The organism is Patescibacteria group bacterium (assembly GCA_041675205.1).
Taxonomy (GTDB): Bacteria; Patescibacteriota; Patescibacteriia; order GWA2-46-9; family GWA2-46-9; genus JBAYUF01.
Map to the genome: position 1 here is coordinate 173,015 of JBAYUF010000001.1, position 55,391 is coordinate 228,405.

The 55,391-nt window shown below is 47.6% G+C and carries 65 protein-coding genes and 1 tRNA gene (2 of these 66 running past the window's edge); 57 read left to right on the forward strand and 9 right to left on the reverse strand.

What is annotated here, in order from left to right:
• From WC052_00795 to WC052_00810, 4 genes are all read left to right on the forward strand, one after another.
• A protein-coding gene (locus WC052_00795; GenBank protein MFA7286187.1) for a calcium/sodium antiporter crosses the window boundary here: on the forward strand, positions 1-239 show its 3' portion. 748 nt of this gene lie to the left of the window's left edge; only the last 239 of its 987 coding nucleotides appear in the window; its start codon lies off the left edge, out of view; its stop codon occupies positions 237-239.
• Between the two features lie 9 nt (positions 240-248).
• Positions 249-803 (forward strand): hypothetical protein, encoded by a 555-nt coding sequence (locus tag WC052_00800; GenBank protein MFA7286188.1) that lies wholly within the window; start codon positions 249-251, stop codon positions 801-803.
• A 15-nt stretch (positions 804-818) separates the two neighbouring features.
• A complete protein-coding gene (locus WC052_00805) occupies positions 819-1,205 on the forward strand; it encodes a DoxX family membrane protein (GenBank protein ID MFA7286189.1) in 387 nt (128 codons plus the stop codon).
• 87 nt (positions 1,206-1,292) lie between these two features.
• Positions 1,293-1,799, forward strand: coding sequence for a hypothetical protein (locus WC052_00810; GenBank protein MFA7286190.1), 507 nt, complete (start codon positions 1,293-1,295; stop codon positions 1,797-1,799).
• Positions 1,800-1,876: 77 nt separating this feature from the next.
• On the opposite strand, the gene WC052_00815 is transcribed toward WC052_00810, so the two are convergent.
• Both WC052_00815 and WC052_00820 read right to left on the reverse strand, forming a co-directional pair.
• Positions 1,877-2,245, reverse strand: a complete 369-nt coding sequence (locus WC052_00815; protein MFA7286191.1) for a hypothetical protein — start codon at positions 2,243-2,245, stop codon at positions 1,877-1,879.
• Positions 2,246-2,276: 31 nt separating this feature from the next.
• The gene (locus WC052_00820) at positions 2,277-2,543 is read right to left on the reverse strand and encodes a hypothetical protein (protein MFA7286192.1); all 267 of its coding nucleotides are present in this window, start codon (positions 2,541-2,543) and stop codon (positions 2,277-2,279) included.
• Positions 2,544-2,949: 406 nt separating this feature from the next.
• Between WC052_00820 and WC052_00825 the strand changes: the two genes are divergently transcribed.
• From WC052_00825 to WC052_00895, 15 genes are all read left to right on the forward strand, one after another.
• The gene (locus tag WC052_00825; protein ID MFA7286193.1) at positions 2,950-3,240 is read left to right on the forward strand and encodes a hypothetical protein; all 291 of its coding nucleotides are present in this window, start codon (positions 2,950-2,952) and stop codon (positions 3,238-3,240) included.
• 23 nt (positions 3,241-3,263) lie between these two features.
• On the forward strand, positions 3,264-5,336 hold the full coding sequence (locus tag WC052_00830; GenBank protein ID MFA7286194.1) for an AAA family ATPase: 2,073 nt from the start codon (positions 3,264-3,266) through the stop codon (positions 5,334-5,336).
• Positions 5,333-6,451 carry a hypothetical protein gene (locus tag WC052_00835; protein MFA7286195.1) on the forward strand — a complete coding sequence of 373 codons (1,119 nt, stop codon included), beginning with the start codon at positions 5,333-5,335 and terminating at the stop codon, positions 6,449-6,451. Before WC052_00830 ends, WC052_00835 begins: the two co-directional genes overlap by 4 nt.
• A 211-nt stretch (positions 6,452-6,662) precedes the next feature.
• On the forward strand, positions 6,663-9,092 hold the full coding sequence (locus WC052_00840) for a S8 family serine peptidase (protein MFA7286196.1): 2,430 nt from the start codon (positions 6,663-6,665) through the stop codon (positions 9,090-9,092).
• A complete protein-coding gene (locus tag WC052_00845) occupies positions 9,089-9,610 on the forward strand; it encodes a hypothetical protein (GenBank protein ID MFA7286197.1) in 522 nt (173 codons plus the stop codon). The genes WC052_00840 and WC052_00845 overlap by 4 nt, the downstream gene beginning before the upstream one ends.
• A gap of 384 nt (positions 9,611-9,994) precedes the next feature.
• Positions 9,995-10,477 (forward strand): tryptophan-rich sensory protein, encoded by a 483-nt coding sequence (locus WC052_00850; protein MFA7286198.1) that lies wholly within the window; start codon positions 9,995-9,997, stop codon positions 10,475-10,477.
• A gap of 24 nt (positions 10,478-10,501) precedes the next feature.
• Positions 10,502-10,951 carry a hypothetical protein gene (locus WC052_00855; GenBank protein MFA7286199.1) on the forward strand — a complete coding sequence of 150 codons (450 nt, stop codon included), beginning with the start codon at positions 10,502-10,504 and terminating at the stop codon, positions 10,949-10,951.
• 34 nt (positions 10,952-10,985) lie between these two features.
• Positions 10,986-11,441 carry a dual specificity protein phosphatase gene (locus WC052_00860; protein MFA7286200.1) on the forward strand — a complete coding sequence of 152 codons (456 nt, stop codon included), beginning with the start codon at positions 10,986-10,988 and terminating at the stop codon, positions 11,439-11,441.
• Entirely contained in the window at positions 11,438-12,733 is a 1,296-nt protein-coding gene (locus tag WC052_00865) for an FtsX-like permease family protein (protein ID MFA7286201.1), read from the forward strand. The genes WC052_00860 and WC052_00865 overlap by 4 nt, the downstream gene beginning before the upstream one ends.
• A gap of 4 nt (positions 12,734-12,737) precedes the next feature.
• Entirely contained in the window at positions 12,738-13,418 is a 681-nt protein-coding gene (locus tag WC052_00870) for an ABC transporter ATP-binding protein (protein ID MFA7286202.1), read from the forward strand.
• A 4-nt stretch (positions 13,419-13,422) separates the two neighbouring features.
• A complete protein-coding gene (locus WC052_00875; GenBank protein ID MFA7286203.1) occupies positions 13,423-14,190 on the forward strand; it encodes a cytochrome c biogenesis protein CcdA in 768 nt (255 codons plus the stop codon).
• Between the two features lie 26 nt (positions 14,191-14,216).
• Positions 14,217-14,768 (forward strand): NAD(P)H-dependent oxidoreductase, encoded by a 552-nt coding sequence (locus WC052_00880; GenBank protein MFA7286204.1) that lies wholly within the window; start codon positions 14,217-14,219, stop codon positions 14,766-14,768.
• 8 nt (positions 14,769-14,776) lie between these two features.
• A complete protein-coding gene (locus WC052_00885; GenBank protein MFA7286205.1) occupies positions 14,777-15,751 on the forward strand; it encodes an SIS domain-containing protein in 975 nt (324 codons plus the stop codon).
• The gene (locus WC052_00890; protein MFA7286206.1) at positions 15,751-16,569 is read left to right on the forward strand and encodes an ROK family protein; all 819 of its coding nucleotides are present in this window, start codon (positions 15,751-15,753) and stop codon (positions 16,567-16,569) included. Before WC052_00885 ends, WC052_00890 begins: the two co-directional genes overlap by 1 nt.
• A gap of 45 nt (positions 16,570-16,614) precedes the next feature.
• Positions 16,615-17,430 (forward strand): patatin-like phospholipase family protein, encoded by an 816-nt coding sequence (locus WC052_00895; protein MFA7286207.1) that lies wholly within the window; start codon positions 16,615-16,617, stop codon positions 17,428-17,430.
• On the opposite strand, the gene WC052_00900 is transcribed toward WC052_00895, so the two are convergent.
• Positions 17,427-18,452 carry an NAD-dependent epimerase/dehydratase family protein gene (locus WC052_00900; protein MFA7286208.1) on the reverse strand — a complete coding sequence of 342 codons (1,026 nt, stop codon included), beginning with the start codon at positions 18,450-18,452 and terminating at the stop codon, positions 17,427-17,429. The two genes, WC052_00895 and WC052_00900, sit on opposite strands and share 4 nt — an antisense overlap.
• Before the next feature lie 89 nt (positions 18,453-18,541).
• Here WC052_00900 and WC052_00905 point away from each other — a divergent pair, with 89 nt between their 5' ends.
• Genes WC052_00905 through WC052_00915 form a run of 3 tightly spaced genes read left to right on the forward strand, consistent with a single transcriptional unit; the run spans position 18,542 to position 22,047 of the window.
• On the forward strand, positions 18,542-18,931 hold the full coding sequence (locus WC052_00905) for a riboflavin kinase (GenBank protein MFA7286209.1): 390 nt from the start codon (positions 18,542-18,544) through the stop codon (positions 18,929-18,931).
• Between the two features lie 9 nt (positions 18,932-18,940).
• The gene (dnaG, locus tag WC052_00910; protein ID MFA7286210.1) at positions 18,941-20,788 is read left to right on the forward strand and encodes a DNA primase; all 1,848 of its coding nucleotides are present in this window, start codon (positions 18,941-18,943) and stop codon (positions 20,786-20,788) included.
• Between the two features lie 2 nt (positions 20,789-20,790).
• Complete coding sequence (locus tag WC052_00915; protein ID MFA7286211.1) at positions 20,791-22,047, forward strand: sigma-70 family RNA polymerase sigma factor; 1,257 nt, start codon at positions 20,791-20,793, stop codon at positions 22,045-22,047.
• A 52-nt stretch (positions 22,048-22,099) separates the two neighbouring features.
• On the opposite strand, the gene WC052_00920 is transcribed toward WC052_00915, so the two are convergent.
• Both WC052_00920 and WC052_00925 read right to left on the reverse strand, forming a co-directional pair.
• A complete protein-coding gene (locus tag WC052_00920; GenBank protein MFA7286212.1) occupies positions 22,100-22,996 on the reverse strand; it encodes a hypothetical protein in 897 nt (298 codons plus the stop codon).
• A gap of 78 nt (positions 22,997-23,074) precedes the next feature.
• Positions 23,075-23,485 (reverse strand): vitamin K epoxide reductase family protein, encoded by a 411-nt coding sequence (locus WC052_00925; GenBank protein MFA7286213.1) that lies wholly within the window; start codon positions 23,483-23,485, stop codon positions 23,075-23,077.
• 85 nt (positions 23,486-23,570) lie between these two features.
• On the opposite strand from WC052_00925, the gene WC052_00930 reads away from it, so the two are divergent.
• The 8 genes from WC052_00930 (at position 23,571) to WC052_00965 (ending at position 29,385) form a co-directional block, all read left to right on the forward strand.
• Positions 23,571-23,837: a metal-sensitive transcriptional regulator gene (locus tag WC052_00930; protein MFA7286214.1), complete on the forward strand. Its 267-nt coding sequence runs from the start codon at positions 23,571-23,573 to the stop codon at positions 23,835-23,837.
• Between the two features lies 1 nt (position 23,838).
• Positions 23,839-26,100 (forward strand): heavy metal translocating P-type ATPase, encoded by a 2,262-nt coding sequence (locus tag WC052_00935; protein ID MFA7286215.1) that lies wholly within the window; start codon positions 23,839-23,841, stop codon positions 26,098-26,100.
• A gap of 3 nt (positions 26,101-26,103) precedes the next feature.
• A complete protein-coding gene (locus WC052_00940) occupies positions 26,104-27,129 on the forward strand; it encodes a sulfite exporter TauE/SafE family protein (GenBank protein ID MFA7286216.1) in 1,026 nt (341 codons plus the stop codon).
• Positions 27,130-27,135: 6 nt separating this feature from the next.
• Positions 27,136-27,537 carry a cupredoxin domain-containing protein gene (locus tag WC052_00945; GenBank protein MFA7286217.1) on the forward strand — a complete coding sequence of 134 codons (402 nt, stop codon included), beginning with the start codon at positions 27,136-27,138 and terminating at the stop codon, positions 27,535-27,537.
• Between the two features lie 87 nt (positions 27,538-27,624).
• Positions 27,625-27,696, forward strand: a tRNA-Asn gene (locus WC052_00950).
• Between the two features lie 403 nt (positions 27,697-28,099).
• Positions 28,100-28,408 carry a hypothetical protein gene (locus tag WC052_00955; GenBank protein ID MFA7286218.1) on the forward strand — a complete coding sequence of 103 codons (309 nt, stop codon included), beginning with the start codon at positions 28,100-28,102 and terminating at the stop codon, positions 28,406-28,408.
• Between the two features lie 62 nt (positions 28,409-28,470).
• Positions 28,471-28,866, forward strand: a complete 396-nt coding sequence (locus WC052_00960) for a hypothetical protein (protein ID MFA7286219.1) — start codon at positions 28,471-28,473, stop codon at positions 28,864-28,866.
• An 84-nt stretch (positions 28,867-28,950) separates the two neighbouring features.
• Complete coding sequence (locus tag WC052_00965) at positions 28,951-29,385, forward strand: YdeI/OmpD-associated family protein (protein MFA7286220.1); 435 nt, start codon at positions 28,951-28,953, stop codon at positions 29,383-29,385.
• Between the two features lie 108 nt (positions 29,386-29,493).
• On the opposite strand, the gene WC052_00970 is transcribed toward WC052_00965, so the two are convergent.
• Entirely contained in the window at positions 29,494-30,606 is a 1,113-nt protein-coding gene (locus WC052_00970; protein MFA7286221.1) for a hypothetical protein, read from the reverse strand.
• Between the two features lie 301 nt (positions 30,607-30,907).
• On the opposite strand from WC052_00970, the gene WC052_00975 reads away from it, so the two are divergent.
• Entirely contained in the window at positions 30,908-31,876 is a 969-nt protein-coding gene (locus tag WC052_00975; GenBank protein MFA7286222.1) for a ribose-phosphate pyrophosphokinase, read from the forward strand.
• A gap of 45 nt (positions 31,877-31,921) precedes the next feature.
• Positions 31,922-32,119 carry a hypothetical protein gene (locus tag WC052_00980; protein MFA7286223.1) on the forward strand — a complete coding sequence of 66 codons (198 nt, stop codon included), beginning with the start codon at positions 31,922-31,924 and terminating at the stop codon, positions 32,117-32,119.
• Positions 32,120-32,317: 198 nt separating this feature from the next.
• Here the strand turns inward: WC052_00980 and WC052_00985 are convergent, their stop codons facing one another.
• The gene (locus tag WC052_00985) at positions 32,318-32,992 is read right to left on the reverse strand and encodes a C39 family peptidase (GenBank protein MFA7286224.1); all 675 of its coding nucleotides are present in this window, start codon (positions 32,990-32,992) and stop codon (positions 32,318-32,320) included.
• Positions 32,993-33,125: 133 nt separating this feature from the next.
• Between WC052_00985 and WC052_00990 the strand changes: the two genes are divergently transcribed.
• The 3 genes from WC052_00990 (at position 33,126) to WC052_01000 (ending at position 37,097) form a co-directional block, all read left to right on the forward strand.
• Positions 33,126-34,148, forward strand: coding sequence for a M23 family metallopeptidase (locus tag WC052_00990; GenBank protein ID MFA7286225.1), 1,023 nt, complete (start codon positions 33,126-33,128; stop codon positions 34,146-34,148).
• Between the two features lie 139 nt (positions 34,149-34,287).
• On the forward strand, positions 34,288-35,760 hold the full coding sequence (locus WC052_00995) for a phosphoribosylaminoimidazolesuccinocarboxamide synthase (GenBank protein MFA7286226.1): 1,473 nt from the start codon (positions 34,288-34,290) through the stop codon (positions 35,758-35,760).
• 206 nt (positions 35,761-35,966) lie between these two features.
• A complete protein-coding gene (locus tag WC052_01000; GenBank protein MFA7286227.1) occupies positions 35,967-37,097 on the forward strand; it encodes an AIR synthase-related protein in 1,131 nt (376 codons plus the stop codon).
• Between the two features lie 99 nt (positions 37,098-37,196).
• Here the strand turns inward: WC052_01000 and WC052_01005 are convergent, their stop codons facing one another.
• Positions 37,197-37,706 (reverse strand): GreA/GreB family elongation factor, encoded by a 510-nt coding sequence (locus WC052_01005; protein MFA7286228.1) that lies wholly within the window; start codon positions 37,704-37,706, stop codon positions 37,197-37,199.
• Between the two features lie 76 nt (positions 37,707-37,782).
• Here WC052_01005 and WC052_01010 point away from each other — a divergent pair, with 76 nt between their 5' ends.
• The 6 genes from WC052_01010 to bcp are packed head-to-tail and all read left to right on the forward strand — an operon-like array spanning position 37,783 to position 40,867.
• Positions 37,783-38,205 (forward strand): EamA family transporter, encoded by a 423-nt coding sequence (locus WC052_01010; protein MFA7286229.1) that lies wholly within the window; start codon positions 37,783-37,785, stop codon positions 38,203-38,205.
• Between the two features lie 14 nt (positions 38,206-38,219).
• Positions 38,220-38,618, forward strand: coding sequence for a cupin domain-containing protein (locus WC052_01015; protein MFA7286230.1), 399 nt, complete (start codon positions 38,220-38,222; stop codon positions 38,616-38,618).
• Between the two features lie 10 nt (positions 38,619-38,628).
• A complete protein-coding gene (locus WC052_01020) occupies positions 38,629-39,036 on the forward strand; it encodes a DUF2177 family protein (protein MFA7286231.1) in 408 nt (135 codons plus the stop codon).
• On the forward strand, positions 39,033-39,809 hold the full coding sequence (locus tag WC052_01025) for a DUF1295 domain-containing protein (GenBank protein MFA7286232.1): 777 nt from the start codon (positions 39,033-39,035) through the stop codon (positions 39,807-39,809). Before WC052_01020 ends, WC052_01025 begins: the two co-directional genes overlap by 4 nt.
• A gap of 10 nt (positions 39,810-39,819) precedes the next feature.
• Positions 39,820-40,386: a Gmad2 immunoglobulin-like domain-containing protein gene (locus WC052_01030; GenBank protein ID MFA7286233.1), complete on the forward strand. Its 567-nt coding sequence runs from the start codon at positions 39,820-39,822 to the stop codon at positions 40,384-40,386.
• Between the two features lies 1 nt (position 40,387).
• Positions 40,388-40,867, forward strand: a complete 480-nt coding sequence (bcp, locus tag WC052_01035; GenBank protein MFA7286234.1) for a thioredoxin-dependent thiol peroxidase — start codon at positions 40,388-40,390, stop codon at positions 40,865-40,867.
• Between the two features lie 3 nt (positions 40,868-40,870).
• On the opposite strand, the gene msrA is transcribed toward bcp, so the two are convergent.
• Positions 40,871-41,401, reverse strand: a complete 531-nt coding sequence (msrA, locus tag WC052_01040) for a peptide-methionine (S)-S-oxide reductase MsrA (protein ID MFA7286235.1) — start codon at positions 41,399-41,401, stop codon at positions 40,871-40,873.
• A gap of 50 nt (positions 41,402-41,451) precedes the next feature.
• Between msrA and WC052_01045 the strand changes: the two genes are divergently transcribed.
• The 16 genes from WC052_01045 to WC052_01120 form a co-directional block, all read left to right on the forward strand.
• Positions 41,452-42,366 carry a DUF5652 family protein gene (locus WC052_01045; protein ID MFA7286236.1) on the forward strand — a complete coding sequence of 305 codons (915 nt, stop codon included), beginning with the start codon at positions 41,452-41,454 and terminating at the stop codon, positions 42,364-42,366.
• An 11-nt stretch (positions 42,367-42,377) separates the two neighbouring features.
• Positions 42,378-43,082, forward strand: coding sequence for a ribonuclease H-like domain-containing protein (locus tag WC052_01050; protein ID MFA7286237.1), 705 nt, complete (start codon positions 42,378-42,380; stop codon positions 43,080-43,082).
• Between the two features lie 7 nt (positions 43,083-43,089).
• Positions 43,090-43,374 carry a DUF5654 family protein gene (locus WC052_01055; GenBank protein ID MFA7286238.1) on the forward strand — a complete coding sequence of 95 codons (285 nt, stop codon included), beginning with the start codon at positions 43,090-43,092 and terminating at the stop codon, positions 43,372-43,374.
• Between the two features lies 1 nt (position 43,375).
• A complete protein-coding gene (locus WC052_01060) occupies positions 43,376-44,191 on the forward strand; it encodes an HD domain-containing protein (protein MFA7286239.1) in 816 nt (271 codons plus the stop codon).
• A gap of 275 nt (positions 44,192-44,466) precedes the next feature.
• On the forward strand, positions 44,467-45,435 hold the full coding sequence (locus tag WC052_01065) for an HAD-IA family hydrolase (protein MFA7286240.1): 969 nt from the start codon (positions 44,467-44,469) through the stop codon (positions 45,433-45,435).
• An 11-nt stretch (positions 45,436-45,446) separates the two neighbouring features.
• Positions 45,447-46,160, forward strand: coding sequence for a DNA alkylation repair protein (locus WC052_01070; protein MFA7286241.1), 714 nt, complete (start codon positions 45,447-45,449; stop codon positions 46,158-46,160).
• 66 nt (positions 46,161-46,226) lie between these two features.
• A complete protein-coding gene (gene msrB / locus WC052_01075; protein MFA7286242.1) occupies positions 46,227-46,640 on the forward strand; it encodes a peptide-methionine (R)-S-oxide reductase MsrB in 414 nt (137 codons plus the stop codon).
• Positions 46,641-46,707: 67 nt separating this feature from the next.
• A complete protein-coding gene (locus WC052_01080; GenBank protein MFA7286243.1) occupies positions 46,708-47,622 on the forward strand; it encodes a tRNA-dihydrouridine synthase in 915 nt (304 codons plus the stop codon).
• Positions 47,615-48,169, forward strand: a complete 555-nt coding sequence (locus tag WC052_01085) for an alpha/beta hydrolase (protein MFA7286244.1) — start codon at positions 47,615-47,617, stop codon at positions 48,167-48,169. The genes WC052_01080 and WC052_01085 overlap by 8 nt, the downstream gene beginning before the upstream one ends.
• Before the next feature lie 291 nt (positions 48,170-48,460).
• Positions 48,461-49,468 carry a hypothetical protein gene (locus WC052_01090; GenBank protein MFA7286245.1) on the forward strand — a complete coding sequence of 336 codons (1,008 nt, stop codon included), beginning with the start codon at positions 48,461-48,463 and terminating at the stop codon, positions 49,466-49,468.
• A gap of 88 nt (positions 49,469-49,556) precedes the next feature.
• Positions 49,557-50,669, forward strand: a complete 1,113-nt coding sequence (locus tag WC052_01095) for a glycosyltransferase family 1 protein (protein ID MFA7286246.1) — start codon at positions 49,557-49,559, stop codon at positions 50,667-50,669.
• 35 nt (positions 50,670-50,704) lie between these two features.
• Positions 50,705-51,640 (forward strand): hypothetical protein, encoded by a 936-nt coding sequence (locus tag WC052_01100; GenBank protein MFA7286247.1) that lies wholly within the window; start codon positions 50,705-50,707, stop codon positions 51,638-51,640.
• Positions 51,637-52,752, forward strand: a complete 1,116-nt coding sequence (locus WC052_01105; protein MFA7286248.1) for a hypothetical protein — start codon at positions 51,637-51,639, stop codon at positions 52,750-52,752. Before WC052_01100 ends, WC052_01105 begins: the two co-directional genes overlap by 4 nt.
• A 2-nt stretch (positions 52,753-52,754) precedes the next feature.
• Entirely contained in the window at positions 52,755-53,309 is a 555-nt protein-coding gene (locus tag WC052_01110; GenBank protein ID MFA7286249.1) for a ribosome-recycling factor, read from the forward strand.
• A gap of 1 nt (position 53,310) precedes the next feature.
• Positions 53,311-54,414, forward strand: coding sequence for a site-2 protease family protein (locus tag WC052_01115; protein MFA7286250.1), 1,104 nt, complete (start codon positions 53,311-53,313; stop codon positions 54,412-54,414).
• Positions 54,408-55,391, forward strand: partial view of a hypothetical protein gene (locus WC052_01120; protein ID MFA7286251.1) — the start only. It continues 1,917 nt past the right edge of the window; the window shows 984 of its 2,901 coding nt (coding positions 1-984); its start codon is at positions 54,408-54,410; the stop codon falls past the right edge of the window. Before WC052_01115 ends, WC052_01120 begins: the two co-directional genes overlap by 7 nt.

A 55,391-nucleotide genomic window follows, 5' to 3' on the forward strand; every position in this document is an offset into this window, starting at 1 on the left:
CCCTTGGTAATATTTTTGGTTCAAACGTATTTAATGGGCTTATTGTTCTTGGATTCCCTGGTTTGTTCCGTCAGCTACACGTTGATGATCAGACGTTTATGATTGGTGTGCCGACGTTAATCGTTGCGACACTGCTTTTTGTTATTTCCGGTATCTCACGCAGAATTCATATGTGGGAAGGTGCCTTTTTTGTTGCTATCTACGTGCTTTTTGTGTCAAAACTCTTTGGCTGGCTGTAAAAGAAACGAATGTTTTTTCACCGGTATCACTGGCAGTATAAAAATACAACATTGCTTGTGGCAAGTTTAGTGCTTCTGTTCCTCTTTATCGACACACCTGCAGTAACGGTATTTATACAGCGATTGAATTCATACGGTGAGCTTGGTGCGTTCATCACCGGCATTTTTTTTGTTTCTACATTTACCGTGGCGCCAGCAGTGATTGTTCTCTATAACCTTCTCGATGTTTTGCAGCCACTAGAAGTCGCCCTCTTTGCGGGCATAGGCAGCGTTGTCGGGGATTACATAATTTTTCGTTTCTTTAAAGATCACATTCTTGAAGAGTTGGCACCACTTTTCCTCCGTTTCGGCGGTACTCATTTTTCTCGACTCATGGCAACGCCGTACTTCGGTTGGCTCGCCCCTGTGGTTGGTGCACTCGTCATTGCCTCACCCTTGCCAGATGAACTGGGCATTACGTTACTTGGCATAGCTCGACTACGGAATTGGCAGTTCGTTGTATTGTCGTTCATCTTCAATTTTGCTGGTATTTTTGCTATAGTAAGTCTGCACGAACTTATTTAATGTTACTTTGAATACATGGAGATGCTTGTTGTTGCTGGTCGCGTTCTGTTTGGTGGCTACTTTCTCATGATGGCGCTCAATCATTTTAAGAATCGAGCTATGATGGTGGGCTACGCCGCTTCAAAGGGTGTGCCACAAGCCAGCGTCGCAGTTGTAGGAAGTGGCATATTACTATTACTCGGCGGTATCTACATCGTGTTTGGTTTCTACATTCCAGCCGCAGTTCTGTTTTTAACGTTGTTCCTTGTGCCGGTATCGTTCAAGATGCATGCTTTCTGGGCAGTAACTGACCCACAAATGAAAATGGCAGAGCAGGTGAACTTTATGAAGAATATGGCGCTTCTTGGCGCAGTGTGGATGATGTTGGCGATTCCACAGCCGTGGGTGCCGGGCATCATGTAAGATTGTTTCTGTTATGAAGAAGCGTCCGCCATACGGCGGACGCTTTTATTTTGCTATACTGTACGTATAAATTATTAACGTGAACGTATGAAAATTCCTTCTCAGTTCCCGCAGTTTACTGATGTAGCAGCATTACTCATTGTAACAGGGAAACAAGGAGCGGAATTTTATCTGGGTCACAGTGGTGAACTTGTGGAAGCTGGTGCTTTCGATGTTCCTGCCGCGAAGTATTCAGACAAGGAAGGATTTTTTGCCGGTCGGGGTGGGGCAAGTGGTTCTGTGAAAGAGGTCGACAAGGCTGGCCACACGAAAGAATTTTTGAAACGGCTGGAAACGGAATTAAAGAAAATGATTAGCAGTCGCCGCAAAATGAGTGTGTATGTATACGCACCGGAATATCTCATGCGTCAGGTGAAGACCTTGGTGAAGAAATTGGCAGGGGAGAGTTACGCTATGTCGTTTACTGGTAACTATTTAAAAACGCACCCCAAGAAGCTTCTTGAGATGCTTGAAGTGCGAGTTGAACGGAAGGCGGCAAAGAAAAAAGTTGTTAGCACGAGCAAAGAAGCGGCGAAGATGTTGAAGAAGCGGTAGGTTAGTTTTGGGGTCGAGGGGCGAACGTCGGTTGACGCTCGCCCCTCGCTTCGTTCGAACCGACTCGGTGTTTCCGCTTAGGCTGCCAGGGCTTGGCAGGAGAGCAGGAGATTGTACGGGTGTCGCTGTTTGTAGAGGTGCGCGGCAACGTAGCTAGCCGCTTCTGCTGCAGGGGCTTTCACCCGAATCGTTTGTGTGTGTGCCTCTCCTTCATCGGAGAATACGAGCAGTACATCAAACGTCGGACGTGAAGGATCCACCTTCATTGTTGTCACCGCTACGTGTGCTTGAGCCGGAAGCTCGCACTCTGCGAGGAGCCAGAGCTCTGCTTCTGCATCGGCACCACCTGCGTTTTCGGCATAGACCAGGTAGGTGTGGCCGACTGTCACTTGTCCTTGGCACCTGGCCGAGGCCACAACTATGAATTGTTGGTATATTCTGTCCATCGCGTTGCCTCCTTTGGCGTTCGTCCGCAAGCTAGTCTAGCTGTCTTGCCGGTTCCATTTCTACGAACAGGTGCTCATGCCTCCCCATGAGTCGATTGTAACGCACTCGAGCGTTGCGTTCGGCATTCACGGCACTTACAGCCGTCGTTTGGAAGGTAATTGCCTTGCCCGCGTGGCGACATGGCTCTGTAACTTTCACCTCGAAGCGGTGTCTTTCTCGTTTGGCCTTTTCTGTGGCCGTGGTTGTAGTTGTTGCTGCCTTGAGCGGCAGCGTGAGTTGCAAAACTTGTGCTGCCATTGGTCCTCCTTCGGCACCCACGCCAAGTTGTCAAAGATACCGAAAACGTATTCCTTTTGCGGTTTGGTGGCAAGTGGTTGACGGAATGATTGGGAGAATAATAATTGGGTTCAGTCCCATCAACCGATAGTGGTTGTCTCTAATCAGGAGGAACATTTTTTTCTACGAGTTTTGAATAATCTTACTTCATGTTGGATAAGACCGTTGGCTATTAGAAATCGCCAAAAAATCTAACCCGATGCGGGTGGGTAAGCTACTGGGGGCGTTGGTTTTGTTCGGAAGCCGAGGCCTTAGCTGCAGGTTGGCGGAAAGCAAAAAATTGTCCGTAGTAATTGATCTTTTTGCAGTTGTCTCTTTGAGTTAGTTGAGTTTTGCACATGAAACGGTATGGAGGTAAACTATCCAGATGGACGATCAAAAGAAAGACGAAGGCACGGAGGGCAAGCTCATGTTTATTAAAGAAATCGCTAAATATTTTAGGGATTTTCTTGAGACAGATTTTTATAAATATAAATTTCAAAAACGCGCCGGCCAGCTGAAAAATGAGGACGGTGTGCTTATGGGTTTCAATCTTCAAAAGTATCTATCGTTTAGGGCTTCAATATCGCAGCTCGTTAACGCGGATTGTGATAAAAACTTTTTTAATAAACTGGAAAAAGTAGTTTATAAAACAAATGAGGGCTACTTTATTTTTTGAGACTGCATTCTGAATTAATTTTTATGAAAATTAGATCAATAAAAATATCAAACATTCTAAGTTTTGAGTACAAAGATGATATTGACCTCTGTGAATCGATCGTTTTTAATAAGAACGTTAATATTCTGATAGGTCCAAACGGAGTCGGGAAAAGTAATTTTTTGGAAATTATCAATCAAATTTTTAAAAGAATTTTATTTAAGCAGCCTGATTTCGATTTCGATACTATTTCAAAGCACGAGAACAATCCGGCCGATACTTCTTTGAATCAAACTTTGGATTTGACGCGTCGCTCCGTGAGTCATTTAAAAAAAAATAAATACAGTAGTTCAAAAATTAAAAAAATTAAAATAGAAATTCTGCTTAATGATAACGATGTTAGCAATTTGAAATTTATTCATTCAAATGCGGATAAGATAAATGATATTTTGAATAAATATTCACGTATAAAGCTAAATTTTGATGGTAAAATTATTTTTGACGACATTGAAAAGATCAAGTCCCTCACCCTTATTTTGGAAGATAAAGAGGATACTAACATTTTTTCTATTTCAGAGTTGTCCGGTAGCACGGCTGGAACTTTTATAACAAAATATTTCGAGTATTTCGAGTTTGTTCAGAAAATTATTTTCATTGCAAATGAACGAGAAGGTGAAAGTTGGTCAGAGCTTAAAACAAGCTTCGTTTTAATAGGTTGCTACCGTAACTATAATAGTTTTTCTAACTCTTATAGTCTTAGTGGTTATCTTGTTAATGCCATCAGGGATGTTGAGAACAAACGAAAAGAAGAAAATACTAAGAGCGCCGATGTTGCGGAACCACTAGTTTTCGAGATGGTAAAAAAGATTTTATCATATCGACATTCTCAGCTCCTTTTTTCAGAACAGTTAAACGCTGAAGGAGTATCAAAAAAAATAAAAGAGGAGCCGTTGCTGACGAATATTAACAATTTATTAAAGCAACTCCCTCTTCAATTAGAATTGAATATTGTAAAGAAGAATCCTCACGATATCGTTCATCAAATTTTTTTTATTGACCTCAGGGATCAAAAGAGAATCGAAGTTGAAGAATTGAGCGCTGGACAAAAGAGTGTCCTGCATTTTTTCTTCAGCATATTTGGATACGATTTAAGTAATGGTCTGCTCATTATTGATGAACCGGAACTTCATCTACATCCACAAATTCAAGAGCAGTACATGTTGTTAATTGAAAAAGTAGCCCTCGATAATGACATGCAGTTTATTCTGGCGACTCATTCTCCAATTTTTGTATCACGAGAAACAATTAATAATGTCTTCAGATTTAGTAAGGCTACTCACTTCACGCACGTATCCCATCCTCCCATAGCAGCTTCTGACCAAGAATTGGTCAGAATATTAAATTATACTAATAGCTCAAAAATTTTCTTTTCTAAAAAAGTTGTACTTGTCGAAGGCGAGTCCGATGAATTTTTTTACCGAAGATTTTATGAGCACTTACAAAAGCAGAATAGAGGAGATGATAATATCGAATTTCTTGCAATAAAAGGGAAGGGCGCAAAGGAGCTATGGTTTGATTTTTTACAAAAATTTGACGTAATGACCTTCTTTATTGGCGACTGGGATAATATTATTGAGTCAGGTCTGCTAAGTAATTCAGAGTTAGAGAAATATAAAAATAATTTTAGACAACAGGCCTTTAAGGGAATTGATAGTGGTGTTTTTTTGCAAAAAAACAGTAAGGATCGAATAATTTTATTAGAAAATTTGAAAAAATATCTCGAAAAAAATGACCCAAATCTCTTGTCTAGTTTGAGGGATCTTATTGATTACTTAACGATAAGACACTTGCCCTGCAGAGAGATTGTTGAGTTTATAAATTTAAACGATCGATCAACTTTAGCCAGCCTCAATGTTCAGATAGAAAGTTTATATGCTCAGAATCGCTATTATCTTAAACGGGGCGAATTGGAAGATTATCTAGGATTACGAACGAAAAGCTTGCAAGATGTTATCTATTTCATTGAGAATGATTTTAATTCCTGGTTAGCGAATACTTCCTTCAAATCGGAAGTTGAAGAGATTACTCAAATATTCTCTGACATTATTAGAAAATGACGCACGATCCATTAGAACAAATTGAGAAAAATTTGCGCGTTCTTGTGGATGATATATTGACTGATAAATTCGGACCTCTGTGGACTGAAGTTGCCGGTTTGGGTCCCGATTGGATCAAAAAGATGCAAGAAAAAACTATTGCAGATAAGACAGCGCAAGGAAACACCATCCTGTATGAAAAATTAATTTCATATGCTGAATTTGGAGATTTAACTAAGCTTTTGCAGTTACACCAAATACTATTCAAGCCAGTTTTTTCTAAATGGGAGAAGTACTTCACCCTTATTAAGATCGCGGAAGAATTAAGAAATACCGTAAAGCATCATCGCGATATAAGCCCCGCTCAAGAGAAATTGCTATTCGGTATTGCCGGTGAGATTGATGATGCTATAAATCTGTGGAGAATTGGTGCAAGATTAAATATAAAAAGGCTGGTATTTGGCTTTTCTGATTATATACCAACACAACATAAATCTGACGAAGAAATATTAAGAGAATCAGAAAGAAGCATTCTCGATTGGCAAAAACTGTTTTTAAATTTCTTTGAGGCCAAGGGGCTTGATATAAGTAGAATAGAAAATGTTTATAATTCTCTTAATTTAAAAATAAAGGGTTATGGTCTTTATCTTCAAACCTCGACCTCTTCACAGCCCAATCCAAACTCTGAAATAAATGGTGTCGAATGTAAGCATATATATACTCAATTGTTGCGCAACGAAGGTTCTCATATTTCTTTGGATGAATTATTTGCATTTATAAAGAAACAGTATTGGAATATTTCATATGATTTAAGAGATACTATAAATATAGATGCCCTTAAAGAATGGTCTAGTGATAGTGCTGGTCGAGAACCTTCTAGTTCAAGCAGATCAAATGGAGTTTACACGGGCATAGAGTATGCTTTGCTGCATGGAAAAATAAGGATCGGAGCGACAAATTATTCAGACGAAGAAGGCCACGGTGGTAGGTTGCAGATATTCAATGAACAAAATAGCCATGGATGGTTTCCGCACAAGATTATAACCCCTCAGCATCTTTTGGGTTTTATTACGGGCAGTGTTACACCCCGATCTATACAATATCTTTTACTCATGTCGTGCAATACCAACGAATAACCAATCCAAATTTATTGAGCGAAGTATAATTAATAAGCGTAACAATTTTACCCAAGTCATTTATGGTTAGTGAATTAGGACTTTTGTATATTTTTGTTCGTACTTATTTACATTCTTCAATTTCTCATTTTGGCGATTCATCCAGCGTTGCCTTGATTGACCACGAGGCACGAGAAGGGTACGGTTACAATGTGATTTATACGATTTCATTATGAAAAGAACATTCATCAGCGCCTGTTTAGCAGTTTTCATCATTCTTCCTTTTGGGGCGAGTGCTGCAACGCTTTCAAAAAATCCATTCTCAGTGATTGATCAGACCGTTTCCATTTATGCGAGTTCGGGGGAGAATTTTGATACACTATCGTCATACAGTTCCGTTTGCTTCAACGATACTAATCATTGTTTCCTTAGCACCAGCTTTAGTAGTTCAAGCGTAAAATGGTTATGGACTTCCACCAAAATAACTATCCCCATTCCTTCGGATCTCAACCCAATCGGGGACATTATCGTCTACAACCAAGGCTCGCGGCAGGTCTGCTATGGGGGAGACTATTGTTATAGCGAAACCTATGCACAAGAGAAGGCTCGAATTAGTTATCAGATTCAGCCCGTGATCGTTTCAGTGTCTCCGTTAGTGCCCAAGCAAAATGAACAGGTCGTGATTAATGGTTACGGTTTTGGGCCCACATCGGGTCAGGTGCTCTTCGATGATTCGGGTGCCTCGGTTATCAACTGGAGCGACCGATCAATTACGGTCATCGCATCGCAGGGGGTAGGCGTGGCAAAAAAAATAAAGGTAAGCAGTTCAGCCGGAACAAGCACAACCTTCGGACTTTTTGAATATTTAGACCAGATATCTGCACCCCAAGCCTGGCAGACTGTGGGCACTGCCCCCGTAGTAGTGGCCGTCATCGATGATGGTGTCTATATTAATCATCCGGATCTTTCACCCTATATATGGCGTAATCCTGGTGAGGTGGTGGGTAACGGAATCGATGACGATCATAATGGGTACATCGATGATGTGTTGGGCTATAATTTTGTCGATAATTCATCCCGAGTGGATCCTAAGGGCAGTCACGGTACGTTGGTCGCAAGCACGGTTTTGGCGACCACCGGTCGCGGGGTGATGGGCAATGCTTCAAAGATGAACATTCGCATTATGCCTGTTATCGTGAGTGATGTTCAAGGAAACTCTTCCTTTCAATCTCTGGCGGCAGGCATTCGCTACGCTGCTGACAATGGTGCGGATGTAATAAATATCAGTCTGGGTAGTCGCGGCACCATTGGTTACACCGATTCTCTGACGCCCGCAATTCAATATGCTTTTGATCACGGGAAGGTAGTGGTGGTTGCGGGAGGGAACGGGGATTTGCAAGCTAATAATGGTGAGAACCTTAATTTTACACCCCAGAGCCCAGTCTGCAACAACAATGGGTCACAATTGGCGCTTGGTGTAGGGGCGCTCGATAATACAGACGTGCAAACAAATGGTAGGGTACGCACGGGTTGGTCAAACCATGGCAGTAATTGTATCAATATTTCTGCGCCCGGAGTGGGTATAGTTGGAGCATCAGTTCCCAGTTTTAATAGCGGTTCATTTTACAGCCAGGAGGACGGGACTTCTTATTCGAGCCCCATCGTTGCGGGTGTAGCCGCTATGGTGAAAGGGACGACTCCCAAAATGAAAAACTGGGAAATAATGAATCGTGTTATTGGAACGGCTGATAATATCGATAATGTTAATCTTGGTTTTGCGGGTCAGATCGGAGGGAGAGTAAACGCATACAAAGCTATTGGCAATCAATCCACCTCTGGCTCCATTGTGTCTGTCAGCCCTAACGAAGCATTTGCAGGTACTCCGGTGGTAGTTACCATCAAAAATTTTTCTTCGGATTATACGCTGCGTATTTCCGGGCAAGGGACACCAGGTGGTAGTACGACTGACTCTCCAATTTCTTGGTCGAGTATCGCACCATTGGCGGCCGATAAGTTCTCGGTAGTTATTCCAGCAAGCCTGCCGACGGGGACGTATTCTTTCCGTCTAGTTTCTCCGACTGGTAATGAATATGGTACGGGTGAAAATAGTCTACATGTCACAAATGACGGTCGTTCTGTTCCTAAAAATCCGAGCCCCGAACAAAGCATTCCAACAACGCCTTCAAGTCAGGTGACAGCACCGACTCAAGGCACTCCTGTGGTAACGCCTAGCACTAAGTCGTTATTGGCCAGGCTGCTAGGTTATATTGTCCTCCAGGTGCAGCAGCATGGGGAAGCGTGGTATATACATCCAGACACAGGATTGCGCTACTATATGCAGGATGGTTCAGTGGCTTATCAAATGATGCGGTCATTTGGCCTAGGAATTACAGATACTGATTTGGGCAAAATTCCGACTGTGGGTAGTGAGCAAGCGATGAAAGATAGCACGAGCGTTTGTAACGCTAACTCAACCGCTAATAAATTAAAAGGTAAAATTCTTCTGCAGGTTCAACAGCATGGCGAAGCTTGGTATGTCCACCCAGATAAGTGTCGTAGAATATATATGAAAGATGGGGGTGTTGCTTATCAGATAATGCGATTCTTGAGCCTGGGCATCACGAATACTGATTTGACTAAGATACCTGAGGGGAGTTTATGAATAAATTAATCTTACCAGCAGCCATACTACTATCCAGTATTATTTTGGGCGGATTTTATTACGCTGCTGAAATTAATGAGCAGAGTTCAATTGAAAGACAACAAGAAGTAACAATTAAAAAAGAAAAAAGCATTGAAGAAACTAGACCGCAATTACAACAGAAAGTTGAGGATCAGGAGGAAATTATGAACGAAAAACCAGTCGATATTTACCCGCAAAATAATAATGACCAGATTCTCATTAACTATAGATTGGATGTCCAAAATGGAGATGATATGAGAAATAGTTTATTAGAGACTGCCTTTAATTCGCCAGAACAAATGTGTCCCAGTGTCATTGCCACTATGGCTACACGGCAACATGCCTATTATTATGTTTTAGACGATATTGCCAAACTTACATTAAAGTATGGTCAATATCGTGGATCGATTAACTATATAAAAAACAATCTTGATGGTTTGGATAATGTAATTTCAATTGTTAAAGATCAATGTGCTTCGTTGGGCTACTCATTCTAAGGTAAGCAAATTAAACCTATTATATTTGAATAATAAGTTTGGGTCTCATATACCGTTAATCATCACCTCCCCAGTTGCTGCCCAACTGCTGCCCAAAAAGTGACTAAAGTGGATTAGCTTTGACTATGTCTGAGTACGTTTGAGACAAACCATAAAGTAGATTTCAATCAATGAATCAGGACGTTTATTTATTTTTGTTCGCACTTTTTTGTTTTCTTCAATTTCTCTCTGGGGCGATTCGATTCCTACCGCCCCTGGCAAGTTGAGCTAGCACGAGAAGCGTTGTTTCAAGACGACACTCTTTAGAGATCGCCCCACGATTTTAGGTTGCGAAAACATTCCCTTTCTGTTGTCGCAGCTACGTTGTGGTGCTATATTTAATGCATGTCAGTTAAAAAATTTGGTTGGTATTACGTTGTCATTCCGCTTGCTACGTTCTTTGTTGCTGCCTTAGGCAGCTTGATAACGAGTGATGGAATGCCTTGGTATGCCACGCTCACGTTGCCATCGTGGACGCCACCTGGGCAGGCAATTGGCGTGGCCTGGACTGCTATTTATATTCTGACCGCCCTTTCGGCGATTTTGGTGTGGCAACATTTTCCAAGAGACAGAACGCTCGCACTCATCACCGGTGCCTACGTTGTGAATGCGCTACTCAACATTTTGTGGAGCGCAGTGTTTTTTGGCCAGCATAATTTGGCACGGGCGGTTGATGTTGCCATGCTGCTGAGCTTGTCTGTGCTCGTCCTCATCATTCTTATCTCAAAGCATTCAAGATTTGCCGCAACGTTACTCGCGCCGTACTTTCTGTGGGCGTCTTTTGCGTCATACCTGTCCTATGCAGTTTGGCGGTTGAACGGGGGATAAGGAGTTTCTCCAAAATAAAAACCAATGACGAAGCATCCGCAACAATTATTTTTTAAAGTAGCCGCTCAAATAATGCGGTTTAGTTTTGTCATCATTTTTGCGGTTGCAGGTGCGCGTGCCGCCATGGTTGGCATTGGTGCTTTTGCAGACGACCTTGCGCTCACTGGCAGCCTAGCCGCTATGCCGTATCGCGATGTTGTTACGCACGTCTATACAGCCATGACCGCGCTTGTTTTTACGTTGGCCAGCATCATTCTACTCATGAACCGACATATTTTGGCCGTGTACGCTGTGGTGGCAGGCTTATATGTTACATTTACTGTTTGGCAAGTAGCGGCCGCACCAGATCTTCGAACGAATGTGGCGCAGTATGTTCCGACGCTCTTCGCCCTACTATTCGCTTCTGTTTTTGAACATTTGTCACTTCCTTTCGTACAGAAGGAAAAACGAGACATACAACACGTTGATTTCTAGTGTTTCTAAGGCTATCCTTCACACACTCTGCACTATGAAACCTGACGAACAGCCAGTTACGCTGGAATTTAGCAAAATCACTGACAATATATACATTGGCAGCAATGCGTGCTGCCAAATTCGTTTTGCTGAGCCATTACTAAAAGAGGGCATTACTGCAGATTTGTCGTTAGAGGAAGACCACGTTGATATGCCGTTTGGCGTTTCGTTTTATCTGTGGTTGCCAGTCCCAGACATGTTGCCCCCAACCATTGATCAGCTTGAAGTGGGGGTGGCGTATATGACGAAAGTCATCGAGCTCGGTCACAAGGTACTGGTGCATTGCCGATGGGGCCATGGCCGCGGGCCCACAATGGTGGCGGCGTATTTGGTGCGTACCGGCATGAGTGTTGACGCGGCTATCCAACTCATGACTGAAAAACGACCGGTCGTTCATATAGAGGTTGAACAGGTTGCCGCACTTCGACAATTTGCGTTGCGAAAGGTATGAGTTTTAAAGAACGTCGTCGTCAATTTGTGCAGACCGTTCGCGTGGGATGGTTTTTGGCATACCGCACATTAAAACGCTCTAGCCGCGCCACGACTGGTCTCATCATATTTATTATGGTGCTGACGTTTCTGAACTTGGTGGTGGTGTCAGGGCTCCTCATCGGGCTTATTAGTGGTTCCTTTCAACAGTTTCGTGATGGGTATTCGGGAGAAATAATGATTACTGCTTCACCAGGGAGAAACTTTATTGAAAATTCACCGGCGCTTGTTAACTATATTGCTGCTCACCCAGACGTGAAGGCAATGTCTGTTCGGCATACCTCTGGCGTTCAGGTGCTTGGTACGTTGACTGACTTACCGCGGAACGGAGAACGACCAAATCGTATTAGCGTTCGGTTGGTTGGGCTCAACGTCAAAGATGAAGAATCAGTTACCGGTTTTTCTCGGTTTCTTGTGAAAGGGAACATGTTGGTTGATGGTCAAGAAGGTGGCATCTTAGTTGGTGCCAACATGTTGCGGAAATATTCTTCGTTTGCGGACGCTAATATTCCAGGGCTTGATTTGCTCGACGACGTTGACGTTGGTAGCCGGGTACGGGTGAGCCTGACGACAGCCGGCGGGGAAAAGGTATCGCAAGAATTTACCGTGCGCGGCATTGTGAAAAGTAAGGTTGATGAAATATCAACGAGATTTTTCGTCACCGATCCAGAGCTGAAACGAATGCTGCCGGTAAACAAAGAACAGGTGCAAGAAATAGCCATTCGTATGGACTACGCCGAGGCACCGGCGCTTGTAAGCGAGTTACAGGGGTTTATGGGTGAACATGATGCGCTTATCCAAACGTACGAAGATGCTATTCCGTCTTTTCTTCGTGACATTGAAACCACTATGGGTGTTCTGGGTAACGCGCTCTCTTCCATAGCGCTCGTAGTTGCTTCCATCACCATCTTTATTGTCATCTTCATTAACGCCATTACTCGAAGGAAGTATATCGGTATTATGAAGGGTATCGGTATTAGCCCGCAGGCTATTCAACTCTCATATGTGTTTCAAGCATTTTTCTATGGCATGGTTGGTTCGGTGGTGGGTATTGCGGTGACGTTTGGTTTTTTAAAGCCATACTTTGCGGCGCACCCCATTAACTTTCCATTTTCTGACGGCATTCTCGTGGCCACACCAGAAGGAGCCGCATTGCGCATCGCTATTTTGCTGGCTGTTACGTTGGCGGCTGGCTATATTCCGGCTAGACTCATTGTCCGCCGAAATACTTTAGACGCTATTCTTGGTCGCTAACACTATGATTCGGGCAATAGAACTAACAAAAACATTTGGGGAAGGTGAACTTGAGGTGAAGGTTTTAAAAAAAATAACCTTAGAGATTGCCGATGGTGAATTCGTAGCCATCATTGGCCCGTCGGGTGCCGGTAAGTCGACGTTGATGTATCAGCTTTCACTCCTCGATGAGCCGACGTCGGGTCAAATATTCTTAGATGCTGTTGATACGTCTACCTTGGACGTTGCTGAAAAAACGTCAGTGCGATTACGTTCGCTCGGGTACGTGTTTCAAGATTACGCCTTGCTGCCAGAGTTAACGGCTGCCGAAAATGTGGCCTTACCAATTCTTATGGCTGGCGTGCCTTTTGCCGAAGCAATGCAAAAAGGAGTTACCGCCTTAGAGCGAATTGGTTTAGCGGATAAGCAGCAGAATTTACCAAGCCAACTTTCTGGTGGTCAACAACAGCGCGTTTCGATTGCTCGCGCCATCGCGCATAACCCTCACATTTTGTTTGCCGATGAACCAACAGCGAACCTCGACACCGACAACGGGCACGTGGTGATGGAAGTTTTTCGCACCTTGCACGAAGCTGGTCAAACGATAATTATGGTGACGCACGAGGATGAGTATGCGCGTTACGCAGACCGCATTATCACCATGAAGGACGGCGTAATTGTTACGGACGAACGACGAAAGCGGTAAGCCTATGCTGTCGACGACCGCACTGTTACTTCCTGCCTTCATTGCAGGTTTCATTACCTTCCTTGCACCTTGTACCTTGCCACTCGTTCCGGCGTACCTCGCGTTTATTGGTGGTGTTTCTTTTGGCGACATGGCAGATCCGCTGCGGGCGCCGTTCGTTCGGCGACGTATTTTTTTGAATGGGCTTTTTTACGTTATTGGTTTTAGCACTGTTTTTGTGCTGCTTGGCACGTTGTTTGGTTTGGGTGGTGGGGCGCTCGTTCATTATCGAATACCACTGGCGCGCCTCGGTGGGGCGATGATTGTGCTCTTTGGTCTTGCAATCATGGGTGTGTTTGGTGGACGAATAATGCTTTTTGAACGGTCATGGCATCCGGCATTACCGGCGTGGCTACACCCAGGTACACCGCTTTCCTCGTTTGTATTCGGCGCAACATTCGCTTTTGGTTGGACGCCCTGCATTGGCCCTATTCTTGCTTCTATTTTGCTACTCGCCTCAAACGTTGGTTCGCTATGGGAGGGCGGTATGTTACTAGCCGTTTTCGCCGCTGGTCTTGGCGTGCCATTTCTTTTGGTTGCTCTCCTTTTTAGTTCCGTAACGCCGTGGTTGCGCTCGATTAGTAAGTTTACCGCGATTGCTTCAAAAATAGCGGGAGGATTTTTGGTGCTGCTTGGTTTCCTTATTTTATTCAATAGTTTTTCAGAGTGGACTTCATTTCTTTTCCGCATTTTTGGCATGTTTAACTATAACCAAATTCTTCGCTATCTCTAGCGTAAGCCCCCTGGTATACTCGCTTCATGACTTCACCGCTTTCTATTCCTGTGCTCCTTGGCACTGTTCGCCAAGGTCGACAGAGTGAGCACATCGCACGATACTTGCACGCAAAGCTCGTTGCTCGTGGGGTGCGTACGACCTTCGTTGACCCACGCAACTTAACGCTACCCATGACTGACGAAGGTGAAGATTTGAAAGTGCATAACCCGGACTATGTGGCGACCATTACCACAGCGGATGCGCTACTACTCGTTGTGCCTGAGTACAATCGGGGGTATCCGGGAAGCCTCAAGCGGATGCTTGATATTTGCTATGATGAGTATAGAAATAAACCAGTTGGTTTAGTCGGCGTTTCTTCGGGCATCTATGGCGGCACCCGGGCGCTCGCGGCACTACTGCCGGTGTTAAAGATACTGGGGCTTATAGCCATGCGACGAGACCTCAATGTTGGGCCAGTGAGCACCATTTTTTCTGAAGTTGACGGTAAGTTACTTGAACCAGCATTTGAAAAACAAGCCGACCAGTTTCTTGATGAGTTATTAGCGTTTGCGAAAGCCTTACAAGTCCTCAAGTAAAAAAATATATGTCGATGGAACATGCCCTTCAAAATTTTCCTGAGCAGTTCAATTTTCAGCCAGTTGTTGTTGGTAGTGTGAATATGTCACAAATAAAACGCATTGTGGTTTGCGGCATGGGTGGTTCACACTTGGCGGCTGATGTACTTTCTGCTTGCTATCCCGAACGGCACATCATCATACATAGCGACTACGGTTTGCCGTTTATCCGTGAAGATGAGGAAGCCGACACATTGATAATCGCCTCATCATATTCTGGAAATACCGAGGAAGTACTCGATGCGTACGAATTAGCGAAGCGTCGTGGATTGCTACTAGCGGCTGTAGCAGTTGGTGGGGAACTTATCCGTCGCGCCACTGCGGACGGTGTCGCCCATGTGGTGTTACCAGACGTTGGCATACAGCCGCGGATTGGGCTTGGTTATAATTTACGAGGGTTGTTGGTGTTGCTTGGGGATGAAGCAGGGTTGGCCGAGACGGCCACACTTGCGACTATACTCGATGTAGCAGCGGCTCAGAAGCAGGGTGAAGCATTGGCGAAAATTATTCGCGGCAAAGTGCCGCTTATTTACGCCTCGAATACCAACCGGGCGATCGCAAATATTTGGAAAATTAAATTTAATGAAAACGCAAAGATTCCGGCGTTCATGAATGTGTTGCCAGAGCTTAACCACAATGAAATGACTGGCTTTGACGTGGCTCCTGCTGCTGTAAGTCTCAAAGAGCCATTTCATGTAGTTTTCCTCAGTGACAGTACAGATCATCCGAAAATAAAGCGGCGCATGGATGTTTGCAAAGCCCTTTATGATGAGCGTGGTGTAGGGACTAGTGTCGTGCCGATTGTGGGTGAGACTTTTTGGCAACGTACATTTTCAAACTTGCTCATTGCTGATTGGACGTCATGGCACTATGGTACGACGATTGGTGCCGAAACTGAGCAGGTCCCTATGGTAGAAACATTTAAGCGTCTTATTGAGTCGTAATGTACCTAGTACTTGATATTGGCGGCACCAACATTCGTATCGCTGCAGCGAACGACACAACTGCGTTGCAAAAAATTGTTGTATTACCGACTCCTCAGGATTATAAAGAAGCTCTGCAAAAAATTTCCGAGGCAGCTAGGGCACTCGTTGGTGATAGCGTGATTGTGGCGGTGGCAGCCGGGGTGAGGGCATTGAACCGTCACACTGGAACAATGCGGGTAAATAAGCACATACCGTTGTGGGACAACGAATCAATTTTGGATGGCTTGAAAGGAGTTTTTGGCGTCCCGGTGTATTTAGAAAATGACGCCGCAATGGCCGCGCTCGGTGAAGCGGTGTATGGCGCCGGCAAAGGTAAGCGCATTGTTGGCTACATTACCTTAAGCACCGGTTTAGGTGGGGCGCGTGTGACGAATGGTAAGCTCGATGAAACAGCCTCTGGTTTTGAGCCGGGGTATCAACTCATTACCAGTGGAGACACGGTTGTGCGATTATCGGAAATAATTTCTGGCGCGTCACTGGCGCGTCGTTATGGTATGCCGGCTAAAGATATTACTGACGTAGTGGTCTGGAATAGTGTGGCAGATGATTTTGCTCTTGGGTTAGTGAGTACAGTCGTGCATTGGTCGCCAAATATTTTGGTAATCGGTGGGGGTATTGGGTGCAGTGAAAAATTACCCTTCGAACGACTTGTGTCGCGCGTTGCTGTACTGCAGACAGCTTTTACAACGCCGGAAATTAAGCGGGCGGCCTTAGGCGACGAAGCCGGCTTATACGGTGCTTTGGCGCACCTTAAAGCGGTCGGCGTGGCAGTTTAGTAATTTTTAAAGACAAAAGGACATCTCGTCCGCTATAGTGTAGGTATGACAACACAAAGAAAAACAGTTGGCCTGGCACTGGGTAGTGGAGGCGTTCGCGGCATGGCGCACGTCGGCGTTATTCGGACATTTTTGAAACACGGCATACCAATGGATTTTTTCGCCGGCAGCTCGGTTGGCGCTTGGGTGGGTGCGCACTACGCGTTATATCAAGACATTGATCGGTTAATTGACGACACGGTTGGGAAGCGGAGAGAAAAAATGAAGGCTCTTTTTGAGCCGACACTGAAAGGCGGTTTAGTGAAAGGTAGAAAAGTAGAAAAACTGCTCACCTTATTTTTGGCAGACAGCGATTTTTCTGCACTGCGGGCGCCGCTGGCGGTGGTCGCCACCGATTTACGAACCGGTATGCCGGTGGTGTTTCGTGAGGGGAAATTAGCGCCAGCAGTTCGAGCCAGCATTGCTATCCCAACTTTTTTTCAGCCAGTGCTGTATGAAGGTCAACTGCTGGTGGATGGCGGTATATCTGACCCAGTGCCGAGCGACCTGGTGCGTAGCATGGGGGCGGACATTGTGGTGGCCATCAACTTAAACGTTTTACCACCACAAACTGATCGCTTGGCAAATGGTGATTTAAAATTGACGGGTGTCAGCACTCGGACGCTCGATATTATGCGTCACTGGCTAGCTGAACAGGCGGTGAGAAATGCCGATGTGGTAATTGCGCCAAGTATTGTGTACGCCGGTTTAAAAACGTGGGGAAAGTATTTTACGAGTGAAGTGGGGCGACAAATTATGGAGCAAGGCGCTGACGCCGCTGAAGCGGCTGTGCCGGAAATTTTGCAATTACTCCGAGACTAAGATTTGTTCGTGTGTTCGAGTAGTATTTCTGCAAGGCCGTCGCGAAGCGAGATGGTGGGGGTGATGCCGAGCACTTGCTCGAGGCGGTCAATATTGGCCTGACTTTTCCGTGGTTCGGTAATGGCTGGGCCGAAGGTTGGCTCGACTGATGCACTGGTGAGTTCACGAAGCAGAGTAACAAAATCATTAACCGATATTGGTTTGCCAGTACCAACGTTAATAGGCATGTCGCACTTTTCGATTGGTGCGGTAAGTGCCGCTATATTGGCGGCAGCGACGTCGCGTACAAAAATAAAATCGCGCGTTTGATTGCCGTCGCCGTAAATAATAGGGGAGGTATTACTGTGCAGCAGTTCAATGAATTTTGGAATGAGACCAGCGTAGTCGCTCGATGCGTCCATTCGTGGGCCATAGACGTTGAAGTAGCGGAGGACGACGGTTTCTAGCCCATAGAGTTTTTGATACAACGTGCAGTAGAGTTCACCCACCCGTTTTTGGAGGGCATACGGAGAGAGTGGGTCAATGGCGGCTACTTCGGGTGTTGGTAAGGTGACGGGGCTGCCGTAGACTGCGGCACTGGAAGAAAAAATGAATCGTTTAACGTTGGCATTGCGGCATGCTTCGAGCATGTGCAGCGTACCGCCGACGTTTATCTCGTTTGTTACTTCGGGGTGTTCAATAGATTCACGAACTCGTGGTATAGCCGCCAAGTGGAAGACCGCGTCAAAGCGGTTTGGTGGGATAACTTTTGAAAGGTCAGACGTAATGCTTTGCTCGACAATCGTCAATTTTGAATTTTTTTTATGCTGCTCGAGGTTTTCTGGCTTACCAGAAGAAAAATCATCAAGCACTACCACCTCGGCACCAGTGCTGAGGAGCGCGTCGACAACGTGGCTACCAATAAACCCAGCACCGCCGGTAACGAGGTATCGGTGTTCGGGAGTTACTGCCGCAACCTTTTTTCGTCGTGGACGAGTACTTTTTGGGGCTATGGGGGTATTTTCTACGGCTGTTATTTCCATACATTGCTTAAAAAACCAGAAACATCGCAAGACAGCATTATACCATGTGGATTGACCCGTCAAGCGTAGACGGCTACGCTTCGCCTTATATGCCCCGCATTTCTCAAAAAATATTGTCAGACGTACGAGGATTCGTTATTCATGGCGCCCACACGGGTCGAACATTGGGTTATCCGACGGCCAACCTCAGTACACACTACTTTCGGAATCACAACGTGCCGAAAGGTGTGTACGCTGGGTGGGCAACCATTGGTAATAAGACGTACATGGCGGCGGTTGTCATTGGAGTGGATGAGAAGCTGGAAGTTCACCTGATTGGTTTTCAATCTCAAATTTATGGCAGATGGCTTCGGGTGAAGCTAGTTGTTCGTTTACGAAATTTGACCCGTTTCACTAGTCGTCAGGCTTTGATTAACCAAATTGCCCGTGACGTTAAGGGTGCCAGACGACACCTTGCCACAAGCCGAGCCGCCAAGTAAATTGCGAGTATGACTCCAGTCGAAGAAATAAAATCGAGACTCGACATAGTGGACGTACTTTCGGAGTACATTCCTCTAAAGCCGGCTGGGGCAAATTGGCGGGGGCGTTGCCCGTTTCATGAAGAAAAGACGCCGTCATTCATGGTGAGTAAGCCGAAGCAGATTTGGCACTGTTTTGGCTGCGGCGAAGGGGGCGATATGTTCTCGTTCATTATGAAACTGGAAGGCTTGGAGTTTCCTGATGCCTTGCGACTCCTTGGTGTGAAAGCTGGCGTTGTTGTTAAGACAGAAGCGCCAGAACGCCGAACCGAACGCGAGCGGATTGGTCGGGTGATGGCGATGAGCGTTGCGTTTTGGCAGCAGCAACTGTGGGACGCAGCTGAAGCGCGAACAGCCCGTGAGTATTTGCAAAATGAGCGACATATTTTACCAAACACTATTCGTGAGTGGCACTTAGGATTTGCCGTAAACAGTTGGGACGCTTTGACAAGCTATCTAGCTTCGCAAGGAGTGAGCAAGGGAGATATGGTAAGCGCTGGCGTCGCTGTGCGAAAAGCGGCAGCGGCTGGTCGCAGCGTCTATGACCGCTTTCGTAATCGCATTATGTTCCCGCTCATGAATGCTCATGGGCAAGTGGTTGGTGCCACCGGGAGAATTTTACCAGGCACAGAGGTAAGTGAAACTGGGGTGACCGAGGCAAAATACGTGAACACACCCGAAACCTTATTATATAAAAAAGGTGAGGTGCTCTATGGCTTGGATCAAGCGAAGCAAGCCATTCGGCAGCAGCAGGTGGCGGTTATCGTTGAGGGAAACGTGGACGTTGTAACATCGCATCAGGCCGGTATTCGGCATGTGATTGCGGCGTCGGGTACGGCACTAACCGCAGAACACGTGCGCCTGCTTAAGCGCTATACGAATCGGGTGGCTTTTGCGTTTGATAGTGACGTGGCAGGGGAGTCGGCGAGCTTGCGAGGTGTAATTACGGCACTTGAGGGTGGACTAGACGTACTTCGGATAGTGCTACCTAAACGAAGCGACGGCTCAGCATACAAAGATCCCGATGAGTGCATACGAGACAACCCGCAACTATGGGTTGCTGCAACAGCAGCGGCGCGCCCGTTCCTCGATGACCTCATGGAGCGAGCCACGACACTTCGTGATTTGCGGGATGTAAACGAAAAGCGAGCGGTGATTGCCGAGTTCATGGCGTTACTAAAACGTATACCTGATTCGGTCGTGGTGGCGCATTATCGTCAGGAGCTTGCTCAACGAGTCGGTGTTTCAGATGCCGAACTTACCGCCGAGCTGCGGCAAGCGAAGACCGTGCGAGACAGACCGCAGTTCGCTACTCATGCGCAACCAAAAGCAGCGGCTGATCCAAAACGGCGACTGTCGGAACGACTATTGGCCGGTATTATTGCCGCACCAGAGCTGTCGAGCTATGCCTTTGACGTCCTGGCACCCGAGTATTTAGACGAAGTCGTGCAGACGCTGTACAAGGAGATGACCCTCTTCTATACTACGAATAGCAACCAGCCTATTATTTGGCTTGGACAATCATTTGCAAAATATCTTGCCGAGTTACAGGGTGGCGCCGCCCTCGCTGAGCAACTCGACGTTTTATCGCTCCTTTTCGATCACTCCATGGGCGACGGAGAGCCAGATGCAATTCGCCGCGATATAACCGAGGCGGTTCGTTTGTTGAAGCGTCATTTTTTACGCGAACGGTCTGAAGAGCTTGCTCGACGGATTGCCGCCTTAGAACGTCTGCCAGACAAAGATGAGCAGACGCTGAACGATTTACTTACTGAGTTTCAAAGAGTCAGCTCTTCTCTTACGCATCTAGAATCATAAGCATGACCAAGAAGATAGTGAAGAAGGTGAAGAAACCAATAAAGGCAGTTAAGAAATTGAAGAAGGTTGTTAAAAAGGCATCGCTGAAAGCGCCTAAGAAGCCTTTGAAGAAAATCGTTCAACCAAAAACTGCTGGCGTAAAAACGGCTGAACGAGCAGTTAAGGTGCAGGCAGATGAATTACGTATTCAGACACTGCTGACAAAAGGACGGTCACGAGGATTCGTGACCGAAACTGAAGTACTGTATACGTTTCCTGAGGTCGAAGAATATCTGGATCGTTATGAAGAATTTTTGGATACCCTGGAAGACATTGGTATTCAAAACATTAGCACCGGCACCGGCATTCTCGACATGCATAGTGCTGCCAAGAAGACTGAAATGGCGCAGCGCATGGGGTCGTCATCTGACAAGCGACGGTTGGATTTGACGGATATTTCCGCGGACTCAATTCAAATGTATCTTCGTGAGATTGGTAAGGTGCCGCTCCTTCACGCTGAGGAAGAAATATCCCTCGCCAAGCGGAAAGAGCGGGGCGACGAGGAAGCGAAGAAGAAACTGATTGAAGCAAACCTTCGATTGGTCGTTTCTATTGCGAAGAAGTTCACTGGTAAACGACTTTCACTTTTGGACCTCATTCAAGAAGGCAACATTGGTTTGTTTCGTGCCGTGGAGAAATTTGAGTACCGCAAAGGTTTTAAATTTTCAACGTACGCGACGTGGTGGATTCGCCAAGCCATTACCCGCGCTTTGGCTGATCAATCTCGAACCATTCGTATTCCCGTGCACATGGTTGAGACAATTAATAAATTTCAGCAAATTGAACGGCAACTCATTCAAGACTTAGGTCGTGAGCCGTACCCTGAAGAAATCGCGGCTGAAATGGGGGAGACGTTAGAGAAAATTCGGCACATCATGAAAATTTCTCAGGACACGATTTCACTAGAAACGTCTGTCGGCGAAGATGATGAAGATTCAACTTTGGAAGACTTCATTGAGGACGTGAAGAACGTTACGCCCGATAGGGCGGCGGCGCTGCAGCTATTGAAAGACTACGTGAAAAATATTATTCAAGAGCTGACGCCGCGAGAGCAGAAAATTTTAGAGATGCGGTTTGGTTTGGAAGACGGCGTAGCTCATACCCTGGAAGAAGTGGGGAGTGAGTTCGGTGTTACCAGAGAGCGTATTCGACAAATTGAGGCTAAAGCTTTGGAAAAAATTAAGAAGCACGAACTCATCGATCGGCTTAGAGATTACTAACGAAAAGTATTTGAACGTGAAAACAGACAGGGGCCTCCGGGTCCTGTCTGTTTTACTGCTCGTTTTCAAGTAGTATTTCTAGCGCTCGTTTCTGCCGGAGGATGTTCTCCAGCCATGCTTCTGTGTACACGGCGTTTGCAGTTTGCAAGCAGCGCCAAAGCCGCTTGATTGTCTGGTTGACCATTTGACGAGAGACGCCGTGTTTCTTGCCGACTTCTTCCAAGGCTATTCCATCGTCATTCCAGATGCCGTGACGATCGATGAGGAACGAAGCATTTCGTTCTCGCAGTGCCTTGCGCCCCCTGGCGTCAGCACGGTAAACGTCGGCGACGAACTGCTCTAGTCGAAGCGTAACGTCGACAAGTTCACCTTTTGCCATTCGTATCGTTTCTGGCGCTGGTGCACCAGCAGCCATAACGTCGTGAAGTGTGCGACTTTCGCCATCCTCGGTCATTAGCGGTGCATCGAGCGATCGTCCACGTTTCGGAAGCACCGGCTCTGATGCGGCATCAATAGCGGCACCAGTTACATCAGCGTGCTTCATAATTTCATCTCGTGTTGGTTTCCTCCCTAACGCAACTTCGAGAATCAACGTGGCTGCTTTGATGCGCTTGGACGCAGCGTAGAGATAGCTGGGGTAGTGAACAGCAGTATTTGCTGTAGCGTTGGCACTATTTAAGGCGCCGAGTATGTACCAACTAGCGTACCCTCGAAAATTTCCGCCTTTCCGTTCGTCGAAGCGTATGGTGGCTTCAACGAGGCTGCAGTATGCGATTTGCTCTCGCTCCTCAGCTGTCAGTTGGCGACCCATGTTCGTAATTCTGGCAGACCACCGTGCGAACCATAGGTTCCTTTCAACGAGCTCGTTTCGGGCGGCGAGATCACGATTTTCTCGCCATCGTCGCGCTAGCTCTCGTTCGAGTTCTGCGTCTTCACTTTTCGATTTCACTGTATCCTCCTGCACCCTATGTTTTGAACTGGGTGCGACGTCGCTACACTACCGACAACAGCTGTATAACGTCAAGTTTTAAAGAAGCATTTTTAGCGCAAGGAGCGCGATAGCTGTGCAAATGCTGGCAGACAGTAAACACCACGTGCACCATTCACGTAAAATGAAAGCCTGAATGGCAGTGAGATAGAGCGAGAAGCAAAAGGCAAATAGTGAAAGGATGAACGTTGCAGTGATGAGCAGCGTGCTTTCAAGGCCACTAATAATAGCCACTATATGTGCTACTGCGGTAAAGCCATAGTAGGCCATACCCAGGAACTCAAGTGGAATACCGAATAATTTTGAATATCGACTGTGCACCACGGTCTCGCACTTGTGTTTCGTTATGGGGCAAAGCAGTGGTACTGGGCCATGTTTGTGCCGGTAGACATAAAGTGCAATGGCAAAGCCGGAGCTCGCGAGAAGAATTATGGCAAGATGAAATAACATAGTTGCGCCATAGTAACGTATGCAGAAGAAACTGCCTAGTCATTCCATCGCTTGACATACCCCCAGGGGGGTATATAGTGTCGGTATGGAATCATCCAATACTAAAAAACTTGTTCGTCGGCTGAAGATAATTGAAGGTCAAATTCGTGGTCTGCAAACTATGGTTGCAGATGGCACGTATTGTATTGATGTAATTACGCAAACGTCTGCTGTGAAGCAGGCGTTGTCGAACGTAGAAGATATTTTGCTCGAAAATCATCTTGGATCTTGTGCCATAAAGCAGGTGCAGTCTGGGCAAGTGGAGAAAGCGAAGCGTGAAATACTTCGAGTTTATAAATTAAAACGACGCTAATATGCGCTCAGAAACGCTTCGTGTTGTTGGTATGCATTGCGCATCCTGTGCGTTTAATATTGAAAAGGCCATTAAAAATAAGCCTGGCGTTGGTACCGTCGCGGTTAATTACGCTATGGAGTCTGCGGAAATTACTTATGACGAAAAGGCGACAACTATAGCCGACCTGTCTAAAGAAATTGCGCCACTTGGCTATTCGTTTGCGACTCAAGATGCGGCAATGGAACATCACGCCGGTGCTGATATGAAAGCTGACGAGCTTACGACGCTTCGCCACAAAGTTGTGGTCGCTATTCCGCTTGTGGTCATTAGTGTTTTTATAATGGTACTGGAATTTTTGGTGTATCCATTTGCGGTTATTCCTGAATTGCCAGTTGCGGCAGAAGAGTTTATGCACCATCTTATGCCAGTGCTCGCCACGGTGGCTCTCTTTTTGGTTGGTGACCAGTATATAAAAGGCGTATGGGTATTTTTGCGCCACGGTGTTGCCAATATGGATACGCTCGTTGGCATAGGCACGATGACGGCTTTTGCATATAGCTTTATTATCGCTGCTTTTGAGCAGCAGCTCGCACCATACATAGACGTGACCCACAGTTATTATGATGTTGTCGTCGTGGTCATTGGCCTTATTACGCTCGGCAAGTATTTAGAGGCGAACGCCAAGCGTAGAACTGGAGATGCCATTCGCGCCTTGCTCGGACTGCAGGTCAAGACGGCGCTCGTCGTGCGTGATGGCGTCGAGCAAGAGCTAGCAGTTGACCAAGTAAAACATGGCGACATTATTATGATTAAGCCGGGCATGCGTATACCGGTTGACGGTACGGTACTGTCTGGTAGTTCATACGTTGACGAAGCAATGGTGACCGGTGAACCTATGCCAGTAGAGAAGCGTGTTGGTGAAAACGTCGTGGCGGGAACGGTAAACACAACTGGTAATTTTACATTCACAGCCACAGGCGTTGGTGAGGAAACCTTGCTGGCAAGTATTGTGAAGCTAGTAGCAGCGGCGCAAGGATCGCGTGCGCCAATTCAGCGTTTGGCAGATGCCATCTCTCAAGTATTTGTACCGACCGTTATTGGAATTTCTTTTGTAACTTTAGGTCTTTGGCTTACCGTTGGGCCACAGTATTTGCCTTTTGCTACCGCCCTTTCACTTGGCTTGACGTGTTTTGTTGGCGTACTGGTCATTGCCTGTCCTTGCGCCTTGGGTTTAGCGACACCAACAGCAATTATTGTGGGGGTAGGAAAGGCGGCGCAAGATGGCATTTTAATTAAGAACGCAGAAGTATTGGAACGATTACACAAAGTAACAACACTCGTCATTGATAAGACTGGCACGCTCACCGAAGGTAAACCTCGCGTGACAAGTGTGATTCCTTTGGGAGGTCATAGTGAGGACGAAGTACTCTCGTATGCAGCCGCTCTTGAATCGTTGTCTGAGCATCCCATTGCCACAAGCATTGTGGCTGCGGCAGAAGCAAAACACGTAACAAAAGTACTCGTGAGTAATTTTGAAAATATGCCGGGTGTTGGTGTGAGGGGTGATATTGCTGGTGAAGTGTATTACATAGGTGGCCCAGCACTACTCACAAAACTCACTCTTCCTGTGCCAGCGGAACTTACTGTAATTGCTAACCAAGGTGCGACCGCTGTGGTGCTCGTAGCGAAGCAGCAAATTCTGGGTGTCATTGCTGTGGGAGATGAAGTGAAGGCCGGTGCGAAACAGGCAGTTCAAGAGCTGCAACACCTTGGTGTCAATGTGATTATGGCTACAGGAGATCATGTTATGTCGGCAAAATTTGTGGCGGCTGCGGTGGGCATTGAGCCAGAAAATATTATTGCTGGATTACTTCCAGCAGATAAACTGACGTTGGTGCGTGAATGGCAAGCGAAAGGTGCGATTGTGGCGGTTGCTGGAGATGGCGTGAACGACGCGCCGGCGCTTGCGCAGGCGAACGTTGGAATTGCCATGGCAACCGGCACAGATGTTTCTATTGAGGCAAGCGATGTAACGTTGCTTCATGGCGACATAACGAAAGTTGCCAAAGCTATTCTGTTATCGCGCCGTACTATGAGAACCATTCGGCAAAATCTTTTCTGGGCATTCGCGTACAATGTCATTGGTATACCGCTCGCGGCTGGTCTCTTTTATCCAGTGTTTGGGTGGCTGCTTTCACCGGTTTTCGCTGGGTTTGCTATGGCGTTCTCTAGTGTGTCTGTATTAGGTAACTCCCTACGCTTGAAATTAATACGTTTATAAACTATGGCATCTACCACAAAAACTTTTTCCGTTCACGGTATGCACTGTGCGTCGTGCGTTGTAGTTATTAACGATACGCTGAAGGCAATGCCAGGTGTGGCGGCGGTTGATACTAATCTTGCGAAGCAATCAGTTACCGTAACTGGTGAATTTGAACAAAGCGACAACGAACTTGCCGAGCGTTTTACGGAAGGTGTAAAGCATCACGGCTACACCATAACTGAACTCGGTGTTGTTCCGTTGAAAGCCGTGCTGTGGCGAGATTTTGCAATTGGCGGGATTATTGCTTTTTTGATAGTTGCGGGATTTCTCGCGCTACAGAAAATGGGCATCGGTAACATTTTAGGCGGCACTGGAATGAGTTACCTCACCGCATTTCTTGTGGGTATTGTTGCTTCACTATCTACATGCCTTGCTATTGTTGGCGGCTTGGTCCTCACGTTGTCGTCAACGTATGCGCAGAGCGGGAAGAGTTGGCGACCACATGCTGCATTCCATGTAGGTCGACTTGTGGGCTTCTTTATTTTGGGTGGGCTTATTGGTATTGCGGGTAGCACGTTTCAAATAGCCACCAGTTGGACTGCGGGCATAAGTATTGCTGTTGGTGTTGTTATGTTCCTACTGGGCCTTAGTCTTCTTGAGATAATGCCTGCGGCAAGTCGGTTGTTACCGCGTTTACCAAGCACGCTGCACAAGCGACTTTCTACTCAAGGGAGTGGCGGTGCAGCTGCACCATTCTTTATTGGTGCCGCAACATTTTTCTTACCCTGTGGATTTACGCAGTCAATGCAGCTATATGCGCTTTCAACAGGAAGCTTCATAACCGGTGCGCTTACTATGTTCATATTTACCCTTGGAACGTTGCCAGTACTCCTGTTACTTTCGTTTGGAGCATTTGAGGTGCGTAATAGGTCTTGGCGCGGTATCTTTTTTAAAGCAGCCGGTCTTCTGGTAATTATACTGGCGCTCTTTAATGTTTATAATGCACTAGCTGTGTTAGGATTTGTGCAGCCAGTAAACATTTTTTAGGAAAATATGAGAGGTTTTATTCTTGTCTTTGGCGTTGGTATGGGGGCTGCTTTAATAATGGCGGTACTATGGTTTGCTGTGCCGGACAATAACGTAGATGTGGCAACTACTGGAGACGCCGTGACAGTTCTCGAAGATGGTAGTCAGCGCATTACCATATTGGCCCGGGGAGGTTACTCGCCACGGCAGGTAACAGCAAAGGCTGGTATTCCTACGACGCTGCGTATGAAGACAAATGGTACGTACGATTGCTCGGCCAGTCTTGTTATACCGTCCTTAGGCTACGAAGCGACGTTACCCTCGACAGGTGAAAAAGATATTCAGATTTCGGCCAGTCAAGCTAAAGGAACGTTGGATGGCCTCTGTAGTATGGGCATGTACAGTTTTCGTATAAGCTTTGTTAATTAGAGTGTTGAATATTTTGGAGGGTCGTGTATGATTGGCTTCATTACCTATCAGAGGGTGATTTTTTAAAAAATGTATTCTCGGTAAAGCTCCGGGGTAGCTCAGCGGTAGAGCAGTGCGCTGTTAACGCATTGGTCGTGGGTTCGAGTCCCACCCCCGGAGCTTTGGAGAGAATACGACAAAGAGAAGGGGGAGCGAATGAACTGCTTCATTCGCGTTGGGGCGAGAAAGCCGGAACGATGTCTGAGGAGTACTGCTGACGACGAAGACCGTGAGGCGGGGTCGCGACCAAGGAGGCGGAAGCCGACGAGAGTTGTGACCGAGTCCCACCCCCGGAGCTTTGGAGAGAATACGACAAAGAGAAGGGGGAGCGAATGAACTGCTTCATTCGCGTTGGGGCGAGAAGCGCGCAGCGATGTTCGACGAGGATTGCCGCCGAGGCGAACCGCGAGCGGCGGCCTGCGAACGCTGAGGTGGAAACCGAAGCGATTTGTAGGAGAGTCCCACCCCCGGAGCTATCAAAGGACGTCTGTTACTAGCAGGTGTTTTTTGTTACCCTCTACGCATGGCGCCGTATCAATCGTTTAAAATATTCTTGATTGACACGGTTGGATTATCTAAAAATGGCTTTCATTTCCTCTTGGGTATTTTTGTCTATTTGGGGGCAGCAAAGGTCTTTAAGATTAAGCTTTCCTCAGCGAAGTCCTTGATCGCGCCAGCTGTTTTCGCTTTGCTAATGGAAGTGATGGATTTTCGTGACGCAACAGCATACGGTTCGCATTTAAATTGGGTCGATAGTGCAAATGATAGCTTATTAACTATTTCACTGCCGTTAACTATCTGGATATACATAAAGCTGCGTAACAGGTTCTGATATCGTCCGCGATTCGGAGTTTTGGTAAAAATATTTTGTGCCACTACAAATCTACATTAGATATGCCAAACGGTAAGGAAGAAAATTTTTCTGAAGGTCACGAGCCGTCAGTTGCTGATGGTGATATGAATACGGAAAGAGAAAGAACTGAAGCGAGTTCTTCGGGTGAGTTTTCATTTCGCGACGAGGGTAATGTAGCTGAAATACGAATTGATGACCCGGACCGCCTTTGGCGAGTGTGCCGATCCATTTGTGCAGTCTTGGGAAATGAAATAGCAGATAATCGGCGAGATTATTTTTTCAATAAAGAAATGGGCGGCGAGTTGCGGCCTGGTGGGGTATTCTGTGTAACTTTGACAAGCCCAGGTGTTATTTGGGCCTCCGTTCGAAATAATAAAGGAAATCCCGAATACGTTGCCTTGCTACGAAGAGCTGTTGAGGAAGCGTGCGCATCATGAATCGGAATGTATCAAATGCCCAGCTTTTAATCTCAAGCGCATGCTAGTTATTGCGGCAACGGTAGTAAAAAATGTAGAGCAACAATGAAAATAATAATTTCTAAATCGGTTAAAAAAGCATCGGAGACCAAAGTACCTGCTGATCTTCGGAAAGCCCTTGCGGCTACTCCTAAGGTAGGAAGGCTTTGGGAAAATCTCACACCAATCGCTCGCAGAGACTTTATTAGCTGGATTGTTTCAGCCAAACAGCCAGAGACGCGGCAGCGCCGAATCGAGCGAGTTCCAGACATGCTTATGTCCGGGAAGCGTCGCCCTTGCTGCTATGCGCTTGTGCCAATGGATTTATATAGGGTTGTTGGGGCGAGTGCAAAGGCGAAGGCTAAGTGGCACGAGCTTACTTCGAATCAACGTAGAGATTTTATTGATTGGGTAGAATCAGCAAAGGAGTCGGAGACGCACAAGAAAAGAATTCAGAAAATTTGCAGTACGTTGGCAGCTGGAAAGACATTAAAAATTTAGAAGGTAAAATTGTTAAAGTGTTGAGCGTATAAAAAGATTTTAAAATTGACGAGGGGCGGGAAGATGCGATGATCTTCCCGCCCCGTCGAACTTGCCCCCCGGGGTCTCCTACTTTGGGGGGTAGGTCTTCAGGAACGTGGTCCTGAAGGTTTCGAAAACATCTTTGCCTCTCCGCCGCCACCAAAGGCGGGCGTAGGCGTCGTCTCGGTTCATGCCAGCCCGCTTCTGGAACAGTTCGTCGGCCTCCTCCACTACCAGCCGGAACTCATTGATCTCGAGAAGGGTGGGGTCGGTGGCGGCGACCTCATCCCACGTGAGGTTTGTGAGGTATCGCCCCACGACCTCGTTCGAGATTTGCATCTCCTTTGCCATCCGCACGAGGATGGCGGCGGCCTGTTCTCGCAGCAGTAGCCGGATTGGATTCGGACTCGTGACGTAGAACTCCCATGCCCAGTGCATGGGCCACGATACGTGGTGCAGTGCCAACTTCCATTGCTCCTCCGGCAGGTCCTCTTCCTCCGATACAGCGGTCAGAGACGATTGCAGCCTCTGAAGCTGTTCGGTCAGGCCGCTCTGGTCGAGCGCCGCTCTGATACCTGTGTTCAAGTCGTCGCCTGCCGCCTTGACGGTGTCCAGCGGTCGTGGGACCGCGAAGAACCGTTTCTCGATGTCGTCGACGTTCACCGTCCAGGCCATTTTCCCGTCGACAATTTGTCCGTACGAGAGAAAAACGACTTTGTTCTCCTCGTAGCGGTCGCTGACGAGGATGGGCGTGTTTCTCGGTAGGGGTCTCGGGACCCAGTTGATCTTGACGAGGGGGTTTCCGGGGTCCTTCCATCCAACCTCGTAGTCAAACCCTTCGCAGTTGGACACAAGGCCACTGCTGTCCAGGTCGATGAGCGAGAAGGTGTCGGCGGATGAAACCACCTTCCAGCATTCACTCCCGACGATGTTTCTCCCCCTGACGACGTTCCAGATGCGGAGCACCTGGCTGGCCACCGAAAGCCGGTAGAGGCCGTCGGTCATCTCAGGTTGGTTCTCCGTGTTGCACTCGATCTCGGCACCCGTCACCTTGCAGAGATCGAAGTTGTTTTTGCCCTGGATCTCCACCGCCGGCTGGTAGAACGGCTCGACCATCTGCGCAGGCGATGCCGTTGCCGTGAACGTGAATACGACGACGAGCGCAGCCAGCAGCCGCGCCAATGAAAACAAACTGGCCATGGTATTTCCTCCCTGGCTTTTCTTTGGAAAGAGCAGTGAATGTTCGTCCTTGCTCCCTCCTGTTAATCGGTACAGAACGAACCCAATTTTTTACACTAATTTTATTCATTTGTCAATGGTATATGAATAAAATTCTTCCTTTTTAAATTTATTGACGTTCGATAGTTTTTAGAACAAGATGAGGTGCTCTTTGACAATGTAAGAGTTGGGTATTCTGGGTAGCTTTTTGCCGCTTAGGGTATCCAGCTCTTGCAAAAAGAGATGGAAATACGAACTGCAGAGAACCAGAAGGAGATTTGAGATGGAATCCATTTTGATTTTTGGACCCAACGTGGCAGAAACCCTGGTGGAGGATATCACCACAGAGCTTCGTCGGCGATACGGCCACGACGTGGTGTCGGTGCCGGTTACGTGGAGAGCGTTCACAGACGGTGAATCAACACTGCGACTAGATGGCAATGTTCGTGGGCGAGATACGTACGTCATCCAGTCAACGAATGCTCCTGGTAACTTGATGGCGATGAAGTTGCTCCTTCAGGCAGCCAACCTTGCTTCGGCAGGACGGTTGACTGCAGTCATTCCGTACTTTGGGTACGGACGACAAGACCGTAAGGATCAGCCACGTACGCCGATTACGGCAAAGCTTGTGGCTCGTGAGATCGAAGCCGCAATGGGTGTTTCGCAACCACGACACGTGGTTCTCGTTCATCCTCACTTTTCGCAGTTGCAAGGTTTTTTCGATATTCCTTCAGACGTGCTTTTCCCGACGGAGGAGTTCGTTGGTGTGATCTCAAAGCTCGACACTGGTGGTAAGCCGTTGGTGTTCGTCGCGGCTGACATTGGTGGCGTCAAGCAGGCAGACGTGTTCGCTAAACGGCTTAAAACTCCAATGGCTATCGTTCACAAACGCCGCGACCCAACAACTGGCGAACTTGGTGAGGCAACGGTTATCGGTGATGTTCGTGGATATGCCTGCATCGTCGTTGACGATATGTTCGACACGTGCGGGACTCTGCGTCATGCGGCGGTCGCATTGTGCGAAGCTGGAGCAGCGTCGGTGTATGCTTGTGCGACGCACGGTATATTCTCCGGCCCTGCCGTCGAGAGAATTGCTGCTGCGCCTGTGCAGCAGATTATCGTCACCGATACGTTGCCGCAAGTAGATGGTGGTTTTTCTGGTCGTGTTCGAACAATCGGTTGCGGAAAGCTCATTGCGACGGCAATTTGGTGCGATAACACTGACAACAGTTTGTCGAGCCTAACCGTTTAGCAAGGAATTGTTGAGTTACGCCAACACAGAGAAGGAGGAACTGGAATGGTCAAAGGAAGGCCGCAAGTGGCGATCCGTCGCTCTCTCAAGCGTTTGGCTGCGAACGCAATCGGCTGCACTGTCGCGTCGCTCGGGTGGCGCGATGCCCAACTCGTCGATGTCGCTACGGGGGTGCCGATTCCCGGCATTCCTAGGGTACCGAAGTATCCTGCGCCGACGAGTGCATCGAAACGTCGGCAGTAGTCGACTATAACCCAGGGCACATCTGGGAACAACGAGGGGAAGAACTATAAGGAAATCAAAAAGAGGGAACATGTGCCGTTCCCTCTTTTATAGTGATTGAAAACGTAGAAGGTGAATTACTGTTTGCAAGTAGTACCACCGAGCTCAGAGCGGACGAGTTAATGGAGAAAGCGTACCTGAGTTGAGGTTCTTGGTGCGTTAGCGTGGTTCGGTAAACAAGACGCGTTTAGGGCCAGCAGTATACTCTTTGTTTGCAAGGTAATCGTGCAAAGCTGAAAGGAGAACATCGTATGCATAGCGGTAGTTTTTACCTGCTTCAGTACCTGGGTCGTTGGTAATAAATTCGTTGGTTGCGTCGTCGTAACCAGTGATGACAATAACATGATAGTCTGGGCCGCTACCGGTATAGTTTGGGTTGTTAAGCAGCGGGGCATAAACGGGAGCAATAATTGGGTGATTACTCGTTAGCTCAGTTTTGATGTCCTCTAGACTGGGGTCGTTCACTACACGCGCTTTCCAAATAAGGTCACCGCTATTAATAATTTCTGCGATGCGCTCAAGTGATTCGTCTTTTGATGCGGGGGCAGTGTCTTTTTTCAATTGAAAGACAGCAAGTATTTGTTGGCGTGCTTTTTCAACCGTCAGCCCCTCGTCTTTGTAAAAGTTTTGAATCATGACAATCGAAGCTTCCTCACAAGCATTTTGCCATGGCTCTTGCCATTTGCCTTCTGGTGCTTGACTCGTGAACGGTACGTCGATCTCTTTGGCGACTGGTGAAAAATTTTGAAACCTTACTATTGCTGCTACGGCGAGCAGCGCACATAGGGCAATGAAGCCAAATAGTCCGGTAACCACTTTTTTAGAAAAATGCATGCTGTAAGTCTAGCATTGATTGTTCTGTTATACTTTATATATGCACCTCAGCTCTGCCAAGATTGTTAGTATAGTGTTCGTGCTCGCTTTATTATTGAGTGGCGTGTATTCGTTTGGATCAAGATATTTTTCAATGTCAATTGAGCAACCAATAGCAGTACAAACAGAACAAGAGGTCAGTGATAAAGAAGAAAAATTAGGAACTGTTCAAACAATTTATTTTCCGGTAGACGGCTATCTCAGTCGGCGAACATTTAAATCATTTGGTGAGTATATTGAAGATCGATTTACCGGTTATCATGTAGCTGACGACATAGAATTTACAGATGTTACGGATGATGTGCCGGTCGTGTCAATCGCCGAAGGAACAGTTCGCCGTGCGGAGCACATATCTGGATATGGTGGCTTAGTTATCATTCGGCACACGCTTCCGACTGGCGAAGTGAATGCGCTCTATGGTCATTTGGATTTAGCGAACACAAAACTGCAGGTTGGAGACGTTGTTGCTGCAGGGTCGCGCGTTGGCGTTCTTGGACAAGGGGGAAGTACTGCCACGGATGGCGAGCGTAAGCATTTGCATTTCGGGCTTTATAGTGGCGAAGATGTGCGGTTACAGGGGTATGAAAAGATTGCCTCACGTGTTGCTAGCTGGATAAACCCAACAGATTTTTTCACAGACAACGGTGTGGTGCTTGAAGAACAGGGTAGAATGTTTGACCAAAAGAGTGAGCGTGACGGGGAGGAGTTTCCTATTCAATTTTGGTTACCTCGCGGTGCTGAGGTTGAGTATGTGCCGCAAATAAAAGCGTTGAATGTTTTTTCTCTCAGTGGCAGTGGTACGGCTCGTGAACGGTCACTTTTCTTTATTCGCTTTTTTGATGCTGATTCTTTCCAGACACTGAGTACGGTTATGGTGCATTCTAAAGAAAATACAGTTGTCGGCGCGGAGCAATATAGCGCCCGGCGTTATGACATTGAGAAAAAAGACAGTGCGACAGATTTCCCTTTTCAGCCACTATGGCGGAACGAGCGGCATATTGTCACAGACGTTACGACAGGCTCGGGTTTTCGTCGGTATTATGTTGTCGCAAAGAATCCTACGATTTCAGAGGATACGTATAAAGATTTTTTAAAAAGTTTGGTGATTTTGAAGTAACGAATATTCAACAAGATTTACTTTGCTTTTTTGGGTCGATTTCAGTAAGGTGCATTCGTTCTTGAATCATTCATCGGTCACTTGGTCATTGAAATGTACTCGCCACATGGCGGGGAATAACGTAGGTAGGAGTATAACGATGGCTGTACTGTCACCAGCGCGGGCCGCATGGCCTGTGCTTAAAGGATTGAAACTCGTCAGTCGTGGGAAGACCCGCGACGTCTACGATATAGGAAGAGGATTTCTGCTGATTGTTGTCACAGATGCAATCAGCATTTTCGACATCATCCTGAATGCGATGGTGCCCGGCAAGGGGACCATCCTGAACGTGATGACCGTATTCTGGATGCGGCTGCTCGAAGCTGAGCTCGAGACGAAGACGCATCTCGTTGCGGTCGGTTCACAGGTTGATTCGCTTTTGCCTGAACCGTTGCGTGGCGACGTTGAGCTCCAGTCTCGGGCCGTCGTGGTACGTCGTGTCGACATGGACCCAATCGAGTACATCGCCCGTGGCAATTTAACGGGCACTGGCCTCGAAGCGTATCAAACAACGCGTGCGGTGTGTGGCCAGCGGTTACCCGCCGGGCTACAGGATGGTGACGAGTTGCCATTCCCACTCTTCACACCGACCACCAAGGCTGAGGCGGGACATGATGAGCATATCAACGCCGTTACTGTCACTGGCGGGCATCCTATGGCTGCGCTTTCGACACTCGGCATCTACGGCTTTGCGAGGGCATACGCCGCATCGCGAGGCATCGTCATCGCCGACACCAAGTTCGAGTTCGGGCGCGATGACGATGGTAGGGTGGTACTTGCTGACGAGGTCTTGACGCCGGACTCGAGTCGCTACTGGGCGTATTCGGCGTGGCAGGTGAGTCAGCGGCAGATGGTGCGAACGTCGCCAGCCAGTTTCGACAAGCAATTGGTTCGCAACTGGGGAAGCAGGGTAGGGGTGAAAGGGCCGCTAACGGCAGAACACATTGCGCGAGTGCATGGCATTAAGGTGCCGCAGAGGATTCTGAAGGCAACCGCGCAGGCCTATCGCTACATCTTCTGGCGCCTCACCGAACAGCGCGTGGAGGGGTACCTCAATGACTACATGAAGGTACGGGTACCATCGGTGAAGCAACGTGTCGCCGTTCTGCTGGGTAGCAGGTCCGATCTCGAGAGCGTGCGCGCGGCGCTGAGCCAGGCGGATGCGGTAAACGACTTCGCGAGGCTTGACGTTCATGTGGTGAGTTGTCACCGGAATCACGATGCACTTCGGCAGTTCGTCGCTTCAAACTGTGATGGTGCTGACACTATCATCGCAGCTGGTGGTAAGGCGTTCGCTTTGCCGGGGGTGGTTGAGACACTGGTGCACGATGCCGGTAGGGAGCAACGGGTGATTGGTGTGGCACTTGGCGAACTCGGCAGCGAAGGGTTGCGAGCGGCGGAACTTTCGATTACGGAGTTGCCGGGGCAAACGGTCGTGATCGACGAAATCGCCGGTAGAGCCTATAGCGGTTTCAAGGGTATGCAGGCCGCATTACATCGTGTTGCCAACGGTGAACTGCCACCGCCGCCTGATCGGAAGGAGGCTCCGGCAGAGTTCAACATTTCGTTCTAGTCGGCGGAGGACCGACAGGACAAGTGAAAGTGGGGTGTGCGGAAGGCTCAACTGAGCAACCGTACACCCCCTTTTCGTTCCTTGCTTTTGGCTTACTTTTCTAATAAGGTGCATTCGTTCCAGGAAAATTGTTTCGTGGTCATTAAAAAAATGTACCCGCCGCTTTGGTGGGGAATAGCTTCAAGTTTGTTGGCAAGGAGAAAGTCATGACCGATAAGTCACATGGCGAATACGCCAAAGCGGGCGTTGATTACGGGAATATTCGGAACTGGAAAGCGATGATCAAGCAGATGGGGCGTCAAACCCTGACGTTCCCGAATGCTCGGCATGTGTTCGTCGAGTCAGACGCGCACGCCGCCTCGTATGAGTATCGAGGCGGCAGACCGCACCGGTGGGGCAAGACGCTGGAAGGTCTTGGTAATAAGGAGTGGATTGCCGAGCTGATGTACTCGCTGACTGGCGATACAAAGTACTTCAGCGGAATTGGTGTTGACGCCGTGCTCATGAGTGCCAACGATGTCGTTGCTCATGGCTATATGCCGGTCGTCGGATTGGATGAAATCGCTGCTGGTGACGATGCCTGGTTTGCGGATTCATTTCGCGCAGAGGCCTTGATTGGCGGGTTCTTTGATGCCTGCCAAATGCTTGGAATGGCGTTGGCTGCTGGAGAATCCCCAGCGTACAAGTATCTCATCAAAGCAGAACCGCCGGTGGTAAGCGCGCCGACCTTCAGTGCATGTGTTACTGGGATCGTCATCGATCCGGAACGGCGTTACATCACTGGGAAGAAGCTTGCCGTGGGTGACGTCATCATCGGCGCGACTTCATCCGGCGGTCACGCAAACGGTGCTTCGCTTCTCATCAAACGAGGTATGGCCTTACCGGAAGGGTTCCTTACCAAACTGCCAAACGGTGAAACGCTCGGTGCAGAGGCGCTCATTCCGACCCGGTCGTATGTCGCCTTGGTGGAGGCGCTGCTCGACGCCGAAATCGACGTGCACAAGTTTCTGCCGGTAACAGGTGGTGGGGTCGCCAAGGCGGCTGCAGATTCTCGGCTGTTCAATTATCGAATCCACACCTGGTGTGATGATGTGCCACCGTTGTTCCGTTTCATGGCTGAGCTCGGTGTCAGTCGTGAAGATCTGCTGACGACCTTCAACTGGGGAATCGGATGGCTGACATTCGTTCCCCGTTCTGAGGCCGTTCGAACGATCCAGGTTGGCACCAAGGCCGGCTACGAGATGTTCGTGATCGGACGAGTCGAAGAGGGCGACCGCAGGGTCATTTTTCAGCCGGATGGTGAAGAACGAATCGATTTGCGGCCGCCGGGTGAGTAGATGGTAGTTTCCAACTAGCCGATGAACTGACGGGAGGCAGTCATTGACACAGTGCAGGTGCGGGGGTCGACGTGAAAACGTTTACCCCCGCACAGCCTTTTAGCGGACTTCCAGAATTTCAAAAGTAATCTGTGCGTCGTTAATTTTTAAACTAAATGTGTCGCCTTTCTTTTTTCCAATGAGTGCTGAACCAACAGGGGAATGATGAGAGATGCGACCCTGCGAGGGTTTTGTTTCTTGTGGGCCAACCAGTTGATACGTTACGGTTCGACCATTCTGTTTTAGTGTTACTGTTGTTCCTAAAGTAATTTTGCCAAACGCGTCTGGACCAGCTGCAATGGGTATGGCGTTATTTATGCGAGCACGGAGCGAGAGCACACGGTTGTTCATTCGGCGTAGGGTATCTTTGGCGTGCTGGTAGGCGGCGTTTTCTGATAGGTCACCCATTTCGGCTGTTCGTCTGAGTTCAGCTGCTGCCGGAGGCAGCAAGTTTTTTTCCAGGTCTTCCAGGTCTTTCTCTAAGCGAGCAATTTTTTCAGGGGTGAGGTGGTTATCAAATACACGTTTTTGCTGTGATTCAATTTCTCCTCGTCTTTTAGGAATACGCATGCGAATAGCATACCTAGGCTTGCCGCACGGCGCAATTTATCTTGTTACTACTGTACGCAAGGTATAGGATAAAAATATGCAGTGGGTAACGTATGCAATTTTGTCAGCCTTTTTCGCCTCACTTGTTGCCATATTTGGGAAGATTGGCGTTAAGGGGGTTGATAGCAATTTGATGGTGGCAATTCGCACCGCCATTATCGTGGTTTTTGCTTGGGGAATTGTATTTGTGCAGGGGAATAGTAGTGAACTTTTTCGAATCTCGCGTCATACCTATGTGTTTATTGTGCTCTCGGCGATTGCCACGGGTTTGTCATGGCTGTTCTACTATAAGGCACTGCAAATGGGTGAAGCTTCGCGCGTAGCACCGATTGATAAATTAAGTGTCGCTCTCACCATACTTTTAGCTTTTCTATTTTTAGGGGAGCGACCAACGGTTGGCAATGTGTTCGCTGGAGTTTTAGTTACGGCTGGCGTCCTTGTAGCGGCATTTGTTAAATAATTTAATTTATTCCTATGAAAGGATACATTGGTCACATAGAGCGTCTTACGCAGGAGAATACATCATTTCGTCAGGTGCTCCATACGACCAAGCACATGCAGCTTGTGCTGATGGTGCTTCAACCAAGTGAAGCAATTGGTGAAGAAGTACATAGCGATGGGGACCAGTTTTTTAGGTTTGAAAAAGGAAATGGGAAAGTAGTTATTGACGGCGTTGAACACACGGTTACAGATGGCGATGCAGTAGTTGTGCCAGCGGGGGCAAAGCACAATGTTATAAATACCTCGACTTTAGAATCGTTGTTCCTTTACACCATTTATGCACCACCACATCACCGCGATAAAGTTGTACACGAAACAAAAGCTGAAGCGGAGGCAGACAACGAATCTTTTGACGGTGTAGTAAGCGAGTAAAGTTAGTCGTATGATCCGTAACTTTATCGTTTACTTGCTATCGCTCGCTAGTCTAATAATCGTTGATGCGACCTGGCTCCGCGTGATGGCACCGCGATTTTATGCCCCTCGATTGGGGTCACTTATGCGCCATTCTCCTGATTGGATTGCAGCCGGATTTTTCTACATACTATATGCGCTTGGCGTCGCTGTTTTTGTTATACAGCCAGCACTTCACTATGGTTGGAGCTTTCCCAAGATCGCGCTCCTAGGTGGTCTATTTGGTCTCGTGGCATATGCTACGTACGACCTAACGAATCAAGCCACCGTTCAAGGTTGGCCAGTGATAGTCACTGTCGTGGATCTTATCTGGGGTGCTGTGCTTACCGTACTCGTTTCTGTATGTGTCGTAGGCTTAAGTCGTTGGTGGTCAGTATGAGCATTTTTCTTTTAACTTTTTCTCTCGCATCACTCGCTATATTCGTTTTTATGACGGCAGCTTTTGGACTGTCGCTTATTTTTAAGCGAAACGACAGTGCTGACGTGGCCTGGGGCCTCGGCTTTATCGTTGTGGCTATAACAGGAATAGTGGTGAACGGTACTTCACGTTTGAGTTGGTTAGTTTTGCTTTTGGTAAGCGTTTGGGGAATTCGATTGTCGCTCCATATTTTTTCTCGCTTGTTACGAAGTCCAGAAGACAAACGGTACGCAGCCTGGCGCGTGGCTTGGGGAAAGTGGTTCATGCCTCGGAGCTACGGCCAAATTTTCTTACTGCAGGGGGCACTTCTCCTCATTGTTTCACTCCCGGTAACTATCGCTCTTTTGTTTGGCTACCGACCGCCAGTACTGCTGGTGTTCGTGGCAGTGCTATTGTGGGTCTTTGGTTTTGTGTTTGAAGCTGTGGCCGACTGGCAGCTTAAAAAATTTTTAGCGAGTAGGGTCACGGTTGGTGGCGTTATGCAGCACGGACTTTGGCACTACAGTCGGCACCCAAATTATTTTGGCGAAGTTACACAGTGGTGGGGGCTGTGGCTAATGACTGCTGCTTCACCGTTGTGGTTTTTGTCGATTTTAGGACCGCTCCTCATTACGTTCCTCATCCTTCGGATTTCTGGTGTGCCAATGCTGGAGGCTAGCTACGTCGGCAATCAGGAGTATGATGCGTATAAGCGACGCACAAGCATGTTTATTCCATTACCACCGCGGTCATAGTATTTACCATATGATAGTAAGAAGATTTATTGCAGCTTTAATCGGTGTGGTAGTCGCCGTGGCTGCCGGTTTACTTGTCGTGAAACTACGGATTGCGAAAGCCCCAACACAACCGACGGCAAACGTTGTAACGACATTTGAAGAGTGCGTGGCAGAAGGAAACCCGGTTATGGAAAGTTATCCTCGCCAGTGTCGGTCGATTGCAGGTCAAGGTTTCACTGAAGATATTGGAAACGTCATAGAGAAGATGGACCTTGTTCGTTTAACGGCACCATTACCAAACGTCGTTATTGGAAGTCCACTCACTGTTACCGGCGAAGCGCGCGGTACGTGGTTTTTTGAAGCCTCGTTCCCTGTCGTGCTGGTTGATTCGGATGGTGTAATCATTGCCGAAGGCATTGCGCAGGCGGATGGTGAGTGGATGACTGAAGATTTTGTGCCGTTTACCGCAACGGTGACCTTTACGCGACCTGCGTATGGTGATCGCGGTTCACTCCTACTCCGTAAGGATAATCCATCAGGACTGCCCGAACACGACGACGCATTAGAAATACCAATTCGCTTCCAGTCGCTTTAGTATGTCGGTACTTCAGGTTGGCGCTTTAGCTCCGGCATTCACTTTGCTCGACCAAGATGGCGTAGAACAGTCGCTCAAGGATTATAAAGGGTCATGGGTGCTTTTGTATTTTTATCCGAAAGACGACACACCGGGTTGCACAACTGAAGCGTGCACGTTTCGAGATGCACTCCCTAGTTTTTCAACTGTTGATGCCGTGGTACTTGGCATCAGTAAAGATAGTGTTAGCAGTCACAAGAAATTTGCTGAGAAGTATGCCTTACCGTTTCGGTTGCTGGCTGATACTGAGCACGTCGTTATTTCCGAATACGGCTTTTGGCAGCCGAAAAAATTTATGGGTCGAGAATTTCTTGGCACCGTTCGCTCTAGCGTTCTACTGGCGCCCGACGGAAGCATTGCTAAGATATATGAGAATGTGAAAGCGGCGGAGCATGCCGCATTGGTACTGGCAGACCTGCAACAGTTACGAGCTAAGGAATAGTGGCTAGTCTTTCAGCAGTGGCGCAAATTTGTTTCTAAGCTTCGCAACTTTTGGGCTAATAATGGCTTGGCAGTAGGGATTTCCGGGATTCAATGCGTAATAGTTTTGATGATAGTTTTCTGCCGGATAAAATATTCCGGCTGGCTCAATAGCGGTTACAATTGGTGCGCCAAAGGTATTGTCTTCCTGGAGTCGTTTTTTTACTGCCTCGGCAATTACTTGCTGCGATTCATCACTGTAGTAGATAACGGAGCGGTATTGCGTGCCAATGTCGTTTCCTTGTCGATTCATTTGGGTTGGGTCGTGCGTTCCGAAGAATACCTCGAGCAGCTGCTCATAGGTGAGCAGCGTTGGGTCGAACGTCACCTCAACTACCTCTGCGTGACCAGTCGCGCCAGTGGAAACAGCTTCGTAACTAGGATTTTCTAATGCACCACCAGCATAGCCGGACCGGACAGCCGTGACACCCTTCAGAGATTTCATCACCGCTTCTGTGCACCAGAAGCAGCCTGCGCCAAATAGTGCTGTTGCCATAGTGCCCAAAAGTGTAGCACACTGTACGTATAGTATTGGTTGTTTTCTATATGATAGATTCAATTTCTCGCGCAAGCGTTATCGTAATAATCGCTAGCATTATCTGGGTTTTGCCCTGGAAGGGTTGGGCGTTGTGGCGGGCTAGCCAGAAAAAACAATTTGGTTGGTTTGCGGCGATGCTTGTAGTTAATCTCGTCGCTATTCTTGAGATTCTTTACGTACTCATCTTCAGTCGAGAGAAAGGTGAACGACGCTACTACCTGGCGGCGATTTTCTCAGTACTTACTTCCTTCACCATCCTTATAGGACTACTTATCTCTTTCGGTTGGCAGGAGAATGCGGGAGCGGCTTGCACTACAGAAGCGAGACTATGTTCGGATGGGTCTGTCGTAGGACGCAGTGGTAAAGATTGTGCATTCACACCTTGTCAAAACGGAAACGAACCATTGACCGGCGCACCGGCTGCGGAAAGTTTTCCAGTAGAGCGGGAGTTTACGGGTGAACCAGCGTCAATTAATTTTGGAACGAACACCGATGCGGAAGCATTTCGTACACTACTGACACGCGCCGCACTGACAGGTCCCAATTTTGCTGGTGCGTATACTGTTGCGACATGGGGGTGCGGAACGAGCTGCCAAATGAGCGCAATCATTGACGCTTCAACAGGAGCTATTGTCGCCTACGGAATACCCTCAAGTTCTGGCTTGGCCTACACCAAAGAAAGTCGACTACTTACCGTCAATCCGTTTGACGCCGCAGTTGTTGATGCGGAAACAAACGTAGCCAGTGATTATTACATCTTGAGTAACGGACAGCTGCAATATCTCGGGAAGTTTGACGGTCGAACGGGTCAGCCACCAGTGTGTATTCAAGTGATGACAAAAGCGATAAATCCAACAACCAAAGCGCAGGTGGTATTTCCAAGCCCGTGTCGTGTTCCATTCGGGTGGCAGGTAATTGAGTAACGAGGAACACTATGGCAAAGCTAGTTTTTGATATTGAAACAGTGGGTGAGGATTTTGAGGAACTGGATGACGCTACCAAAGAAGCACTTACTGCCTGGGTGCGTCGTTCTACCGAGGATGAAACGGAGCAAGAGGCACTGACCGGGCAATTGAAAGAGCGAATGGGTCTCTCGCCGTTCACGGGAGAAATAGTGGTTCTTGGTGTGTTAGACGTTGAAAAGAATCAAGGGACTATTTACTATCAAGCACCTGGTGGCAGTCAAGAAGAAAAAACCGAAGGGAATTGCATATTGAAACCCGTGACCGAAAAGGAAATGTTGCAACGGTTTTGGGATGGTGCCATGCACTACGCAGAGTTCATCTCGTTTAACGGTCGCAGTTTTGATGCGCCGTTTATGGCAATACGTTCCGCCGTGCATGGCATTCGCCCAACAAAAGATTTATTATCAAATCGCTATACGTCAATGCAGCGTGGGGCCACGCACGTTGACCTTTTAGATCAACTGACGTTTTATGGCGCCTTTCGTCCTCGGCCAAATCTGCACCTCGCAACCCGAGCATTTGGTATTCAAAGCCCGAAAGAAAATATCAGCGGCGCAGATGTGGCACCTTATTTTAAAGCCGGTAAGTTTGTAGACATCGCCCAGTACAACGCTCGAGATTTAGTAGCAACAAGAGAGCTTTATTTACGTTGGCAACAGTTTTTAAAATTTTAATACCCGCATGGATATACAGCAAAACTTAGAACAAGAAGAAAAGCAGCAACTGTCGCTCCTCGTGGAAGTGCTTGAGAAAGTGAACACCCTTGCCACAGCTGGCTTTGGTTTAGTCGCCGCGTTGGCTTGGAACGATGCCATTCATTTAATATTCGAACGTCTTTTTCCGGAGCCAGGGAACGGCATCGGCTTACAGCTGCTCTATGCAATTTTTGTGACCATCGTTGTCGTTGTCGTTACTTTGCAGCTTGCGCGCTATACGTCGCGCATTAAAGAGAGAATGCAGAAATAACATGGAACGACGGGAATCGGGCAGCATTACTAATCCGGCTGAGGTTACACCAAATGCAGCGAGAATAATTTCTAGCGAATTACGCGAGGATATTGCTCGAGAAGGCATTACTATGGATGGGCGTGAGTTTTCGACAGAGCAAATGAAAGAGATGCGTGCAGAGATTTTGGCAATGCAACAGCAATTCGATGAAGATGAATTGAATCCGTATCATAACGCCGAACATGCTGCTGAAGTGGCTGACCGGTTAGAAGTATTACTCAAGAAGCTGAATCTAGAAGCATGGCGCGCGGACGTATTACGCGTAGCCGCGCTTTTCCATGATTTTGGTCACAGTGGCAGAACTATGCGTGATGCGAATGATGGCTTAACCAATGAGGAGTATGCGGCTGTACAGGCAGATGCCTACGCCAAGCAAAAAGGCTTTTCGGTTTATCAAAGAATTTTATTGCAGGGAGAAATAATCGGCACCACATTTGGTAATGCCGAAGTGAAGCCAGAAACCTATGAAGAAAAGACGCTTGCCATTGCGGACATAGGTGGTTTTTCAAAATCGTGGGACAAATGGATTGCAGAGAGTGCGGCTGTGCTTAAGGAAACTCCCCTTGAAGCACGGTCAAAAACAATTGATGAGTGGCTTGTGGGAAGAGCGAAGTTTTTGGATTGGGCAACGAGCAGAATGACGACGGAAGCTAATGTGTTGTGGGGAAAAGATCTTGAAATACAAAAAAAATGTGTCGCAGCGGCCCATACACCAGGGCATGAACGGAGAAGAGTTGTTGAAGAACTCATAACGCCGTTACTCAATCAACATTGACCATTATCTCTTTTTCACTTATTTTCTAACTGTCCTAATTCTGTCAGCGGAGGTTGGTGAGATGGAGCGGATGCGGATGAAGGTGGCATTGGTGGCGGTGTGCATCGCCTGCGGATTCATGGGTTGCGTGGCCCATCATCTGGCAAAAGGAAAGCCGATCTGCCAGGTTCTCTGGCTGTACGACTGAGACCCTGTGCGGTAAATCGTTTTAGGCGCGGCTTCCATCTGGGGCCGCGCCGCTATTTTTTCTTTTGAGGCTCCGGTACTATTGCCGTATGGTTACTCATGGCAACGCATTTCACGACTATGTTATGTACGACCTACTTCGGAATATCGAAGGAATTTCATCGCGTCCAATGTTTGGCAGTTATGGATTGTATAAAGAAGGAACTATTTTTGGCATCATTGCTGATGAACAACTTTTTTTTAAAGCAGACAGATTTACTGATTTTTATTTTAAAGATGAAGGGAGTGCGCAGTTTACCTACGAAGCGAACGGCCGCACCGTACTGATGCCGTACTGGCAACTGCCAGAAAGGGTGATGGATGATAACGACGAATTGCGTCTTTGGATAGATCGTTCGGTGGCAGTAACGCGCAAAGCGGGTAGAGAGATAACAAAGGAAGAAATAGTTGTAAATGAACCGGTAGTACCGCTCCAGCCCGTTGCTGGTTTTTTGTTTGATTTTTACGGTGTACTCTGTCAATCAAAACGACGTGCTTGGTTTGAGAGTACTATTCCACATATAGAAACGATGTGGCCGCTCATTGTGTGGTTAAACCGCCTGGCGGACGTTGGGCAAATTTCTTTTTCTGACTATGTTTCGCGAGTAGCGAAAGTAGTGCATATGTCAGAGGCTGAGGTGAAGAATGGCCTAGAGCGGGCGGCAGTCATAAATGAAGATGTAGAAAAATTATTGCAGCTGCTGCGACCTCGATATCCTCTCGCTCTTTTAACTAATTCCTCACATGAACTTACTGAAAGAATTTTACGGCGTTTAAATATCGGTCATCACTTTAACGAAATCTTTATATCTTCGCAGATTGGTCTTATTAAACCCCAACCAGAACTGTATCTTTATTCGGCTGCTAAGTTAGGCCTCGTGCCGGAAGGGATAGTGCTCATTGACGACAGTGCGGTGAATGTAACAGGGGCGCGAGCTGTTGGTATGCAGGGAGTAGTCTTTACTACTGTCCCAGATCTCATGCGTGATTTGGCAGCTATGGGCGTTAACTTTTCTTAATATCAGAAAGTATGAAAAGCCGGAACGGTATAGTGGCTCGACGCCAGTTACGAGCTCAAAAGAGTTCGGAGAGGGCAACCGTGTCTGCTCGTTTTTTTAAAACTGGTGTCGGGCAATACGGCGAGGGAGATACATTTTTAGGACTTACCGTGCCGATGGTTCGCACAGTTGTTAAAAATTTTCCCAATCTGTCTCCACAAGAGACAAAAACATTTTTGACATCTCCCTGGCATGAAGAACGATTGTTCGCCCTGTTGGTACTAGTTCGGCAGTATGAGTGTGGAGATGCGCATGTACGTCAGCGCATTGCTGGTTTTTATGTGCGTAATCGTCGGTACATTAACAACTGGGATTTGGTTGATGTATCGGCAGATAAAATTCTTGGCGCACATTGCTTTGAAAATTCGTCAGTGATTTTGTATAAGCTTGCAAAGTCAAAAAATCTTTGGGACAGGCGAATTGCCATACTTGCGACTTTCTTTTTTATTAGAAAAGGTCAGTACAGTCAGACCCTACGTATTGCAGGTATGTTGCTCAAAGATAAACAGGACCTTATACATAAGGCGGTTGGCTGGATGCTGCGGGAGATGGGTAAGCGTTCACTATCGACAGAAGAAACGTTTTTAAAGCGTTACGCAAAAGTGATGCCGCGGACAATGTTGCGTTACGCCATTGAGCGGTTTCCGGAGACAAAGCGCCAACAGTATTTGGATATAAAGCATTGAGCGGTTGTTGTTGGTGAGCCGCGGTCGGTTTACTTTTATCGTTGCCTTCGTTAGGATTTCACCTGTATGAGTGATTCCACCATAAAAACAGGACAATTATCGGATGCTGAATGGAAAGAGAAACTTTCTGCCGAGCAGTATGCGGTGTTGCGACAGTGCGGAACAGAAGCGCCGTTTACGGGAAAGTACTATAAGCACGATGAAGATGGTACGTATCTTTGCGCTGCTTGTGGTGCGTCTCTTTTTGGGTCTGATACAAAATTTGAATCGGGTAGCGGCTGGCCGAGTTACTATAAACCGGTTGATGAAGCAAACATTGCCATGAGTGAGGATGGTAGCCTAGGGACATCACGAACAGAAGTAAAATGTGCGACGTGTGGTGGACACTTGGGGCATGTTTTTGATGACGGCCCAACACCAACAGGGCTTCGGTATTGCATTAATTCAGCAGCGCTCAATTTTAAAAAGAAGGATGTCTAATATTTCTGATAAACCAACACTTGGGTTTTGGGGCAAATTAAGGCGCCCCTTTTTTGTACTGGCGCCAATGGCGAACGTCACTGATGCGGCGTTTCGACGGATTATTGCAACGTATGGGAAACCAGATGTTACCTACACGCAATTCGTTTCCGCTGATGGACTCTGTTCACCTGGTCGCAAGGTGCTTGTTCGTGATTTGGACTATGACGAGCGTGAGCGGCCAATCGTAGCGCAGCTTTTTAGTTCACAGCCAGAACGTATGCGGCAGGCAGCCAGTCTGGTGCGTGAGCTTGGTTTTGATGGGGTAGATATTAATATGGGTTGCCCAGACAGGAATGTAGAGAAGCAAGGTGCTGGAGCAGCGCTTATTAAAACGCCAAGCTTAGCGCTTGAACTTATTGCTGCTGCCCAGGATGGTGCTCAGGGTCTGCCGGTTTCCGTTAAAACACGCATCGGTTATAAAGAGAACGAGCTCGATTCGTGGTTGCCGCAATTATTATCGACAAAACCTGCCGCAATTATTGTTCATGCTCGCACCAGAAAAGAAATGTCGCGTGTGCCGGCACGCTGGGATGTGGTGGCTGACGCAGTTCGCTTGGCGGCTGGCAGCGGCACGTTATTAATTGGTAATGGGGATGTGGAAAGTATCACTCAAGGAAAAGAACGAGTAGCGCAGAGTGGCTGCGACGGGGTGATGCTCGGGCGAGCAATTTTTGGGAACCCGTGGTTGTTTAGTGGAAGAGAGGTGACAAACGTTGATGAGCGGATAAGAGCGATGGTAGAGCACGCTACATTATTTGAGGAACTGTTGGGGGATATAAAACCTTTTCATATTATGAAGAAACATTTTAAGTCGTATCTTGGAACTTTTCCCGGTGTGCGAGATTTGCGAGCTGAATTAATGAGGAGTTCAAATGCAGCAGACGTGAAGCGCATAATCATTGCATGGAAAGAAATACATACAGCGGCAACCTATGAGTAAAAAAAGAGTTTTTATAATTCATGGCTGGGAGGGGAGTCCAGACAATCATTGGTTTCCATGGTTGAAGCGCGAACTTGAGTCGCGTGACTATGTTGTAATTGCTTCGCAATTTCCAGGCGAGCAACATCCAGTGCTTGCTATGTGGTTAACTGAGTTATCTCGGATTGTGGGTGAGGTTGATAGTGAAACATACTTTGTTGGTCATAGTCTTGGGTGCATTACTATTTTGAAATATTTAGAAACAGTACCCGTTGGAACGAATGTTGCTGGAGCAATTTTAGTAGCAGGTTTTATAAGTTCATTAGGTATTCCTGAAATTGAAAATTTTATTGCAGTGCCAGTTGATGCAATGCGAATTCGGGCAGCCTGTTCAAAAATAGTTGCGTTTCAATCAACGAATGACGATTTCGTATCGCTGGCACACGGCGAGGTTTTGCGGGATGAACTTGGTGCAAAGTTAGTTGTTGTAGAAAACGCCGGGCATTTTTGCGCAGAGGATGGATATGAAAGTTTTCCAAGTTTATTAGAGAAGTTACTCGCGCTGTAACTTTTGTTCAATCTGGCTGCGTTCGCTAGGGATTTTCCTATCCCCATAGCGAAGGCACCACAGCAACCGCATTCTGGCATAGCTGTATTACTGGCCGTGCTGTATGACGAACAATTAAGTGAGGAGTTCACGGCCAGACTGTGCCAGAGTGCGATAGGTCGCGTAAGGGCCGGAGTGAGGGTGCCCCTTTTCTGTTTACTCTTTTGGGCAAGCAAAAGAGTAATGAAATATACCTTGACAATCCCACCCTTTTATGCAAAACTTCGCAGTTACCCAATAACCATATTCGCTATGAAAAAGCGTAGTGCAGCAACTATCATGACGCTCTTCCTCACACTCGTTACTGTGTTGGGTTTGTCTGCTGAACGAGTAATTGCCGCGCCGGTTGAGGCCGAGATGGTGAATGATGCAACTTGCAAAAAAGATGTGCGCACTGATACAACCGCTTTCGAGTCAGTAACCGAGGCAGAGGCGGGTGTTGTTGAAGTTTTGTTTCGGGTTCGCCCAACTATGAAAACGAGCGCTGTAGTAGTAGATGGAACCTATGACAGGATAGTTTCCAGATACTACGAAGCAAAAGTTACGAAGCAAAAAACTACGTACCGCTGTGTTGCAGAACGAGTGCTGAAGGATGGCCGTTTTGGTGAGCCGAGTCATCGGTTTGTGGAGTGGTATGACGGGAAAGGGAAGGGAGAACTCACTGTTACCTCGTACTACGAAGTTTTAGATAGTGAGCGGCCGTTGGCTGGTATTACTTTGTTCGTAGGGGCTTATACGGTATCGCTGTCATCGAACGACGCGAGTACAATTGGTCCACTTGAAAACTGGCAGGAAATTGATTTAGCAATACTGAGCGTTAAAATGCAGAACGCAACGAAGAAGTTGGCTGCAGATACTGCTCGCAATTTTGTACTTACTAATTATCTTGTCGGAGAACCTGAGGTGGTTGATATCTCGACGGGTTATGTGATTGGGCTCGAGCAATCAGGGGTAACGGTTATGGTAACTCCCGCCGAAGCTGCAAGCGTGCAGCAGCGTTTACTTTTGAAGAATAGTACTGGAAGTTTGCTGCGCAGTCGGGAAGAAAGAGTCTTGCACCATTATAGTGATTTCTACTTTTTCCCATCACTCGGCTGGGGTGGAGGTCATATCACTACCCGCACTGAAAAACATTGGGTTGGAGAATTGTTTACCACAGAAAAAGGAAAGTTTGTAGGTTCTCACTTCATGCTTGTCGAAGTAAGTCCAAGCAACAGCACTTCTGATTATTGGTTTACCGGTAAAGGCATAGTTCGTTAGTCTTCACCCTCGCTATAATTAACCGTACTGCGTACTGCGTACTGCGTACTGCGTACTGCGTACTGCGTACTTCTGCTATCCTTTGGCTATGACTATTGGTATTGATGCTTCTCGCGCCAATCGAACTCAGAAAACCGGGGTTGAGTGGTATGCGCATGACCTCATTGAGGCTTTAAAACGAGTTATCCCATCGACCGTGTCGGTTGTTCTTTATAGTGATACGCCGTTAGCGGGTCGATTAGGATTACTCCCAACACATTGGGAGAGTCGGGTGCTGGCTTGGCCACCAAAGCGACTGTGGACGATTTTGCGTTTGTCGTACGAAATGTTTAAGAGACCGCCCGATGTACTCTTTGTGCCATCGAGTGCACTGCCGCTCGTTACCCCGCGCCGCACAGTAACAACGCTACATGACATTGGTTTTGTGCAGGTACCCGAAGCGTACAGAGTACGTTCACGATGGTACCTTCGTTTCAACGCCTGGCGAACTGTTCGTCGTTGCAAGATTGTGTTGACCATTTCCACCTGGATGCAGCAGCAAATTAAAGACGTTTATGGCATTTCTTCCGATAGGCTTGTCGTGACTCCACTGGCAGCACGGGCGGCTGCAAGTACCGAGGATTCCGGCGCAGTTGCCATTCGATATGGCATTAAAGGGCCGTACTTTTTTTTCAGTGGTCGTTATGAGTATAAAAAAAATCTTGATACCATAGTGCCGGCGTTTGCTCGTTTTCGCGCGACCGACGCCAGTGGTCATTCATTAGTGCTGTGCGGTACCCGCGGCTATGGGGCCGCACTCGTGGACCGGGTACTTACTGTTGTTGGCCGTGAACGAGTGGTGGAACTTTCCTGGATTCCTGAAAGCGACCGGGCGGCACTACTCGCCGGCGCAACCGCGCTCGTATTCCCAACCCGTTACGAAGGTTTTGGGTTACCCATTTTAGAAGCCTTTGCTGCTGGCGTGCCAGTCATTACGAGCAGTAACAGCGCCACGGCCGAAGTAGCAGGTGAAGCAGCACTTCTTGTTGACCCATCATCTGTTCAAAAGATTACTGATGCCATGGCGCGTCTGGCTGAGGATTCTGCTTTGCGTGAACAGTTGATTGCAGCCGGCAAAATTAGGGTCGCTGCGTTTACGTGGGAGCGTACCGCACAGTTGACGTGGCGGGCGCTCATGCTTGCTGCAGTCGGTAAGGACTAAGACGGTTTTGATTGGTACTTTGCTATACTATAAGAATGAAAGACAGTATTGGACAAAAGGCCTGGCGAAATTACTTTGAACGTGCCCATAAGCAACATGCCTTAACCCACGCCTATCTGTTTATTGGTCCAGCGCAAAGTGGTAAGGGGATGTTTATGACGTGGCTGGCCGGGTTACTATTGGGTTCTTCGCCTCTTGAACATCCTGATTACGTTGTACTTTCGCAAGATGAAGCGACCCTCGTTACACCGATTGAGAACGTTCGGACGTTTATGCGAATCCTCGAGTTGTCGCCGATAGCAGGGGAGTATAGAGTTGCGGTTATTCAAAATCTTGAACGGCTCAGCGTACAGGGGTACAACGCACTACTGAAGACACTAGAGGAGCCACCTCGACACGTTATTTTACTAGTAGCAGCAGAAAGCCTTGACCAACTTCCGGCGACGGTGTGCTCGCGATTACAAATTTGTCGTTTTCGACCAACCCCACGGGCTGAACTGGCAAAGGCGTTGCAAGCTGCTGGCGCAACGCCACCTCAGGCGGACAGCATGGCTGCGGCAGCTATGGGGCGTGTCGGCGCAGCAGTTGGGTGGCTTCATCAACCGTCTGAGTTCGCTCGTCATCAGGCAGAGGCAGCGCTGTTTGCAAAACTTTTACGTCAGCCGATTGGCGATAGGTTCGCATACACCGAAACTATTGCAAAAGAAGCGGCGTGTACTCGTATTGAACTTGATCGATTATTGGGACATTGGTTGATTATACTCAGGGATGTTGCGTTGACTGCTTCGAATCAGCCGGGGCTTGTGGCCAGTCCGTACTTGAAAGCAGATCTAGAAGTAATTGCTCGTGCGGCATCGATGAAAGAATGGCTCTTGACGATTCGGTCACTTGAGCTTGCTCGAGAGCGAATTCGTACGTATGCTAACCGACGGCTTACCTTGAACACATTTTTTCTTACCATACCTCTATGACCTCACGTCTTTGGCAGCAACGTTTACTGTTTGCCGCCTTGCCGTTTTCATTATTTTTGGGTGGCTGTATCACAGACTCTCTTTTTGGTGGTGGAACTGCGGAGCCTGTGGCGCCGGCAGGTGTCTATCGTTCAACTGATCACGGTGACACGTGGGCAACAGTGAACCAAGTGCTAACCGTTGGGGGTGAACGTTTGACCATGGACGACGTGAATGTTCGAGCTATCACCCTTGATCCAACTGATAGACAAACAGTGTACGTTGGTACCTCTGGCAATGGTTTGTACTACACCTATGACGCTGCGCGGCGCTGGTGGCAATCTGGGCCAATACGCAGCGGTTCAATTAATGCCATTGCTATTCCAAACGATGTTGCCAAACGGTGCACTGTTTATCTTGCTTCGGCGAATAGAGTATTAAAGACGATTGATTGCGGACGATTTTGGGAGCAAGTGTATTTTGATACCCGAACCAATGAACTCACCAAGAGTTTGCTTGTGCACCAGAAAAATCCAGACACTGTGTTTATAGGAATGTCGACTGGTGAAGTGCTCCGTAGCAAAGATGCAGGCACGAGCTGGGAAACGGTGGCCCGCATGCAAGGTTCGGTTATTCAATTACTCTCGGCGCCCTTAAATCCAGAATTACTCTACGCACTTGTGGCGAAAAAGGGCGTATGGGTATCAGAAGATGGTGGCACTACCTGGACTGACGCGGGTGAAACCATGAAGAAAGATTTTAAAGGGTCGGAGGTAGTTACTGCGGCAGCGATTGATACGTCTCGACCCGACACGTTTATTGTGGCGTCTAAGTATGGCTTAGTGCGGACAACCGATGCTGGTAAAACCTGGGTGGCGCTTTCTCTGTTAACGCCAACGGGTAAAATTACCATTACTGACGTGGCGCTTCGGCCAGATAACAGTAGTGAGTTATACTACACAACGCCGACGACATTTTATCGTTCTTATGACGCTGGTGGTACGTGGGAAACACAGCCATTACCGGCTATAAACGCTAATGCCAAAATTATTGTTGACCCTAAGGTTAACGGCTTACTGTACTTAGGTATTGCTCGCATCGTGCAGCAGCAAGAGAGTCTCATTGGATTTTAGCTATGCAGCCAATCGTTACCGATAGTCGTAAAGAATTTGAAAGTGCCGTGGAGCATATGGGAAGCGAGCTTCAAGCTATACGAGGGAATCGGGCACACCCGAGTATTGTTGAAAATATAAAAGTCGTGGCGTATGGCAGCGAAGTGCGACTCAAGGAGATGGCCACCATCACCGTGCCAGACGCACGAACATTGCAGGTGCAGCCGTGGGACAAGAGCGTGTTGAAAGATATGGAGCGGGCCTTGCAACAGGCTGAACTGGGCATGGGTATAAAGAATGATGGGTTAGGTATACTGCTTTCTTTGCCGTCGCTCACCGCTGAGACCAGAGCGCAGCTCGTCAAAGTACTTGGCCAGAAATTAGAAACTGGTCGTGTTCAAGTTCGTCAGGTACGAGAACGGGTTCGGGAGGCGGTGGCGAAAGCGGAGCGTGAAAAGGAGCTGACTGAGGATGATCGTTTTGCGGCCAATAAAGATATTGATGAGTTAACGAAAGAGTATTTAGCACAAATTGAAGCAATGGCTGAACGAAAAACCACTGAGATAAATACCATTTAATATGACTGGTGCTGTCGCATTTATCTTTGCGCTCCTTCTCCTCATTCTCGTGCATGAGTTTGGGCATTTTATAGTTGCTCGATTGTCTGGTGTGGCGGTGGATGAATTTGGTTTTGGTTTCCCGCCGGCGATTCGGCGCTGGCAAGTAGGTAAGACGGTACTTTCTTTAAATTGGTTGCCATTTGGTGGCTTCGTTCGTTTGAAAGGTGAAGATGGTGAAGATCAGTCGCTGGATAGTTTTGGCGCCCAACCAGTTTGGAAGCGGTTTAGTATTGTTGCCGCTGGAGTAGTAATGAATATGCTGCTCGCGCTCGTTCTTTTTACGGCTGTGTTTACAGTTGGCGCTCCTCAAGATATTACGGCCGGAATTCCGAATGGTGCAACCGTAGAGAATATTCGGCAGCAAGTTGTTGCGGTACTGCCAGAAAGTCCGGCCGCTGAGGTGCTAACACCAGGGGAAACAATAGTAGCGATTGATGGCACTGCCTTCGAGAGTGTTCAAGACTTGCAAGTTTATGTACGCGAACACGTCGATCAGCCGCTATCAGTACTTGTTGCTACCGCTCAAGAAAAAACCACCCGCATCGTTACCATTACCCCGAAGGAACTTAGTGTGGCCGGGGCGACGACTCCAGTTGTTGGCATGGGTGTGCAACTGGCCGTCATAGCGGACGTACAATTTCCAATTTGGCGAGCGCCATTGATAGCGGCCGAGACCTTATGGTCACAACTTTCGGCTATCGGCACTACCTTGTCGACAGCGCTCATGAATTTGCTCAGAGGCGTACCGAGTACCGTTGATATTGCTGGCCCCATTGGTATTGCGGCGGTGACGGGTTCAGTGGTGTCACTAGGGCTCCCGACATTCATACAATTTGTTGCGCTCCTGTCGCTTAATTTAGCCTTTGTTAATTTACTACCCATTCCGGCATTAGATGGTGGCCGGATGGCGTTCCTAATAATTGAAGCTGTTCGACGTAAACCGGTGTCTGCGATTATTGAAGCTCGCTTCCACCGTATTGGTTTCGCAGCCTTACTCTTGCTCCTCTGTATTGTTACCTATGCCGATATTGGTCACCTCATTCGGTTCGGGAACGTATGGTAAATCGGTATACATCAAGCATTATCCTCAGCATCGGCCTTCTTTTTGTTGGCTTTGTGATTGTGCGGCCAGCGCCAGTTCGTGCCGCCTCATTATTTGACGCATCAGTGGAAATCGTTCGAGATGGTTCCGGTAAACTTTTTGGCGTGGTGAATGGTCAATGGCACCATTTCCGCTCACTGGATATTTTTAAGTCGTACGCGTACACCGGGAAGACTATTAGAGAGGTGACCACCGAAAAGACGGCAACGGTACGCTATATTATTTCCTCTCTTGGCTCACGAGTGTATCAGGTTGATGAAGTAACTGGTCAGAAACTTTGGTTTCCAAATGAAGCAAGCTTTTTGAATGCTGGTGGCAAGTGGAATGAAATCGTGCGGGTGAGTGGAGAAGATAGTCGCGCCTATGAGAACGCCAGACTAGTAAAATCGGCCGATGACGCAGCGGTATATTTTTTGGATATAGCGCAGGGAACGCGAGCATTGATTGGGAGTGCCGAAGATTTTTTAAAGGCTAATTTTCAGTGGCATAGAATACTTACCGTGCCACCTAGTTTACTTGCCGCCTATCGTGACGTTGGCATGTTTGATGCGTCGACACCAGTAGAACCACTGCCGACAAACAACAGTACCGGTCTGCAGGTTGAGTTGCGCACTATTGTAGCGAGCGCCATACCCACAGGCACAGTGCGAAACGCGGTCGCCACGCTTTCATTGAAGGCTGCTCAACAATCGGTGGTGGTTACGGGTGTCACGCTCACCAAGCAAGGATTCTTACCGGACAATTATTTTTCCGGCGTGAGTCTGAGCGACGAAGATGGTGTGCTATTGGGGCGTCCGCAGCGCTTCGCCGATGGTCGTGTTCAATTTTCATTTGGTAACGGAATTTTAGTTGATGCCAGTGGAAAAGCACTAACCGTAAACGTTGATACGACGAGCGAAGTTGTGGCTGGTGCTCAAAGTAGTTTTACCCTAAGTATT

Bases quoted from the DNA above. Each gene is read 5' to 3' on its own strand.
- WC052_00980 (MFA7286223.1), top strand. From the start codon at position 31,922: ATGGTCAAAGGAAGGCCGCAAGTGGCGATCCGTCGCTCTCTCAAGCGT.
- WC052_00860 (MFA7286200.1), top strand. From the start codon at position 10,986: ATGAAACCTGACGAACAGCCAGTTACGCTGGAATTTAGCAAAATCACT.
- WC052_00875 (MFA7286203.1), top strand. From the start codon at position 13,423: ATGCTGTCGACGACCGCACTGTTACTTCCTGCCTTCATTGCAGGTTTC.
- WC052_00885 (MFA7286205.1), top strand. From the start codon at position 14,777: ATGTCGATGGAACATGCCCTTCAAAATTTTCCTGAGCAGTTCAATTTT.
- WC052_00940 (MFA7286216.1), top strand. From the start codon at position 26,104: ATGGCATCTACCACAAAAACTTTTTCCGTTCACGGTATGCACTGTGCG.
- WC052_01020 (MFA7286231.1), top strand. From the start codon at position 38,629: ATGATCCGTAACTTTATCGTTTACTTGCTATCGCTCGCTAGTCTAATA.
- WC052_01110 (MFA7286249.1), top strand. From the start codon at position 52,755: ATGCAGCCAATCGTTACCGATAGTCGTAAAGAATTTGAAAGTGCCGTG.
- WC052_00925 (MFA7286213.1), bottom strand. From the start codon at position 23,485: ATGTTATTTCATCTTGCCATAATTCTTCTCGCGAGCTCCGGCTTTGCC.
- WC052_01000 (MFA7286227.1), top strand. From the start codon at position 35,967: ATGACCGATAAGTCACATGGCGAATACGCCAAAGCGGGCGTTGATTAC.
- WC052_01085 (MFA7286244.1), top strand. From the start codon at position 47,615: ATGAGTAAAAAAAGAGTTTTTATAATTCATGGCTGGGAGGGGAGTCCA.
- WC052_00870 (MFA7286202.1), top strand. From the start codon at position 12,738: ATGATTCGGGCAATAGAACTAACAAAAACATTTGGGGAAGGTGAACTT.
- WC052_00840 (MFA7286196.1), top strand. From the start codon at position 6,663: ATGAAAAGAACATTCATCAGCGCCTGTTTAGCAGTTTTCATCATTCTT.
- WC052_01010 (MFA7286229.1), top strand. From the start codon at position 37,783: ATGCAGTGGGTAACGTATGCAATTTTGTCAGCCTTTTTCGCCTCACTT.
- WC052_01080 (MFA7286243.1), top strand. From the start codon at position 46,708: ATGGCGAACGTCACTGATGCGGCGTTTCGACGGATTATTGCAACGTAT.
- WC052_00955 (MFA7286218.1), top strand. From the start codon at position 28,100: ATGGCGCCGTATCAATCGTTTAAAATATTCTTGATTGACACGGTTGGA.
- WC052_01070 (MFA7286241.1), top strand. From the start codon at position 45,447: ATGAAAAGCCGGAACGGTATAGTGGCTCGACGCCAGTTACGAGCTCAA.
- WC052_00965 (MFA7286220.1), top strand. From the start codon at position 28,951: ATGAAAATAATAATTTCTAAATCGGTTAAAAAAGCATCGGAGACCAAA.
- WC052_00855 (MFA7286199.1), top strand. From the start codon at position 10,502: ATGACGAAGCATCCGCAACAATTATTTTTTAAAGTAGCCGCTCAAATA.
- WC052_01100 (MFA7286247.1), top strand. From the start codon at position 50,705: ATGAAAGACAGTATTGGACAAAAGGCCTGGCGAAATTACTTTGAACGT.
- bcp (MFA7286234.1), top strand. From the start codon at position 40,388: ATGTCGGTACTTCAGGTTGGCGCTTTAGCTCCGGCATTCACTTTGCTC.
- WC052_01025 (MFA7286232.1), top strand. From the start codon at position 39,033: ATGAGCATTTTTCTTTTAACTTTTTCTCTCGCATCACTCGCTATATTC.
- msrA (MFA7286235.1), bottom strand. From the start codon at position 41,401: ATGGCAACAGCACTATTTGGCGCAGGCTGCTTCTGGTGCACAGAAGCG.
- WC052_00825 (MFA7286193.1), top strand. From the start codon at position 2,950: ATGGACGATCAAAAGAAAGACGAAGGCACGGAGGGCAAGCTCATGTTT.
- WC052_01065 (MFA7286240.1), top strand. From the start codon at position 44,467: ATGGTTACTCATGGCAACGCATTTCACGACTATGTTATGTACGACCTA.
- WC052_01030 (MFA7286233.1), top strand. From the start codon at position 39,820: ATGATAGTAAGAAGATTTATTGCAGCTTTAATCGGTGTGGTAGTCGCC.
- WC052_00975 (MFA7286222.1), top strand. From the start codon at position 30,908: ATGGAATCCATTTTGATTTTTGGACCCAACGTGGCAGAAACCCTGGTG.
- WC052_00890 (MFA7286206.1), top strand. From the start codon at position 15,751: ATGTACCTAGTACTTGATATTGGCGGCACCAACATTCGTATCGCTGCA.
- WC052_00935 (MFA7286215.1), top strand. From the start codon at position 23,839: ATGCGCTCAGAAACGCTTCGTGTTGTTGGTATGCATTGCGCATCCTGT.
- WC052_00845 (MFA7286197.1), top strand. From the start codon at position 9,089: ATGAATAAATTAATCTTACCAGCAGCCATACTACTATCCAGTATTATT.
- WC052_00895 (MFA7286207.1), top strand. From the start codon at position 16,615: ATGACAACACAAAGAAAAACAGTTGGCCTGGCACTGGGTAGTGGAGGC.
- WC052_01060 (MFA7286239.1), top strand. From the start codon at position 43,376: ATGGAACGACGGGAATCGGGCAGCATTACTAATCCGGCTGAGGTTACA.
- msrB (MFA7286242.1), top strand. From the start codon at position 46,227: ATGAGTGATTCCACCATAAAAACAGGACAATTATCGGATGCTGAATGG.
- WC052_01005 (MFA7286228.1), bottom strand. From the start codon at position 37,706: ATGCGTATTCCTAAAAGACGAGGAGAAATTGAATCACAGCAAAAACGT.
- WC052_00815 (MFA7286191.1), bottom strand. From the start codon at position 2,245: ATGGACAGAATATACCAACAATTCATAGTTGTGGCCTCGGCCAGGTGC.
- WC052_01115 (MFA7286250.1), top strand. From the start codon at position 53,311: ATGACTGGTGCTGTCGCATTTATCTTTGCGCTCCTTCTCCTCATTCTC.
- WC052_00820 (MFA7286192.1), bottom strand. From the start codon at position 2,543: ATGGCAGCACAAGTTTTGCAACTCACGCTGCCGCTCAAGGCAGCAACA.
- WC052_01045 (MFA7286236.1), top strand. From the start codon at position 41,452: ATGATAGATTCAATTTCTCGCGCAAGCGTTATCGTAATAATCGCTAGC.
- WC052_00850 (MFA7286198.1), top strand. From the start codon at position 9,995: ATGTCAGTTAAAAAATTTGGTTGGTATTACGTTGTCATTCCGCTTGCT.
- WC052_00985 (MFA7286224.1), bottom strand. From the start codon at position 32,992: ATGCATTTTTCTAAAAAAGTGGTTACCGGACTATTTGGCTTCATTGCC.
- WC052_00835 (MFA7286195.1), top strand. From the start codon at position 5,333: ATGACGCACGATCCATTAGAACAAATTGAGAAAAATTTGCGCGTTCTT.
- WC052_01095 (MFA7286246.1), top strand. From the start codon at position 49,557: ATGACTATTGGTATTGATGCTTCTCGCGCCAATCGAACTCAGAAAACC.
- WC052_00915 (MFA7286211.1), top strand. From the start codon at position 20,791: ATGACCAAGAAGATAGTGAAGAAGGTGAAGAAACCAATAAAGGCAGTT.
- WC052_00805 (MFA7286189.1), top strand. From the start codon at position 819: ATGGAGATGCTTGTTGTTGCTGGTCGCGTTCTGTTTGGTGGCTACTTT.
- WC052_00995 (MFA7286226.1), top strand. From the start codon at position 34,288: ATGGCTGTACTGTCACCAGCGCGGGCCGCATGGCCTGTGCTTAAAGGA.
- dnaG (MFA7286210.1), top strand. From the start codon at position 18,941: ATGACTCCAGTCGAAGAAATAAAATCGAGACTCGACATAGTGGACGTA.
- WC052_00930 (MFA7286214.1), top strand. From the start codon at position 23,571: ATGGAATCATCCAATACTAAAAAACTTGTTCGTCGGCTGAAGATAATT.
- WC052_01105 (MFA7286248.1), top strand. From the start codon at position 51,637: ATGACCTCACGTCTTTGGCAGCAACGTTTACTGTTTGCCGCCTTGCCG.
- WC052_00990 (MFA7286225.1), top strand. From the start codon at position 33,126: ATGTCAATTGAGCAACCAATAGCAGTACAAACAGAACAAGAGGTCAGT.
- WC052_00970 (MFA7286221.1), bottom strand. From the start codon at position 30,606: ATGGCCAGTTTGTTTTCATTGGCGCGGCTGCTGGCTGCGCTCGTCGTC.
- WC052_01015 (MFA7286230.1), top strand. From the start codon at position 38,220: ATGAAAGGATACATTGGTCACATAGAGCGTCTTACGCAGGAGAATACA.
- WC052_00960 (MFA7286219.1), top strand. From the start codon at position 28,471: ATGCCAAACGGTAAGGAAGAAAATTTTTCTGAAGGTCACGAGCCGTCA.
- WC052_01050 (MFA7286237.1), top strand. From the start codon at position 42,378: ATGGCAAAGCTAGTTTTTGATATTGAAACAGTGGGTGAGGATTTTGAG.
- WC052_00905 (MFA7286209.1), top strand. From the start codon at position 18,542: ATGCCCCGCATTTCTCAAAAAATATTGTCAGACGTACGAGGATTCGTT.
- WC052_00830 (MFA7286194.1), top strand. From the start codon at position 3,264: ATGAAAATTAGATCAATAAAAATATCAAACATTCTAAGTTTTGAGTAC.
- WC052_01090 (MFA7286245.1), top strand. From the start codon at position 48,461: ATGAAAAAGCGTAGTGCAGCAACTATCATGACGCTCTTCCTCACACTC.
- WC052_00945 (MFA7286217.1), top strand. From the start codon at position 27,136: ATGAGAGGTTTTATTCTTGTCTTTGGCGTTGGTATGGGGGCTGCTTTA.
- WC052_00865 (MFA7286201.1), top strand. From the start codon at position 11,438: ATGAGTTTTAAAGAACGTCGTCGTCAATTTGTGCAGACCGTTCGCGTG.
- WC052_00800 (MFA7286188.1), top strand. From the start codon at position 249: ATGTTTTTTCACCGGTATCACTGGCAGTATAAAAATACAACATTGCTT.
- WC052_01055 (MFA7286238.1), top strand. From the start codon at position 43,090: ATGGATATACAGCAAAACTTAGAACAAGAAGAAAAGCAGCAACTGTCG.
- WC052_00810 (MFA7286190.1), top strand. From the start codon at position 1,293: ATGAAAATTCCTTCTCAGTTCCCGCAGTTTACTGATGTAGCAGCATTA.
- WC052_00880 (MFA7286204.1), top strand. From the start codon at position 14,217: ATGACTTCACCGCTTTCTATTCCTGTGCTCCTTGGCACTGTTCGCCAA.
- WC052_00900 (MFA7286208.1), bottom strand. From the start codon at position 18,452: ATGGAAATAACAGCCGTAGAAAATACCCCCATAGCCCCAAAAAGTACT.